The sequence below is a fragment of the Streptomyces sp. NPDC031426 genome (genome assembly GCF_055581585.1).
The window spans coordinates 458,551-512,869 of sequence record NZ_JBVIJE010000002.1; the positions used below are offsets into that span (position 1 = coordinate 458,551).

Consider the following 54,319-nt stretch of genomic DNA (forward strand, 5'->3'; position numbering starts at 1 on the left):
ATGTCACCCCCACTCTCGAAGAGGCCTTCCAGGCCGCGATCTCAGGAGCGCGCCCATGAGGACGTACCGCGCGGAGCTGCTGCGCACCTGCAACCGAGCCCACCTTCTGCTGATGCTCTTCGCCCTCTCGCTGTTGGGCTTCCTGATGTTCAACTACAAACCGCAGCACCAGACCCCGCTGGGCGGATTCCAGCAGGCGGGCATGGTCGTGGCCTCGATCTTCATGTGCCGCGCGGCCGTAGTCGCCGGCGGGGACTTCAGCAGCGGTACGATCCGGCCCTGGCTCATAGCGCGGCCGCGGCGCAGCGAGGTCTTCCTCGGGAAGCTCGCCGCCTCACTCACCCTCGGAGTGGTGTTCTGCATCGTCGCGGGGGTGATGGGATACCTGGCGAGCGCGGTGCAGAGCAAGACGCCGACGGTCTCGCACGACGCCGCCGTGGCGGGCCAGCTCCTGATTGGGATCGGAGCGCTCACCCTCTTCGGCCACGCGATCGGCGTGTTCACCCGCAGCATTCCGGTGGGGCTGACGCTGACGCTCGGCTGGGTCCTGCCGGTGGAGAAGTTCCTGTCCAACCCCAGCCGTGACCATTGGCTTCCCGGTATCACGGTTCAGAACATCACCATGGGGAAGTTCACGGGCGGCGCCTGGAGCGGGGCGATCAGCCACGCGTACATCCCCTTCCTGATCCTGGAAGTCGCCGCACTGGTCTTCTTCCTGCGCCAGGACGTCAACAGTTAGCGCGTACGGGGAGCCCGCGTGGCTCCGGTTCCGCACATGGAGTGATCCACATGACGATTGCCGATAGTGAGAGCCTGCCGGTCGGGCACCGAGCGCGGCCGGCGGTACGGACAGCGCTCGTGGGGGCTGTGTTGAACGCGATCCTCTTCGTCGTGTTCGGCTACGTGACCACCCAGGCTAAGTCCGTTCGTGACGGGAGCCCCTGGCAGGACGACCCTTACGACGCGGTCGTGACGTTCACGTTCTTCTGCGTGCCGATCCTCGTCCTCCTCGTCGTGCTGCGCTTGCCCCTGTGCCGGCGCGCCGAGCCGCTGCCGCTGTACCGGGTCACCCAGCTGCTGCGCGCCAGCGGCATCGCCACGGCGCTCGTCTCGCTGACCTACGCCGCCGACTGGGTCGCGACAGCCACCGGCGCGCAGCGCAGTCTGTGGGACTCGGGCACGCCCTGGCTCATCGGCGCCCTTGGCGTGGTCACCGTGCCGACCGCTCTCACCTGGCTGGTCCACGCACGGGCGCGGAGGCTGCTGCCCGTACGGATCGGCCGGCAGGAGGGCGGCGACTGGCTGCAGGACACGCAGCTACTCGCCGATCTGCTGGGGCGTAGGTTCCCGCGGGCGTTCGGGTGGCTTTCCGGCTGGTTGGTGCGTACCGACGCCGCCGCCTGGATCCGCCGGCGCTTCACCCTCCTCGTCGTGGTGGCCAGCCTGCTCGGTGGCGTCGGGCTGGCCGGCTCGCAGATGCAGGAGGACGGCTTCAGCTCGCTGTTCTTCATCGAGGGCGCATGGTTCGCAGGCGGCATGTTCGCCTTCGCGGTCATTTGCGACGCATTGCTGCGACTCACCGTCCGGCCCGCACCGACGGGTCCGCTGAGGCACGCGGCTTACGTCGCGGTGACCGCGGGCGCGCTGGCCCTGCCAGTCTCGATGGGCCTGCGGCGCAGCATCTGGAGTGCCATCGGTTTCACCGGGACGATCGACACCCCCGCGCAGTACGCGGGACTCACCTTCAGCTGCGCGCTGGTGATGTTCGCCCTGGTGTTCGCCGTGGTCTTCCTCCGGTCCGCCCGGAGGCGATAGCCGGCCGGCGGTCCGAATCCCCCGTCGGGCCGCCGGCCCCTCTGCCTAGTGCGAGGGCGTCAGCCGCACCGGGAGGCGGCAGATGCCACTCAGCAGATTGGAATGTGTGCGCTGCACGGGACCGGTCGGCTCGATCCGCCCGACCCGGTCGCGCAGCACCTCCAGCAGCGAGCGGATCTCGCTCCTGCCCAGGTAGGCGCCGAGACAGAAGTGCGGGCCGTATCCGAAGGCGAGGTGCTTGTTCGGTGTCCGGGTGAGGTCGTAGGTCTCCGGTTCGTCGAACACCTCCTCGTCCCGGTTCGCCGAGCTGTTCCAGAGCGTCACCACGTCGCCGGCCCGGATCAGTTCCTCGCGCACCTTGACGTCCTCTCGTGCCACCCGGCCGAAGTGCATGGCCGGGGTGGTCCAGCGCAGCACTTCCTCGACTGCTGTATCGAGGCCGGCCCGCCCGGACTTGACGGCTTGCCATTGGTCGGGGTGCTCGATGAAGGAGTGCACTGCGCCGAGCATCGACAGCCGGCTGGTCTCGTCTCCGCCGATGATCAGGCTGTAGCAGTTGAAGATGACCTCGTGAGGGGTGAGGCGCTCGCCGTTGATGGTGGCGGTGGCGAGGGTGCTGATCACGTCGTCCTGCGGCGCCTGCTGACGCTCGGTGGCCAGTTCCAGAAAGTACATCAGGATCTCATTGCGGGCCGCCCAGGCATCGCCGTCGACCGCGTCCTGCTCCTCCGAACTCAATGCGGACTTGTTCAGGCGGAGCAGGTACGGTCGGTCGCTCTCGGGTACGCCGAGCAGGTCGCAGATGGTGCCCATGGGTATGTGATCGGCGACCTCGGCGGCGAAGTCCACCTCGCCCCGGGTCAAGGCATCTTCGATCCTGCGGGTTGTATTCCTCTGGATCCGCTCGGCGACCCGGCTGAGTGCACGTGGTGAGAATGCCTTGAGGAGGGTGTTGCGAACGTCCCGATGCCGCCGGCCGTCCGTCACCGCCAGCATCTTCCCTGCGGCCGTGTCGTGGCCCTGGAGAAGAGTGGTGAGCACATTGCCCTTTTCGGCGGTGTAGTTGACCTCGTCCTTGTACACGGCCAGGACGTCGGCGTGCTTCGAGAGCACCCAGAACCCGGGTTTGCCATCCTTTGCGGGATGCCAATACACGGGCCTGTCCCGCCGCAGCACGCGCCAGAACCCGGCGAGGTCTAACTCCGAGTGTGTGGCGGGATCCGCGAGATTCACCGCGGCTATGTCGTCGAGCGTGTCGGGTTGGAACTGGCGCATGTCACTGATCCGTTTCGACGGCATCCGTCCGCCCGGGCGAGGGCGACGGCGCGGCGGATTCGAGAAGTGCGCGGCAATCGTAGCCGCGGGGCGCAGGCCGCGGCGAGCAGCGACAAGTCGCGCCCGGCGTCGCGTTGTTGGCGCCTTTACTTCGTGGCACGTGCCACGACTTGGCGTACAATGTCCCGGGAAAATCAGGGATGGAGGCCCATGCACAGCAACAATGCGCAGATGCTCGTACTCACCGTCCTCGCGGACGGCCCGCTGCACGGCTACGCGATCAACACCGCCATCGAGTCCCTGTCGGGCACCAAACTCGGCCCCGGGAGCCTGTACGGCGCCCTCTCCCGCCTTGAGACACATGGACTGATCCGGCCCGCAGACGAGGCGAACGATCCGGGGCAGCGTCACCGCACCATGCAGATCACCGACGCCGGACGTAACCTGCTGCGCACCGAACTTCAGCAGATGGCCCGGGTCTCCTCGGCAGGCCTGCACGCGCTCGGGGTGGACCCGGCATGAGGGCGGCTCGCCTCCTGGCTGGCCTCTACCCACCAGCCGTTCGGGAGCGCTGGGGTCAGGACCTGTGCCGGGAGGTACAGGCCACCGGCCTTCGCTCGTGGCCGGACACGCTGGCCGGGGCCGCGCGGCTCTGGTTTCACCCGGCTGACTGGCCGGAAACCTCCACCGGCCAGACCCGTCGCGTCCTGACCGTCACCCTTTTCGTCATCGCCTCGGCCACCGTGCTCCTGCTGCGTACCGGTTCACCCGCGGTCACCGTGACCACCGACATCGGCCATCCGCTCACCAGCCTGTGGCTGGCGCCGCTTCTGGTCGGCACCGTCCTGGCCACCCCTCTGCCGCCGCTCCGCATTGCCGCTCTGTGCCGCCTACTCGTCGTGATGGTGCGCCTTTTGGCCGTCCCGGTCGCCCAGGTGGGGATCCTGTTCATGCTGGCCCGCAACGGCATTCTCGCCCGGGCCACGGGGTGGGTGGATGCCGCCTTGACGCTCTACTACTGGCTCACCCTGGCCTCGGTCGCGCTGTGCCTGTGCATGCTGGTCGCCCGCGTGGTAAGGGCTGCCGCCGCGCCGGCCGCGCGCCGGTTGTCCGCAGCGCTGCTGTATCTCGGTGGGGGACTAGCACTCGCGGCGGGTCAGAGACTCCTCGCGGTGATCTGCGGCGCGGCCGGATTCGGTGTGATTGTTCAGACCGTGATGCTGGGCCTGCTGGCCGCCATGGCCCTGAGCACCGGCCAGGACCTCCGCAAGAAGGCGGCACCGGCAGGCTGATCCTGCCGGTGCCCTGAGTTGTCGCTATCGGGCGCTTGCTCCGGAGAAGTCCGGCACGGTGAAAACGCCCTCGCTGCCCAGCGCGCGCTGCAGGACGAGAGCGGCAACCGCGATGTCCAGGGAACCGAGCCCGAACGGTGCGTACACGGCGGTCTTGCTCGGGTTCCGGCGGATTCGGCCGTCCAGGTGGTCGCCGATGTTGGTGATGTTGGCGCGCTGGACGATGCCCTCATCGAGCGCGAGGGCGAGCGAGGTCTTCTCCCGCAGCGCGTGCGAGACCTCGTCGACGATGTGCTCGGCACCCGCCATGGCTGCGGGCTTGAGATCGCGCAGAGACATGTGCAGTACGACGGCCCCAGGGTAAAACCAGTCGGCTTCCCCGACGTATGGCTCCACAGCCGTGGTGGCGAAGAGCACCAGGTCCGCGTCGTCGAGCGTCGCGCGCAGCGTGCGCTGTACGGTCACTGTGTCGGTGATGCCGTGGGTGTGGGAGGCGGCGAATGAGCGCGCCCGCTCCTCGTCCAGGTCATGCACGGCGACGGAGCCGCAACGCCAGCCCTGTTCTGCCATGGCCCTGACGGTGGCGTCCGCGATATACCCAGTGCCGACGACGGCCATCCGGCGTATCGCCAGATCCCCGCCGCGTAGCGCGCGGGCGCCCACCGTCGCGGAGAGCGCAGTGCGGAAGGCACTGATCCGGGCGCCTTCGAGTACAGCCCTGGGAAATCCGGTCGCCACGTCATTGAGCGCGATCAACGCGGATGCCCGGGGAAGTCCGCGATCCAGATTTCCTGGGAAGCTGGATATCCATTTCAAGCCCATGGCGGGGGTTTCGCCCGCGACATACGCGGGCAGCGCGATCGCTCGCCGCCGGTCTGATGGGTCGGGCCGGAGGAACAAACTGTCGGGATTTACCAGTTCACCCCGGGCCGCCTGCCGGTAGACGGTTTCGACGATCCCGGCGCCTTCTTTTCCGAGTCCTTCCAGAATTCGACTGACGACAGCTGCGGGGACGACGGTGAGTTCTTGCGAATCATGCCTGACTGTGCTCATCGCATGTCTCCTGACGGTAATGGCGCGCGGATCAATTCATGGAGGGTCCATGTGAAGAAATCTCGGTTACCGTGCCATGGCCGAGCCGGCCGGGTGCGACTACCGCACGGTGGCGCGGCATATGAAGACGCGGGTCGCCGGCCGGCACCCCGGCCGACGCCGTCACCGGGCCCGGGCGATCGACGACTGTCTGCCGAAGATCGAGGACCAGTGGTCCGCTCGCAGCGCAAGATGCGCCCGCCCGTCCGGGCGTTTGACCGCGGAATCTCCGCACTCGAACCGTGGAACCGGCCCGACAGGCCCCGTGCCCAGTGCACACGGTGGGGGAAGGGCGCGTCAAATGCTGCTCACCGTCGCCTCGGATCGGCCCTTGGTCTCCGGGGCGGCGGGCAGGCACGTGCGTATGGTCGTGCCGTAGTGCCGGGAATGGTTCGGCCTGGGCTGACGGTCCTGGCACGTTCTCCGCGTCGGAGAGCTCCCGAAGCAGGTCCTTGCGGGAAGGACTCCTGTGATAGGCGATGCGGTAGTACAGTTCAGGTAATGCGAGGTGTGTTCGATCGAAGGCCGCGCAACGAGCGGCGCGGGTGCGGGCGTTGGCGGCAGGGCGCCGACGCCGTCGTGCTGCCGGACCGCACGTAGACGAAGTGTCTGGAAGGAAGGGGTCGCTGTGGAGCAGCCGGTGCGGGACCGCGCTGCTTCGAGGCCGCAAGGCGGTGGCCGGGGCCGTCGCTCGGGTGGGGGCGACGATCCTCGTTTCTCGCCGCCGGCTCGCCGAAGTCCACCTTACTGGGCAATTGCCACTGGGTGAGTTGGGAGTGCACGGAGTCCGTCTCGTGCGGGAATTGTCAGTGCCTTTTGAGTCCGGCTTCTACCGTATTTCCATTTGGAATTCGAAGCCGGGCGGAGTCGGCGGTACTCGGCACCACTCTTCATGTGTCACCGGAAGAATCTCAGCAGGCCGGGCCGTCCCGAGAGCAAGATCGGGGCGGCCCGGCCTACTGCTGCGCGCCGAAGACTTGGCGATTATCGTTTCGTCAAGAGATCTTAAAGGTGGCAAAAGATTCTGACGCACTGTTGACGTGCCGAAAGTTGTTGCTGAAGTCTGCGTTGAGCGTCATGTTCAAGTCATGTTGGTGGTAATGTCGGCCACGAGGTAAGGCGGGTGAGGCGATACGTAGGTTCCACGGCGATACGGCGCCGTAAGTCTTTCGAATTGCGCGGAAGAGCAACCGGTGGCAGGCGCGTCGACCCGGCAGGAGCGTGATCCCTTCTCGGGATTCCAGCACGCCGGCGCTCCGGCCTTAACGTGGGTACCGGTTGCGGAACGGGGGAGCATGTCGATTGAGGTGCGCGGGACCGTGCAGGGTCTCGGGGGTCAGGTTGCGCGGTTCCTGGCCGAATGGCAGGAGGGTGAGCGCCTGGCCGGCGGAGTGACCAGTGTTCCGGTTGCGGAACTCTCAGATGCGGATTCCCCGCGTACAGCGGGGGAGGATTCCAGCCATACGATGGCTCTGGCAGAGGTGGACGATCAACTTCCACCGATCATCGTCCATCGTGGTACGAACCGGGTAATCGATGGCATGCACAGGTTGCGTGCGGCCAAGTTGCGTAATGACGACTACATTGACGTCTGGTTCTTTGATGGCACCGAGGAGGATGCCTTCGTCCTGGCGGTGACGCTCAATACCCGCCATGGGCTTCCGCTGTCACGGGCAGATCGGACCGCCGCAGCGCTGCGCATCATCCGCTCGCACCCGGAGTGGTCGAATCGGGTGATCGCGTCCGTGAGCGGCCTCTCGGACAAGACAATCGCGGTCCTGAGGCGCAATCTGACTGCGGAGACTCCGCAGTCAAACGTGCGGATAGGTGCGGATGGCCGGTCGCGACCTGTGGATCTGGCCAGCGGACGTGAACGTGCCGGTGAACTGATCAAGAAGAGCCCCCACCTTCCGTTACGGAAGATCGCCCAGGAGGCGGGGATCGCCGTGTCCACGGCAAAAGATGTCCGGGACAGGATCCGCTCGGGCCAGGACCCGGTGCCTCCGCGGCAGCGGGCGGAAGTCAATGGCGGGAAGGCCAATGGCAAGGAAGCCTATGACGGGCTCTCCGCGGCACTCCAAAACCAGACGATGCCCCCGTCGCCGACGGAGGTCGGTCCGCTGCTCGATGCGCTGCGGCGGGACCCGTCGGTGCGCCACACGATAGCGGGGCGTACCGTCCTGCGGCTGTTTCAGCTGCACTTGATCAAAGCGGAGGAGTGGGCGCACCTGGCTCAGCGGCTTCCGCCGCACTGCAGCGCCGCGATGGCTCAGGTCGCCAGGGCCTGCGGTGAATCCTGGCTGTACTTCGCCCGGAAGCTCGAGTCCCGGCGTTCGCGGGGAAGCACTTACGGCGAAGCGCTTCGGAGCGAGTCATGGGTTGACTCCACGGACAGTCGCCCGCGGACGAGGAGGAGTGCTGAATGGATCCCACCTCACCCCACAACGGCCTGTCGCAGATCACGCTGGACCGGGTGACTGCGGTCGTCAGGGACGCCTTCCTCGACTCTTCAGCGGTCGTGAGTGCGTGATCGTGCCGCCGGCTCTCCCTTTGTTGGTCCGTACCAGGTCTTCTTCCACAAGGCAGTCGCACTCCAAGGAGGAGTCGTGACCAACCCGTTCGACAACCCGGACGGCGTGTTTCTCGTGCTGGTGAATCACGAAGGCCAGCATTCGCTGTGGCCCTCGTTCGCGACGGTTCCTGACGGCTGGGACGTAGTGCTGGGTGAGAGCAGCCGACAGGAATGCATCGATTACATCAACGATCACTGGACGGATCTGCGTCCTAAGAGCCTGGTCGAGAAGATGGGCGGGTAGGCGACTCGACGGATCCCGTCGTGATCGGGGCGCGTCCATCGTGGGGGACTTCGCCGCGGCTGCGGTGCTGACCGTGCCCGGCGCGCTCGGCGACCGCGTGTCCCCACGGTCGCTGCTGATCTCCTGCCTGTCAGTCCCCTCGCAGCGTGGAGACGATGGGTGCGGCCAGTCTCTCGGCGAGGACGCCCGGCACTCGAAGGCGTCGGCGATCCGCCGCAGGCGGTCCTCGCCGTGGGGGTGGACGGGGGCGTGATCGACGGTCAAGTCGGCTGGCTTCAGGCCCATATGGGCGATGTGGACCTGGGCGCCAGTCAGGACGGCTGGTGCTGCTGGACTGAGCGAGTTGGCGGAGTACCGGCTGGCCGACGAGGCAGGTTTCCTGGCCGAGCACATGGATCTGGCCACGATGGACCGCTATGTGGAGACGGCTCGTGCCCATACACGGGCCGCGCCTACCGGCCCGGCCGTTACGAGGGCTCCGTCCTGCTGCTGCGCTGCGCCGCCCCTTCGGAGCCGGCGGACGCAGACCCAGCCGGGGCCTCGCTGTCCAGGTCGAGTCCTCAGTGCTCCCGCAGGGACGCTGGATTGAGCCGGACGAGTCGCCGGATGGCGCTCATGTCGGGTTCACCCCCAGGCCCCGAAGCCCAGCGGCCGCCACCCGGGCCATCGAGCGCAGCTCCTGCTCGAGCACCTCGCGCCCCTTGGCGGTCAGCTGAACGGGCCGGGCGCGCGCCACCTCGTCCAGTGATTCGACCAGCCCCTTGGACTCCAGCCGGGTCAGTGCGCCGTACAGGCTGCCGGGGCCCAGCCGCTTGCCGGTCAGCTCCTCGATGGCCGTGTTGATGGCGTAGCCGTGCAGCGGCCCGTCCGAGAGCACGCACAGGACCAGAGTCTGAGCGTCGTTGGCCTGCATCTTGTTCCTCCTCGTCTCGCCAGCCAGATTATACGTGACGCGTGCTACGGGACGTGTAGTATCCGGGGGCGTGACGGAGGACCCGGCACCCGTCGTTCTGCCGGGTGCGACAAAGGCGTTCGGCGGACGACGGCCGTCAAAGCGTGTTCTTCGTCCTGCTCAGCGCTCCCCACGCACCTGCATGAAGGAGGCCAGGATCCTGTCCTGCGCCTGTGGTGGGACCACTGCCGAGTTGGCTATGAAATGACAGTCGAGGTGTTCCGGCGTGCTGAAGAACTTGGCATCGAGTCCGTGTGGAATGTACGACACCGTTCGCGACTTCGCAGAGCGATACCGGACGATCCGAAGGCCGCCGCACTCCGTCGGCGAGGCATTGTTCAGCCGACTGGTCCAGAAGATGGGGATCCATCCGGCGGTACGCCAGGAGGGACTTGAGGACCTCCTGGTGGACGTGCGAGAGCATGTCCGTGTGTGAGGGCCTTCTCTCTAGAAGCGCAGGAACGCGAAGCGCGAACATGCCTACGGCCTCCTCCTGCGCACGGTTTCTCATGTTCACCGTGACCGAGAATTTGAGCCTGTCCTGCGACGTCAGCCCGAACACGGAAGGCGCATAAGACGCCAGCACCCACTGAAACTCGGTGTGCATGGCCTCGCGTTCACGGATGGGGCGGAATCCGCTGTCACGGACCTGAAGAATCGGCGGGATGCTCGGGTAGCGACTCTGCCAGTACGTCTCTTCTTGCCGCACCGTGTCGCCGCCATGCGCATCCCGGACCGGCTCGAAGAACCTTACGGAAGAGCCCTGCCCTCGCGCATCTGTGTCCGGTGCCGCATATCCCTTCCACAACTCACGTTCACTGATTTCGGATGACTCTGCGTCGACGAAAAGGTGAGCGAAACCCAATATCAGTACATGGAGGGTGGGTGAATACCTGAGGAGGAAGAACCGGAAGGGGTATTCCTTCTCCAGATCCCATTGCCTGGTCACCTCGGCGGTGAAAAAACAGGTCGACGTATCGATGGAACTGGTCCACCGACTGTGCCTTGATGCTCTTCGCCGTGATGAGGCGGTCGAAGTTCCCGGACGCCACGGAGGATGCGGTCTTCGCGGCGGCGAGGGCGGCGCTCGTTCACGATGAGATCATGTCCATGCCCATGAAGTACGGGACACTCTTGCGCCTCGGAGGAGCCGGGATATCGGGCGGGCAGCGTCAGCGAATCGCCCTGGCGAGAGCGCTGATCACGGGTCCTCGATGCCTGATCATGGATGAAGCCACCAGTGCCCTGGACCAGAAGACGGAGAACGAGCTCTTCTCCTCTCTTCGCACCCTGGGCTGCACATTGATCGTCATTACGCATCGACTCTCGGCCGTTCGTGAAGCAGACGCGATCGCCGTCTTCGACAATGGCCGTGTCGAGGCGAGCGGAGTCATGAAGACCTCATCGGTAGTTGTGCCTTGTACAAGTCCCTGGCCGAGGTAGGCCTTTCCACCGCGTAGCGGCGGCCTCGATGCACGGGCCGACGGCCTGCCGGCCGTCAAGGTCGAGTGTCGATCAACTCTTCTTCAAGAGAAGGCCGGTGGCGGCGTTCGTCCACCGGGTCAACTAGAGTTTCCGTATGCCGTAACCAGGCAGCCTGTGCGGTGCCACGTGTGGGTGCCGTCCGTCTGCCGCCTCCCTTTGGACCCGAGGTATTGATCATGGTCGACTTAGTCCCCAAGATTGTTGTCGTCGTGCCCACGTACAACGAACGAGAGAACCTGCCCGTACTGGCCGGCCTGCTGACGGATCTGCAGCTGCCGAATCTCCATCTGCTGGTGGTGGACGACAATTCACCGGACGGCACTGGTGACGTGGCGGACAAACTGGCGGCGGAAGCCCCGGACCGCGTCGGTGTGCTGCACCGCGCCGAGAAGGACGGACTGGGACGTGCCTACGTCGCCGGGATGACCCGGGCGCTGGCAGAGGGCGCGGATGTGGTGATCCAGATGGACGCCGATCTCTCGCACCCCGCTTCGGCCATTCCCGCGATGGTGGACACGCTACTGAACACGGACGCCGCCGTGGTGCTCGGCTCCCGCTATGTCGCGGGCGGTGCGACCGCGGCGGACTGGCCGTGGCACCGCAAAGCGTTGTCCCTGTGGGCGAACTTCTACGTGAACACGCTGCTGCGGTTGGGCGTGAAGGACGCCACCGCCGGATTCAAGGCATGGCGGGCGGAAACGCTGCGTGTGATCGACCCGCAATCGGTCTACAGTAACGGATACTCGTTCCAAGTGGAGATGAACTTCCGCACCGTCAAACGCGGGATGAAGATCCTCGAGGTGCCCATCCGATTCGAAGAGCGAGTCAAGGGCACTTCCAAGATGAGCCTGGCTGTGCAGACCGAGTCGGCGCTTGCGCCTTGGAAGCTGCTCCTGGGCCGACGGGCGAAGTGAGCCCACGGCGGACGGGCCCTGGGCGTGGTGCACTCCTGCGGTGGCACACCCTGGGCCGTCCGCGGCCGGCGGTTCGTACGTCTAGCGTCCGAAGCGGCGCTCACGTCCGGCGTAGGAGCGCAGGGCCCGAAGAAAGTCGATCCGCCGGAACGCGGGCCAGTAGCAGTCGACGAAATGTATCTCGGCGTAGGCCGACTGCCAGAGCAGAAACCCGGAGAGGCGCTGCTCGCCGGACGTGCGAATGATGAAGTCCGTGGTGTCGGGCCCGGTTGCCGAGTACAGGTGCTGTGAGATGTGCTGCTCGTCGAAGTCGTCGATCAGGCGAAGGGGATCGCCGCCTTCGGACACGTAGGCGGCGAAGGCCGATTTGACCGCGTCGACGATCTCCCGGCGGCCGCCGTATCCGACCGCCACGTCGACGTTCATGCCACCGCGACCGTTGGTCTGCGCGGCGGCCTCCTTGAGGTCGATGGCCACATCGTTGGGCAGCAGATCGAGGGCGCCGATGATCCCGACCGTCCAGGGGAGACCCGGTCCTGAGATGTTCTGCACGGTCTCCCTGATGATCTCGATCAGCGGACCGACCTGTTCGGCGGGACGGTGCAGGTTGTCGTCGCTGAGCATGAAGATCGTGACGTGCTGGATCTGCGCCGCGGTGCACCACTCCAGGAATTCGACGACCCTGGCGCCGCCGACCTTGTACCCCTCGCGCGGGTCGTCGTGCCCGGCACTGCGGGCCCAGCGCCTGTTCCCGTCGATCATGATCCCGACGTGCCGGGGGCGAGGAAGCCCCTCCAGCTTGCCCGCAAGGCGGCGCTCGTAGATCGCCTCCAGTGTCGAGCGGACCGTCGACAGAACCATCATCACTCCAAGCCGGGGAGCAGGGGGAGAACCGACCTTCGGACGATATCAGTACGTCCTTCGGTGATGAGTAACCCTGCTGGTCAGGGGCACGGCTGCGGCGCCCGGGGGAAGGGGAGCCGGCCCGCGCACCGACGGGGGAAGCGCCCGGTCGCCGGTCGTCCCGGAACGCTTTGCGACGACCGGGCCGGGGGCACCCGGCTCCCGGCCCGGCACACTCGTCGGCGTGTTCCTCCTCGGTCAGCCGCGCGGTGCCCCAAGCTCCGCCACCAGCAGCATGTTGGTCGGCAGTTTCGCCTCGAACAGGTCGGTGAACACGGCCTTCCCGGCCGAGAGCACCGCCGGGTCCAGAGCCTGGCCCGCCTCGGCGCTCTGCCGCTCGATGGCCTCCAGCATGTGCAGTTGGTGCGCCGCCGTCTCCGGCGTGATGTCCCGGTACTCGATCGGAAGCAACCGGACGTCGATGAGGCAACGGAAGTACTCGTCCAGCTTCAGGAACGGCACGTTCATCGAGAGCCGCCGGTAGGCATCGAGGACCTGACGCTCCCGCTCGTTCGGCGTGGTGATCTCCACCCGGTCGGTCAGCACCAGCCGGCCGCCCGGCCGCAGCACCCGACCGATGTGCTGGAAGGCCCGAGGCCGGTCGTTCATGTGGACCAGGGACTCGATCGCCATCACCGCGTCGAAGGACTCGTCCGGATAGCTCAGTTCCTCGGCGTCGACGACCTCGAAGGTCACCTGCTCCGCAACACCCGCACGCCGCGCGGACTCGGTGGCCGCCTCTATGAGGTTCGGGCTGGTCGCGATGCCCACGACATGGACGTCGGCGGTCTTGGCCAGCCGGATGGCCGGCGCGCCCAGGCCGCAGCCGACGTCCAGCACGCGCGCCCCCGGCTTGACCGCGAGGCGCTCGATCACCATGTCGGTCATCCGGTCGGTGGCGTCCTGGAGCGAGCTCTCGTCTTCCGGGGAGGACCAGTACCCGACATGGACGTTGTCGCCGACCAGCTTGTTGATCAGCGGAATCGACGTGTCGTAGAAGGCCGCGACATCGTCCTTGGTCGGCACGAACGAGGAAGCCGGGCTGTCGGTCATCAGTGCTTGCCTTTCAGAACCGGGGCAGGTGTGGATTCGGGAGCGGGTCCTAGACGGTGATGGGCACGTCGGGGAAGTAGGTGTGATCGGGCGTGAGACGTACCTCGCCGCTGAGGACGCCGTTCCACACGAAGCCCTCCCCGTGGTAGCGGGGCGCCATGTAGGACCAGCGCTGGTTCGCCGCGCTGATGTGCTGGAACGTCTCCAGCACCGCCAGCAGGCCGGGGCTCTCGGCCAGCGGGGAGGCACGGATCTCCTCGTACTGCCGGACCGCCCGGTCCTGCCTCTCGTCGATCAGGAAGGCGACCTTGTCGATGGCCTGCTGCAGGGTCAGCCCCTCGACGCGGCGCAGGAGGCAGATCGCGTTGTTGTGGTCGCCCCGGGCGCACTCCGCCCGGAAGGACAGCAGGTCGTTCGGCAGGTACCAGTGGTCCATGATGCTCTGCCAGTACTGCTGCACCAGCGGGTGCTTGAGAACGTCGGTCTCCAGATCGATGCCCATCACGTACTCGGTGACCACGTGGAAGAACAAAGTGGCGGAGCTCCCGCCGCTCGCCCGCATCTCCATGTAGCTGTCGAGGTCGGTGATCTTGTGACTGAGCAGGTTGGATGCCTCGTCGCGGATCGTCTCAAGGCTGTAGTAGTTGAACGCATCAACCAGTTTGGCGAACATCGCGGGGGAGGACTTTGCGCTGAACCGGGCAATCAGGTCGTTGATGCTGTCCATGGCCCACGGCTCGTCCGGCGCCTCCCCGCCCTCCAGCATGTCGCGGAGCTTGCCCAGGTAACCGTCGACCTTGGCCTGGCGCTCCGAGTCCGTGCTGCCCGGGGTGGTGCGCAGTTCGGCCACGTCACTGTCGTGGATGAAGAGCCAGTCCGTCAGGTTGCAGATGTCCAGCACCCGCTCGGTGTCGAGCTTGTAGTAGGCCATGCTGACGAATATCGCGCTCAGGTTGTTGCGCAGGATGCGGTCGGCCACGTCCGGATGGCGGGGAAGGAGCTTGGTGCGCACCCAGTCCTCGTGGCGGCGGAGGATGTCGTAGTACTCGGGGTGCAGACCGCAGGTGAAGCGCTGGGCCAGAGCCGGAAGCCGGACACGCGTGTCCTGGCCGATTCCCGGGCAGGGGGGAATGTCGTCAGTCATGGGTGGTACTCCTACGTGCGGATGCGCAGACAGGGTTCGATGAGCAAGTGACGTGCGGCACTCAGGACGCGTGCGGTCAGGACGCGCCTGTGCTCCGGGCGTCGGCGCCCGCGTGCGGGCAACCGTCCTGACCGGTGGCCGGGGCCTGCGAAGAAGCGTGCCGCTGGACAGGGGCGGGACGGCGCCGGGCGATCAGGGTGAGCCCGACGGGCTCCAGCAGTGCGGCGCTGCGGGTGCCGACCTTGGCACGCGGCGGCCGGCACAGCCGCCAGCCGGCAGTGATGGTGGCGAGGGCGATGGTGGCCTCGGTGAGTGCGAAGTTGTTGCCGATGCACTGGTGGATTCCGGCCCCGAAGGGGAGGTAAACCTCACGGGGCCGGCCGGTCGAGGGCTCGGGCAGCCAGCGGTCCGGGTCGAACCGCTCGGGGTCCGGGTAGAACCGGGGGTCGTGGTGGATGGAGTAGGGGCTGAAGAACACGTGGGTGCCACGCGGGATGCGGTGACCGCCCAGTTCGGTGTCCTCAGGGGTGATACGCGGCAGCAGCCAGGCCGGCGGGTAGAGGCGCAGCACTTCGGTGATGACTCGGCCCAGGTACTCCAGCCGCGGCAGGTCGGCAGCGGTCACCGGCCGGCCGTCGAGGACCTCGACGACCTCGCCGTGCAGGCGTTCCTCGACGTCCGGGTGGGTGCTCAGCAGATGGAGCGCCCAGGCCAGCGTGGTGGCCACCGTCGCGCTGCCGGCCGAGAACAGAGTGACGACCTCGTCCCGCAGCTCTATGTCGCTCAGCGGTTCGCCCTGTTCGTCGCGCGCCGCAAGCAGCATGGACAGGAAGTGATCGGGGTCCGCGTCCTGCAGCTTGCGGTGCTCGGCGACAACCAGGTCACCCAGCCGGTGCAGAGCCTGCTGGGCGTCGCTGAATCGCCGGTACTCCGGGGTGGGCAGGGTGTGGGTCCAGGACAGCGGGATGACGCTGCGCCAGCCGATGCCCTTCGAGGCAGTGGAGACCGCCCAGACGATCCGATCGGTCATCTCGTCGGTGAACCGGTCCCCGTAGAGCATGGTGCCGATGACCTGGACGGCGAGCTGGAAGAGGTGCTTGTGGATGTCCTCCGGCTGCCCGCTGCGCCAGCGTCCGGTCATCGCCTCCGCGGCCTGCTGCATGCCCGAGTGGTAGGCCGGCATCCGTGAGCGCTGGAAGGCGGGCTGCATCAGGCGACGCTGCCGGCGATGGAACGTCCCTTCACTGATGGCAAGTCCGTTGCCCACGAAGGCGCTGCTGATGTCGTACAGCGGACCCGCCTTGATGAAGTCCTTGGTGCGGGAGACGAGCAGTTCACGGACCAGGGCCGGGTCATTGACGATACGAGCCTGGTTGGGGCCCAGACTGATGGCGGTGATGTCGCCGAGGGCACGCTGTTCCGACAGGAACTTCAGCGGCCAGGCGGCAAAGCCGACCGCGTGCCCGAGGTAGGGGATGTTCCCGGGGACGGTGCGGGTCTTGGTCTGCTGTGCTTGCGGCATATCAGAAATCCTCGGACTCAGCTGCTGTCTTTCGGACGACTCGGACGACTCGGACGACTCGGCCGGCTCAGGCGACTCGGGCGACGCTGGTGATGGCGAGCTCACGCAGGACATCCGTCGCGACCGGCCGCAGGGGGGCGGCATCCAGGCTCTCCAGCGCGCGTTTGTGCCGGACCGTGATCATTTCCTCGACGGCCTCCACCGCACCGGTCTCGACGAGAATGGCGCGGATTTCTTCCGCCTCGTCGGGGCCGAGTTGCGGACTGCCCAGATGTGCGCGCAGATAGGCCGCCTGGGCGGGGGTGGCTCGCTCGTAGGCCGTCGTGATCAGAACGGTCTGCTTGCCCTCGCGCAGGTCGTCGAGGGCCGGCTTGCCGGTCTCCCCGGGGTTGCCGAAGACACCGAGCAGGTCGTCCCGCAACTGGAAGGCCTCACCGAGCGGGAGCGCGTAAGCGGACAGGGCCTGCAGTTGGTGCTCGTCGGCGTTGGCGAGCGACGCACCCAGGTGGAGCGGACGCTCGAAGGTGTACTTGGCCGTCTTGTAACAGATGACCTTCCAGGCGAGCTCGGCCTCCGGGGACCGGGAACCGGTCGACGCCAGGTCGAGGTACTGGCCGACCAGGGTCTCGGTGCGCATCGCGTTGAGCGTCGTCCACGGTGTGGCCGCTTGTTCCTCGGCCGGACTGCCGAGGTAGAGCAGGTCGTAGGACCACCCGAGGGTCAGGTCCCCCAGCAGTATCGCGGCGTTGGTGCCGAGGGCCTCGGCCTGCGGATGGTGGCCGTTGCGGGCGGCGAGCATCCGGTGGGCGGTGGGCAGGCCGCGGCGAAGGGCGGAGTTGTCCATGATGTCGTCATGGATGAGGGCGAAGACGTGGAACAGCTCCAGTGAGGCCGCCATCCGGAACACCATCCGCGGCGGCAGCTCCCGGCTGATGGCCTGCCAACCGGTGACGCACAGTACGGGCCGGACCCGCTTGCCCCCGGCAGTCAGCAGATCACGTAACAGGCCGGTGAAGAGGGTGAGTTCAGGTACAGAGGAGATTCGTTCTTGCTCGTCGAGGAATTCGTGGAGCAGGTTGTCGACCGCTGCGCGGATTCCGGACGGATCGAGAGGTATGGGGACATCCAGAGTGGTCACGTCGTGCACGGTCCGTTTCACGATGGTCTGGAACTACTCGATGGAATCACTGGTCCGGGAGGGATCGCCGGCCGGCGAACGGAGGCTCGGCGGGCCACCGTCGTCCAGGGCAACCGCTAGCTCCAGGACGCTCCGAGAGCTTCTGCCGCCGCGACGCCTGACGCGCAGCCGGCCTCATGGAAGCCATTGCCGTGGTAGGCGCCGGCCCAGGCGATCACCTGGTCGGACAGCCCCGGAAGCCTGCGCTGAGCAGCCACGCTCTCCGGCGTGAAGACCGGGACCTCGTAGGTTTCGCGTACCACCAGCTTGTCCGGATCGATCGTGTCCGTGGGGTTGAAGCTCTTCAGGTACCGGACGTCGGTGTCCAGGTGCTGTGACATCGTCACATCCACATGGCAGTCGGTGAACAGCGGCCTCGGGGTGGCGCAGGAGACTTCCATCAGCAGGGCGCTGGACAGTTTGTCCGAGGACAGGATGCTGCTGTCGGTGTGCAGCGCCATCTCCACCTTGGCGTACTCGAACGCCCCGATCACGGCACGCTCGGCGGCGGTCGGATTGGTGAGCATGCGCAGCGCCTGGGGCGGGTGCACCGCGATGACGGCCTTGTCGAAGTGGTGCACCTCGGCAGATCCGTCCCGGACTTCGACACCGTCCCCGCTCCGGGTGACCGACCGTACCGGCGTCGAGGTCCGGACTGCCGAAAGGCCGGCGGCGACTCGTTCGACGTAGGTACGGCTGCCGCCATCGACCACACGCCAGGCCGCGCGGGCCTCCGGTCGGCCGAGCGGGCTCATCGTGGCGGCGAGGAAGCCGGCCGGAACACGGTTGAGGTCCGCTGCGTGGAGCAGGAACCACGGCCCGATCCGCGGATAGAGGTGGTGCCGGGTGAAGTACTCCGAGTAGCCCTGCTCGCTGAGCAGTTGACCGAGGGTCAGCCGATCGGGGCCCGAATCGGCCAGTTCGGCCATCTGGGTGCCGAAGCGCACGACATCGGCGACGAAGGTGTTCCAGGTTGCCTGGTCGGTGTTCTTCGGGCGGGCAGGCAGGCCCTCGGCGCCCAGCGTGTCACCGTCCAGGTGCGCGAAGTCGCAGTCGCGGCAGACGAGGTCCGCGCTCTGTACCGCCGGCTTGCTTGTGACGCCGAGTTCCGCGAAGAGCCGCATGAGGTTCGGATAGGCAAGCTCGTTGAAGCCGACAAAACCCAGATCGGCCGGAAAGGACCCGGCCATTCGGGTATCCGCGTTACCGCCGAGGCGTTCTTTGGCCTCGAATAACGTTACGTCGAACTGCTTCTGCAGAATATGGGCCGCGGTCAGTCCGGACACTCCCGCACCGATGATGGCCACAGTCCGTCTGGTCACAAGCGTTCCCCCGTTGCATTTCGTACGGTCGGGCGAGCCGACACTGCGTTCATGCCTCGCACATCAGTCTGACCCCTATGAGCCCCAGAGTAAACACGCCATGTAGTTTGGCCGAAAGCCGACAGTGCGCGCTCGTTCGTGATGCGGGCCCGGTCGACTTTCCATTCTCGGGAAATTTTTACTGAGGTCCGGAATATGGGCCCGTCCTTGGACATCGGGCGCCAGGTCCGCATACCGGTTGCTGAACACAAAGGTGGCGGCCCACCAGGGGTGGGCCGCCACGGCGACGTACTCGTACGGGCCAAGAACTGCTCAGGAGGAAATCTGCGCGACAGCGCCGCCCCGGCTCTCCAGGACGTGACCGAGGAGATGCTGCGCACGGTTGGCGGCGAGGCGGTATTCCTCGACGCTGAGCGAACGGCCGACCGCCGGCGTCGCGCCCCTGGAGATGACCAGTTGGACCGCGTCCTCGGACTGCTCCACGGAATGGAGCGTGCCGGGGTGGCAGGCGTAGATGTTCTCGGGAGCGAACTGCCTCACGTACCAGGGGGTGTCGGCGCCCACGTCCCCGCCGTGCCGGAACGCCTCCAGTTCCATCGTGCCGCCCAGGGTCAGCACAACGGACTTCTCCGCCGGATCGCGCGGTACCGCCTCGCCCTCGCCCGCGATGCGGAGGTGGACCGCATAGTCCTTCTCCACGTCGGAGGTGAGGGCGAGGTAGGTGAGTCCGCTGCCGGTGGCCGACGCCGGCGCATGCTCCTGCGGGTTCGCCTCGCGCAGCAGCGCCAGAGAACGGGTGAGGACGGGTTCCAGCCAGTTCTCGCTGAAGATCTCGGGATCCGCCGGCACGTCGTAGGGCGACGAGGTCTGAGCCAGCAACTGCACGACGGGGTTGATGAAAAAGTCAGGCAGCGACACCTGAGGGCCTCCTGTCGGTAATGATCCCGCGCCGTACCAGGTCGTCCCGGATGGCGAGGAACTCGTCGAGGGTGATCGGCTCTGCGCCCAGGTGGGGCTTCTTGTCCGTGGTGGGCGCCTCATAGCCGTTGAGAAGGTGGAGCATGTCGCCGGCCGCATGCCAGCGGTCCTGACGCTTGGGACCGCGGAGGAAGAGGGAGACCGTGCCCGGCAGCACGATGGTCTGGTGCACCAGTGAGTGCTGGAAGGTGTAGCCCGTTCCCGCCCGCTCCAGAGTGACGATGCCCGGAGTGACGTCCTCGGAGGTGAAGTCACCGGCCTGTGCCTCGTCGGTCCGCCGGTTCCAGACGTGCAGGTAGCCGCCGGACAGCACGTGCACGCTGAACGGGTACTTGTGGTCGTGCGGCACCAGGTCCCGGTCTCGGCCGGTGAAGAAGTGCAGGCGCAGCTGGCAGCGGCGCTCCGGGTCCTCGTACAGGGAAAGCCGGTGCATCAGTGGGTGGCGTTCCGAACGGCCGAGCCGCAGCGGATCGGACTCGATGCCCAGCACGATCTGCGACAGCAGGTCGCGATCGGATCCCAGCCGGCCCAGCAGCTTCCGGGCCTGCCTGCCCGATCGCCGCGGATCGTCCCAGTCGATCTCCGAGCACGCCGCAGCCAGGTCGAATTCCTCCGAGCCGTGCGTCTCCATGGTCACTCCCATCACTTGCCGAACCTGCGATTCCTGCGTGAGTAGTCGGCCAGCGCCGCCGTCAGATCACCCCAGGTGAACTCCGGCGCGCAGGCCGCGGTGAAGTGGTACTCCGCATAGGCGGCGTGCCACGGGAGGAACCCGGACAGGTGCCGATGCCCGGCGGTCCGGATCACCAGGTCGAGCGGCGGCAACGTGCCGGTGCTCAGGTTCGCGCCGAGCTGCTCGGTGTCCAGCCGTGAGATGGTCTCGGCCAGGCTCTTGCCCTCGTCGCGAGCCGCCAGCAGGATCGAGCGCAGCGCACCGAGGATCTCGCTGCGGCCCTCGTATCCGAGCACCAGATTGACGGTGAATCCGCTGTCGTCCGCGGTTGCCCGCTCGGCGCAGGACCGCAGCTTCGCCGCCAGGCCCGCGGGCAGCTGGGCCGGATCGCCAATGTGCTTCAGCGTCGCGGCCGGAGCGCCGGAACGGCTCTGCCGGAGTCCGTCGAGCACCTGGCTCCAAACCGCGTCCATCTGTTCGTCGGACAGCGAGGCCGATGGCGGCGGAACGAAGAGCGTGACCGCTGCCACTCCCTCCGTGCGGCACCACCCGACGACCTCCAGCTGCTTCACACAGCTGCGCCGGTACGCCTCGGCCGCGGATGTCCCGTTGGCGTCGGCCCAGCGGGTGCCGCCGTCCAGGATCACCCCCAGATGGTGCGGCGTCACCTCGCCCCCACCGGCCCGGGTATGGCGTCGATCAGCCTGCTCCCGATGAGCTGGGCGCGCATGGCCCGGTACTCCTCGATGGTGACAGGCCGCTGGCCGTTGGCGTGCTTGGGCTTGCCGAGCTCGGACGGCGGCGGCCAGTTGTCGGCCTGCGGCAGCATGTCCAGGGCCGCGTGCGACCGTTGTTTGACCCGCGGTCCACGCATGAACAGCGTGACGGTGCCCGGCACCATGATCGTCTGATGGATCAGCGGGTGACCGAAGGTGTAGCAGGTACCAGGACGTTCGATGGAGACGATTCCGGGACGGATGTCGTTCCCGGTGAACTCGCCTTCCCCACGGTCCGCGCGGCGCCGCCACACGTGGACATAGGCGCCCTGCAGTACATACGCGGTGAACGTGTACTTGTGGTCGTGCGGCACGAGCTCGCGCGAGCCGGGGGACATGTGCAGACGGATCTGGAAGCCGCGCGAGTCGTCCTGGTAGAGGATCAGCCGGTTGATCAGCGGATGGATCTCGCTGGCCGACAGTCGCTGGTCGTCGTGTTCGATCTCGTGGACCAGCCGGGTGAGCAGTTCCCGGTCCCTGGCCAGCCGGGTCAGCACGGAGCGGGCTTGGCGATGCCCGGTGCGCAGGTCCGTCCAGTCCAGGGCCGGCAGGTGGTCGATCCAATGCGGTCCGGGGTGGATGGCGAGCTGGTCTGTCACTGGTACTGCCCTTCCCCAAGTTCGTCCATGGCGGCGAGAATCCGGTCCACGGCCGTCCGCAGGCCGCCCTCGCGGTCGTGCGGCGGGAGGTCCACCCGCAGACAGCCCCATTGCGTGGCGATCTCGTCGAAGATCTTCTGGCTGCGGCTCTGCAGTTCCACGTACGAGTCGCGCCCGTTGGCCCGGCCGACCGGGCCGTAGTGCTCCATCCCGCCGACCCTGCCGTGCTGGGCGACCCGGCGCTGGTAGGCGATCTCGGGATCCACCTGCACCAGCACCGGCACGGCGGTAGCGGGATCGGGCCGCAACGCGGTGATCCCCGCCTTCAGCACCGCCTCCAGGCTGTCGTTCAGCTGCTCCCGCGAGCCTGCCAGGGAGGCGGCGAGCAAGTAGAGCTTCACCACCATCTTGATGCCGTGCGTGTCCTCGATGACGACGTTCCCCGCTCGCACGGCGGGGGCCACCACCGCCTCGCGGAACGCCAGGTGACCGGCGATCTCGCAGAGTATGGAGGCGATGAGCGCGTGCGGGTCGTTGCCGGTGATCGCGGCTGCGTCGAGGATCCGCTCGAACCCGGTGGACATCACCGGACCCGCCGGTGGCGGGAAGTGGTCACCGAGCGTGCCGCCCTCGGCGAGGTCTGCGAAGCCGTACAGGGTGCGCAGGGATCCCTCGTAGAGCGCGGCCATGGTGTCGCCCACGAAGTCCCGCGGACGCGTCTTGAGGTACTGACGCCGCGACAGCAGCAGGGCCTGCGCCCCGCGCTCGGTCAGTCGCCGCTCCAGTTCGCCGGCGAGCGTGGTCTTGCCGACGCCGTCGATGCCGATGAGCCCGATGGCACAGCCGGGGGAGAGGGAGGTCGAGGCCACCGTGGAACCGTTCCTGTCCATGCTTGTTCACCCCACCGACGCGGGCAGCCGTGGGGAGCGCGACCTCCGGAAGTGCGCGAGCGCCTCGCCGAGTGCCGCCTGGTCGAAATCCGGCCAGAAGACCGGGGTGAACCAGTAGTCGGTGTGCATTCCGGACCACAGCATGAAGCCGGAGCTCCGCTGTTCACCGGAGGTGCGGATGATCAGCTCCGGCTTTGGTGCGCCGGTGCCGATGGCGTCCGAGATCGCCTCGACGCTGAGCCGCTCGGCCGCTTCCGAGGCCGAGAGGCCCTCAGCCTCGTACTGCGCCAGCACGCTCCGGCAGGCGTCGACGACCTCCTCACGACCGCCGTAGCAGACGGCCAGGTTGACCTCGAGACCGGTGGCCGCCGCGGTGTCGGCCACCGCGCGGTCGAGGATGCCGAGCAGCGGTTGCCGGACGGCGTCGCGGACCCCGAGGTGCCGGATGCGCCAGCTGCCGTATGCGGTGAGTTCGGCCACCGTGTCGGCGATGATGCTGATCAGTGCGTCGACCTCGGCCGGATCCCGTTTCAGGTTGTCCGTGGAGAGCATCCAGAGCGTCACGGCCTCGATGCCGAGACTCTCGCACCACCGCAGCACCTCAGGGATCCGGGAGAACCCGGCCCGGTGGCCGTCGGAGGCCGACAGGCCACAGGCCCTGGCCCAGCGCCGGTTCCCGTCGAGGATCAGGCCCAGATGTCTGGGGACCGAGCCACCGTCGGCGGGGTGAGACACGGCAACGGCCCTGGAGCCGCCGATCAGCGATGCGGCGGCCGCGGAACGAGCGTCGGCGGAGTCGGTGTTGGTGTTCAAAGCGTCCGCTCCACACCCCAGACGGGTACGCGCTCGAAGAAGGCCACCGCGTCCTCGCGCCAACGAGGGCGCCAGCCGGCCGCCTCCTTGCAGGCCAGTTCCGCGTACCGGTGCATCTCCGAGCGGAGCCGGCGGTCCACACCGTGGCGTGCGGCGATCTCCCGGAGCCGGTCGATGTCCTGGTTCGTGCAGTCGGGGCTGCCGAGAACGGACTCGACCTCGGCCCGCTCCGGCTCGGAGGCCGCGGCCAGCAGGGCCCGGATGGCGTAGGTGCGCCGGCCGTCACGGACGTCCGCCGTGTTGGGCTTGCCGGTGACGGCCTCGTCGCCGAAGAGACTGAGGTAGTCGTCGCACATCTGGCCGGAGATGCCGAACATGAGCGCGTACCGGCTCAGGGTCTCCGCGTAGCGGGCCGGGTCCTCACCGGCAACCAGGAGGCCGAGCTGGACCGGAGCCAGCGCGGACGACCGCGAGGCCTTGTAGTCGGAGACGGAGTGAAGCAGCTCCTCGCTGGGAATCCCGGGGAAGTCCCGTTCGAGGTCGAAGATCTGGCCCACGAAGGTTGCGGCGGCGGCGCGCGTCTGGACGTCGACCAGGGCGTGCCGCAGTTGCACGGGCAGTTCCGCGTCGAGCAGGACCTGCAGTGAGAGGAAGGCCGCCAGGTCGCCGGCCAGCAGCGCCAGACCCAGCGCGGTCTGCGGCTGCTCGGGGAACTCCGTCCGGTAGGCGTAGTACGTGGAGGGACCACCACGACGGGTGGGGGCGTCGTCGATGATGTCGTCGTGCACCAGCAGATGGGTCTGCAGCAGCTCGATGCTCAGCGCCGCTTCGTCGAGACCGGGCACGCGCTCGTCGGTCACCAGGCGGGCAGCCTCGTACATGAACGCCACGCGCTGGCGCTTGCCGCCGCGCAACGAGAGGTCCTGCAGCAGGTCGAGGCAGCGGGGGGTGAACCGGCTGAGTTCAGGACCGTCGAAGTCACTGCGGAGCGTCTCGAAGTACCGTGTGAAAAGCCCGGTGAAGTGCCGCTGGTAGTCCGCGATCCGATCCTGCATCTCGCGGGTCACTGTGTCGATGTCGGTCAAGACGGGCGCCTCTCGTGAGGGATCGTGCTGGTGTCGAAGGGGTCGGGCGGATCCAGGACGCCGAGAGCCGACAGGCGGTCCCGCAGCCGGACGTACTCGTCGAACCCCAGGCCCCGCTCGCCGTCGGTGTGCCGCCGCTCCACCGGCGCCACCGGATCGGCCGCCGCGTCGACGACGAGCCGATCGAGCATGTCGAGGGCGGCGTAGGACCGTGTCTGTTGCTTCGGGCCGCGCATGAAGAGCGTCACCGTGTCGGCTTCCATCACCGTCTGGTGGATGAGCGAGTATCCGAGGGTGTAGCAGGATCCGACGCGCTCGTTGGTCACCAGCCCGAGCGGCGCCTCGTCGGAGGTGAAGTCACCCTGGTAGGTGCCCTCGCGTCGGCGCCAGACATGCGTGTAGGAGCCGCGCAGGATATAGGTGGTGAACGAGTACTTGTGATCGTGGGGGATCAGCTCGTTGGTGCCGGGCGACACATGGAGCCGCAGGTAGATGCCGCGCTCCGGATCGCGCCAGAGCGTCAGGCGGTCCATCACCGGATGGTGGTCCGCGTCCGCCAGCAGTTCGTTGTCCTCGGCGAGTCGATCGACCAGTGAGGTCAGCAGTGAGCGGTCGGCGGCCAGCCGGCGCAGTACCGACCGGCACTGCGAGTGGGCCGCCCGCAGATCGGTCCAGTCGATGGTCACCTCGGTGCTGAGCCAGTGCTGATCGGCCGCGTTTGTCGGCATTCCGGTTCCTCTCGGACGACAGCCGGTACGGTGGGATCTGATGGCCCGTCACCAGTCGGCGTCGGTGACGAGCTGCCGCACGGCCGGCAGGGCGCCGCTGAAGACGTCCTGGAACCAGCCGGAGAAGCTGTCGACCTCCCGACGTTTGCACAGCTCGTCGGGGGCCACCAGGGCGAACTCGGCGACCTCCGACGGATCGGGGCGCGGCTGGGCCCTGACCAGGCCGACGAAGAGGTGGTTGTACTCGTGCTCGACCAGCCCTGACTGAGGATCGAGATGCCGGTACGTCACGGTGCCGGCCTCCATCAGGAGCGCCGGGGCCACTCCCAGCTCCTCCCCGACGCGCCGGGTGGCCGCCTGGAACGGTGCCTCCCCTGGAAAGGGGTGCCCGCAGCAGGCGTTCGACCAGACACCGGGGAAGTGGTATTTCGACAGTGCTCGGCGCTGCAGCAACATGCGCCCTCTGCCGTCGAACAGGAAAACCGAGAACGCTCGGTGGAGCCGGCCCGGGGACTGATGTGCGGCCAGCTTCTCGGCGACCCCGGTGGTCACTCCCCGGGAATTCACCAACTCCAGCATGATCTGCTTCGGGGAAGCAGACTCTGTCGCTTCCGGGGTGTCTTCGGGCAGGTGTGACTGGCACTCCACGTGATTCCCCCATGAATAAAGACTCGTTCACGCAGCGAGTCAAGATGCCTTCAAGGCAGTCGCCGAGGCAGAAGTTGTGTTCCGGCTCATGAGCGCCTCACGGCGCTGCCGTTCGATCATTGCCCCGTACGCGCTTCACCGAATGTTTCACAGCAGGGTGCGCGTCTGTCAACCCAAAAGCAATCTCGCATTTGCCGAAAGCATCCTTAAAGGTCCGACTTGCGGCAAATGGTCATACTTGTCCGCTTCGCGGCATCCTGGAGAAGTGTGGCCCTCCGGCGCGCCTCGACGTCAACTCCTTTGTGTGGGGCGTACTCTGATTGACGGTCATGGGTTCGATGTGGAGACTGGGCGGCCACAGAACTCAGGTTGAGTAGTGGTACGGGGGAGCAAGAGTGCAGGCCTCGACGGCTGGGCAGCCGCCGGCGACCGTCACGACGGTCGAGCGGTTCGACGCCTTTCTTTCGACTAACGAACTGACCAAAAGTCAGGTTCTCGATCAAGTGGATGACTCGTTCGGTGATCCACTGCTGATTATCGCGGCCGGCTCGGTGATTGCCGGATTCGGTAACGCGAACAGCGATTTGGATCTATATGTAATCGTCCCCGATGAGGTGGCGAGCACGCTGCCCCTCATGGCATATCCAAAGGGTTCCCGGGTCGATGTGGTGCTGCACGGAGTCGATCAGGTTGCCCGTCGCCATGAGGAGTTGACCACCACTCATTGGCCACCCCCCGAGGTCGGTCCTGGTGACCTCGGGACCAGGCGCCAAGTGCTGGACAGTATGAGTCGGTTCGGGCTCGGGCTGCCGTTGACCGGCACGCCCGAGTGGTCCGCCTGGCAGCAGCGGCTCGCAGGCGAGCTGGCCGGATGGATCAGCTCCTGGTACGCGGCCGAGGCGGTCCGCAAACGGATCGCCGCCCGCGAGTTCGCCGGACGCAAGCCACTCGTGGCGGCACTGCGGATCGGGGAGGCGCTGGCCGCTGCCCTGGAGCGGCGGGCCGTCGAGCGCGGTGAGGCGTACTTCAAGCCCAAGTGGCTGGGGGAGAAACTGAGCAGGCTCAGCGACCGCGAGGGCCTCGCGGCGTTCGAGCTCGCGATGTGCCCACCTTGCTCCCCGGACGACGTGCCCGCCTATCTGGCGCGCGTCGGCGAACTGCTCGACCACTACCTGCTGGATGTGGACAGCTCCGCCTGGCGGGTGAAGCTCAGCTGTGCGCGGGGCACCGACCGGTACGCCTTCGGCGGGGACCAGTTGGTGTCACGCTGGGGCCTGCGCACGGTGTCGGTGCCCGCCGGCGGGCCGGTCGACACCGGCACCGCCTGGACCTACGCGGTGGACGAGGACTGGCATCCGGACGTGGCGGCGCTCTTCGCCGAGGACCTGCTGTGGCTGGGAGTGGAGTGCCCCTCATGACGGTACGAACCAGCCCCAGCCTGCACCAGCATGTGACCCACGTCAGTCACGGCGCGCTGCTGATGATGGTGGGTGCCCAGTCGGCACTGGAGGACATCGAGGGCGGAGTGCAGGCCGGTCAGTGGCACCTGGTGCTCGCCCAGACCCGCTATCTGGTGCTGATCTGCTGTCAGGTCCGCGGGCTCCCCTTCGGGGCCGAACCGTACGTCGCCGAGGACGGCGGGGCGATCGACCCGTGCACGCACGTGCCGAGAGCGGACTGGGAGTGCGCCCACCAACTCATCGCCGACGCACGCGAATTCGCTGGCCGCGCACCTGCCGGTGACCGTGCCCGCGACTGGCTGGAGCGGGTGCGCGCCTGGGTCGACGCCACTGAGGCCACCCTCGGTCTGACCGAGCCGCTTCCCCAACTCCGCTCGCCTGACGGCATGTTCGGTGCGCTGCGGCTCGTCCGCGGCTGGCATGGACTCGCCGACGAGCTCGGCCTTCCGCCGCTGCTCCCTACCGAATGGACCAAGCCACTGTGAACGGGCCAGGAACGATGCTGGTCACCGGGGCCACCGGCGTGGTGGGCGTGGAAATCGTGGAGCGCGCCCGGGCCGCCGGTTGGCTCGTCACCGGCTGCTCGGCCAGGGGCGGCGCCGACGCCGTCGCCTGGCGGATGTGCGAGACACCGGTCCCCGAGCGGCTTCTGGCCGAGTCCTGGGACGTGATCGTGCACGCGGCGGCCCGGCCGCGCTGGAACCTGCCGGCCCAGGAAGCGAAGGATTCCAATGTCGCTCCGGTGGCCGCGCTGCAGCCGCTGGTGGGGAGTTCGACCCATGTCATCCACATCTCAACGGCCTACGCGACCGGCCTGCGCGGCACCACGCAGTCGACGGATCTGACTGACTACCGCAACACCTATGAGTGGTCCAAGGCCGAGGCGGAGCGGGAGGCGGTTCGCCGGTACGGGGCGACCGTCGTTCGTCCGCCGCTCGTGGTCGGCCGGCGCTCGGACGGGATGGTGAGCCGGTACTCCGGCCTGTACACGGTGATGCAGTCCGGTGTGACAGGCCTTCTCCCGGTGTTCATCGGTGAGGTGGACGCCCCTGTGGAGGTCGTGTCGACCTGCGACATAGCCGACTGCGTGCTGCACATCGCAGCGACGGGTGGCAGGGACGAACCGGTGGTGCTGGGGGCGGGTGAGCGGGCGCTCGGGCTCAGGGGGGTCATCGACTCCATGTACCTGGCGCTGAACCGGTGGCGGGTGGCCGCCGGCCACGAGCCGCTGGAGACTCCCGGGTTCGTCACGCCGGAGCAGTGGTACCGCTTCTATTTGCCCTTCGCCAAGCCTCATCTGACGTCTCGTCAACTCCGTCAGATCGATCTGCTCAGCGAGTTCATACCCTACATGTCGGTGGCCGAGCCGATCGGGGTCAACTGGCAGGTCGACGATCCCGCAGGCGCCGTCCAGGCCGCGATCGCGGCCTGGGCCGAGCGGCGTCCACACCTGGCGAAGAGCTCGCCGCGGCCATGGATGGGGGAGGAGGCGGCGTGAACGACGCCTATGACTACCGGCGGGGCTTCGACGCCCCCTGGCCGGACACCGAGTACCTCCTGCCGGAGAGGGTCACCGCGCAACTGGCCGCACTCGCCGAGGAGAACGACGCGAGCGGGCGACTGGCCGACCGCAGCATCGAACTGCTCAGGGAGAACGGGTACTTCGGAGCGCCCGTGCCCAAGGACTTCGAAGGGGGCGGGGCGTCCGTCACCGAGTGCTGCGCGCTGCAGCGCCGGATCGGTGCCGCCGATCCCGCGCTGGCGATCGCGGTGAACATGCACCTGTTCTCGGTCGGAGTGGTCGTCGAGCACTGGCGGCGGGAACGCGACGAGTCGTGGCTGCTCCTGGAGGCCATTGCGAGCCAGAACCGCATCGTCGCGTCCGCGTTCGCCGAGCCTGGACTCAACGGCAGCCTGACCCGCTCCAACACCAGGGCCCGACGGGTCGGTGACAACTGGATCACCAACGGGGTCAAGGTGCCCTGCTCGCTCGCCGAGCGCAGCGACCTGCTGTGCCTGCAGATGGTCGACGAGGCCGGGGGCCCAGAGAGCCTGCTGGTGGCACTGGTGGTGAACGGAAGCCCCGGTGTGGACGTGGAGCGCACCTGGAACACCCTCGGCATGCGTGCATCCGAATCCGACACGGTGCGCTTCACCGACTGCGAGATCCCGGACGACATGGTCTTCCACCGCAGTGAGCCGGGTTCGCTCGGTGACGAGGTCTTCGCCGCCGGACTGGGCTGGTTCTGCGCCACCGCCACCGCCTGTTACCTCGGTGTGGTCGCGGGCGCGGTGGACCAGGCGCGTACCGCGCTGGCCCGGTCGCGGATCAGTCACCTGGACGCGGCACGCGCGGAGCTGCCCTCGTTCCAGTCCGCCCTCGGCGACATCGTCTCCTCGGTACTGCCATTGGAGGCCGCCACCGCCGGTCTGGCACGGCAGCTGGACGAGCACCGAACCGACCCACGCAGCCTGGTCCCGGCCATGCTCGCGCTCAAGGACCAGGCGGCGCAGACGGCCGTCCGCGCGGTGGAGCAGGCCGCGGAGCTGGTCGGTGTCGCGTCGTACTCCGCGACCGGCCCCGCCTCGCGGCTGGTCCGGGACGTGCAGGCGGCCCGCTTCCACCCGCCGACCCGGTTCGCCACCCGGCAGCTGCTCGGGCGCTGGGCACTCGGTCTGCCATGGAGTTTCGAACTCGCGGAGCGGCCGACGGAAGGAGCTTCCTGATGGACCTGCTCGACCTTGTGCGCGACCACCAGTCCTCGGGACGTGCCCTGCTGTTCCGGCTGATGGGGGCGACGGATCCCGAGGTGTCCGGTGACGGCTCCTGGGTGACCACGGGCTCGGGTGCGCGCTACCTCGATCTCGGCTCCTTCTCCGTCTTCCTGCTCGGCCACGGCCGTGCCGAGGTGGTCGAGGCCGTGACGCGGCAGTCGACCCGCCTGTCGGGCGCGACCCGAACGCTGCCCAACGCGGAGAACGCCCGAGCCGCGGCCGACCTGGCGACGTCCGCCCCGTCGGGGCTGGACAAGGTGATGCTGCTCAACTCGGGTGCCGAGGCGGTGGAGGCGGCCATCAAGCTGGCCAGGGCCCGCACGGGACGCGTCCCATTGGCGCATCTGGCGGGTTCGTTCCACGGCAAGACCGTCGGCGCGCTGAGCCTGACCGACGCCACGCTGTTCCGTGACGGCCTCGGCCCGCTGCTGCCCGAGGTGGTCCGGCTGCCCCGGGACGATGCCGACGGTGCCGCCGAGATGATCCGGCGGCACCGGCCGGCCGCGGTCTTCGCGGAGCCGGTGCAGGGTGAGGGCGGGGTCCATCCGCTGGCGCCCGAGTACGGGGCGGCCCTGCGTGAGGCCTGCTCCGAGGCCGGTTCGCTGCTGGTGTTCGACGAGATCCAGTGCGGCCTGGGCCGGTGCGGCTCGTTCTGGGCCCACGACGACCTGGGTGTCCGCCCGGACGTGCTGCTGTCCGGAAAGGCTCTCGGCGGCGGGGTGATCCCCGTATCGGCGCTGATCGCCACCGAGGACGCGTTCCAGCCCTACGATCGGGACCCGCTGCTGCACACCTCCACCTTCGGGGGCAACCCGCTGGCCGCTGCGGCGCTCACGGCGACCTTGAAGGTCCTGGCCGCCGAAGACGTTCCCGGTCTGGCCCGTACCGCGGGGGCGCGGCTGGCGGAGATCCTCGCGGACCTGGTCAGCACCTGGCCCCGACTGTTCGTGAAGGTCACCGGCCGGGGCGCACTGCTCGGGCTGCACGGCACGCAGCCGGACGTGGCCGGCGAGATGATGCGGGCCGCCCTGGCGGAGGGCCTGTTGCTCACACCGTGCCTGACGGCGCCCTCGATCCTGCGGTTCACGCCGTCGGCCTTCATCGGGGCTCAGGAACTGGCATTCGTGGCGGAGAAGCTGCACGCGGCCGCCCGGCGGACTCAGCGTGAACTGGACTGATACAGGGGGGAGACGGCAAAGTGCCGATCGTTACCGTATCCGAGCGACTGATCGCTTCGGCCGACGACGTGTGGAAGAGGATCTGCGACATCGAGTCCTATCCCGCGTTCATGGATTCGGTGATCAGGACCCGGGTGCTCTCCGAGAAGGTCCGGCCCGACGGAACCACTGAGGCGGTGACCGAGTGGGAGGTGCTCCTCAAGGGGTCCGTGCTCAAGTGGAGCGAGCGGGAGCACCGTGACCCGTCGAAGTGGCGTCTGACCTATGAGCAGGTGGCCGGAGACCTGGAGCGGTTCTCCGGCTTCTGGCAGGTGACGAGGGTTACGGAGCAGATCACCGAGGCCACGCTCGAGGTGGACTTCGAGATCGGTATCCCGATGCTCCGGCCGATGCTGGAGCCGGTCGCAGTGCGGGCCATCGAGCGCAACTCCTCGGACATGCTGGTGTCGCTCGGGCGGCGCGCCGACTAGTGGAACGAGGCCTGGAGATCGAGCGGCTACGGAAGTCGTTCGGTGAGCTGCATGCCCTGCGAGAGCTGACGCTCTCCGCGGACCGTGGCCGGATACTGGCCGTGCTCGGTCCGAACGGGGCGGGGAAGACCACGCTGATGTCCGTCATCGCCGGTCTGCTCCGCCCCGACGGGGGATCGGTACGGGTGCTCGGCACCGACGTGGTCAGTGGTCGGAACGCGCTGCGCGGTCGGCTGGGACTGGCCGGACAGGAGATCGCGGTCTACCCGGTGCACACGGTCGAGGAGAACCTTCGCTTCTTCGGCTCACTCGGCGGGTTGCGCGGCAGAGAGCTGAGCGAGTCCGTCGAGCAGTTGATCGACGCGCTCGATCTGACCGGACAGCGCAGTCGGCGCGCGGCGGAACTCTCCGGAGGGCAGCAGCGCCGGCTTCACGCGGGCTGTGCACTGGTGCACCGGCCCGACGTCGTCCTGCTGGACGAGCCAACCGCGGGCGCGGACCCGCAGACACGGCTGCGGCTACTGGCGGTCGTGCAACGGCTGGCGGCGCGTGGAGCGCTCGTCGTCTACACCACGCACTACCTTTCCGAGATCGAGGAGTTGGGGGCCCGGGTGGTGGTGCTCGCCGACGGGCGGATCGTCGCGGACGGCACGGTGGACGAGCTGATCGCCCGGCACACCCAAAGCGAACTGGTTCTCCGCTTCGCGGGCGGCGCACCGGAGATGCCCTGGCCGGGGGCGAGAACAGTGGCCGACACCGTCTATCTCCCGACTGCGCAGCCCGCTGTCGACATCGTCAAGGCGCTGGAGAGCCTGGCCGATCACCGTGAGAGGCTCCACGGCGTCGAAATCGCCCATGCGGATCTCGAACGGGCCTACTTCAACATCCTGGCGAGGGAGGCTCCTCATGGCACGCGTACTAGCTCTGCTGCGGCATGACGCGACCTGGCTCCGCCGGGAGCCAGCCCCGCTGGTGACGGTGCTGCTGACGCCGTGTCTGCTCATGCTCTTCATCAAGCCGCTGTACGCAGGCGCGCTCTCCCAGCTCGGTTACCGGCACGCCGACGGCGCCCAGTTGGCGGTGCCGGGTATGACCGGCATGTTCTCCTTCTTCATGACCGGTCTGGTCACCGAGTCCTATTTCCGCGAGCACGGCCTGCACACCTGGCAGCGCCTGCGGCTGTCCCCGCTCCGCACCTGGGAGCTCGTCGTGGGCAAGGCGGGGCTGTGCGGGGCCCTGGTGGTGGCCCAGTGTGCGTTCCTGTTCGTGCTGGGCTGGCTGACCATCGGCCTGCGGGTGCGCGGTTCCCTGCTCGCCCTGCTCGTGATCATGGTGGCGTTGGCCGCCTGTGTGGTCTCCTTCGCGTTGGCCCTGTGCGCGGTCTCCCCGAGCAGACGGCAGGCGTTCGCCGTGGAGCGGATGGTCACGCTCACCTGGACGGTCTTCGGCGGAGCTCTGGTGCCGACCGAACTGATGGCCGGCTGGATCGGCTGGGTGGCCAGGTTCACGCCTGTGTACTGGGCAGTCGGCGGCTTTCGGAAGGTAGTGCTGGACGGCGCCGGCGTTGCCGACGTGGTGTCGAACGCCGGCGCGCTGCTCGCCTTCGGGGCGGCATTCACCACACTGGCGCTCTGGCGGTTCACGATGGACACCGATCGAAGGCACTGGGTATGACATCCAGCACAGACCCAAACGTCACCGATGACGGAGGCCAGAGCGGAATGACGATCGCGTACGAGCCGTTGCAGCGTTTCGCTTCCTACGGGATCCTGCGGAGGCCGAACGCGGTGCTGATGGTGCGGATCGGGCCGTCCTCCAAGGACGACCACGGGCGGTGGATGCTGCCGGGTGGCAAGGTCGAACACGGCGAGCATCCCCGGGAGACGGTGGTGCGCGAGTTCAAGGAGGAGACCGGATACGACGTCGAAGCCGGTCATCTGCTGGATCTGGACGCCGAACACCGCCTGCTGAGCATGGGCATCGACTTCCATGCCATCTTCGCCCTCTACGAAGTCGAAATGAGAGGCGGTGAGCTGACGCACATCGGCCATGGCGGCGTCGACGCCTCCGCCTGGATCCCGTTCTCCGACCTGGCCGACTTGCCCATGCTGCCGCCGATCCGTAGCGCGCTCAGGCGCCATCTCGGCCCGTCGGCCGGGCTCGGCGAGGCGTAGGCCTCCACCGTGCTGATCCGGTGCTGACTCAAGGCCGCATGATCCGGTGTTTCTGCAGTCGGAGAGGCGGCTTCGCATATCAATAAGGCATGGCATCTTAAAAGTTGACTCTTGGACATGAGCGGTGCCCGGCTGTTTCGCTGTGCCCGTCGAAGATCGCAGGAAGGCGATCAGGCACGGACGACCAGGAGGACTGTGCTCATGACCAGCCCCGACCACTCCAACTTCCTTGCCCGGCGAGGCCTGTTCAAGGCGGGCCTCGCCCTCACCACCGCGGCCGTGGCCGCCACCGCGGTCTCCGCACCCGCCGCGTCTGCGGCTCCCCGGACCGAAGTCCCCGGAGCCGACGCCGAGTTGGCCGAACTCGAGCGGCGGCACGGCGCTCGGCTCGGCGTGTACGCGCGCAATGTCCGCACCGGGCGGACCGTGTCCCACCGGGCCGGGGAGCGGTTCGCGATGTGTTCGACGTTCAAGGCGTTCGCCGCGGCGGCGGTCCTGCGTGACCAGGGCGGCTGCGCACCGCTGGACAAGGTGATCCACTATCCGCCGCACGACATCCTGCCGAACTCGCCGCGCACCGCCGAGCATGTGGACACCGGCATGACGGTGGCGGACCTGTGCGCGGCGGCGATCCAGTACAGCGACAACGCGGCGGGCAATCTGCTGCTGCGCCAGATCGGCGGCCCCGCCGGGCTCACCCGCTTCTTCCGGTCGCTGGACGACGGGGTGAGCCGGCTCGACCGGTGGGAGACGGACCTGAACACCGCGATCCCCGGCGACCCGCGCGACACCACGACCCCGCAGGCACTCGGCCGCAGCTTCGAGCGGCTGACCCTGGGCCGGGCCCTGGCCGGCGCCGACCGCGAGCGGCTCGTCACCTGGCTCAAGGGCAACACCACCAGTGCCGCGCGGTTCCGCGCCGGACTTCCGCGCGACTGGGTCCTGGCGGACAAGACCGGCACCGGCGACTACGGGACCGCCAACGACATCGGCGTGGCCTGGACGACCCGGAAGACACCGGTCCTGCTGACCGTGCTGTCGACCAAGAGCGCCCAGAACGCGCCGGCGGACGACGCGCTGATCGCGGAGGCGGCACGGATCGTGGCCCCGGTCCTGGCGCCTGGCGAGTGATCCCTCGAAATTCACTCCAGCCATCGCGCGCGCCGGTCTGTTCGCCGGCACGCTCGTCGCGCTGTCCGGAACCACTGCACAGGCCGCGACGGCCACCGTGCAGTACGTGTCGCCGAGCGGCACCGACAGCGCGGCCGGCACACAGTCGGCGCCGACCACACTCACCTCGGCCATCAGCCGTATCGCCCCGGGCGGGACGATCTACCTGCGCGGCGGGACGTACGGCTACTCCTCGACGGTCACCATCCCGGCCGGCAGCAACGGCACATCCAGCGCCCGCACCACCCTCACCGCCTATCCGGGCGAGAAACCCGTCCTGAACTTCTCGGGCCAGAGCGCGAGTTCGTCCAACCGAGGAATCCAGCTCAACGCCAACTACTGGCAGGGCGAGAACGCCGACGGCTTCGCCGCCAAGCTCACCACCGGCACCGGGAACGTGTTCCGCTACGACGTCTCCCACAACGACATCGACGACGGCTGGGACCTCTACACCAAGACCGACACGGGCGCCATCGGCCCGGTGACCATCGAGTACTCCCTGTCGCACGGCAACGGCACGCTCACCGACGGCACCCAGAACCCCAACGGCGGCCGCAACGGCTACAAGCTCGGCGGCGACGGCATCGCGGTCAATCACATCGTGCGGCATGACATCGCCTACAAGAACGGCCACCACGGGTTCACCTACAACAGCAACCCCGGCACGATGACCATCTCCAGCAACGCGAGCATCGACAACACCGAGCGCAACTTCGCCTTCGACGCGGGCACTTCGGTGTTCCGCAGCAACACCTCGTGCCGCTTCGCCGTCAGCGGCCCGAACGACAAGACGGTCGGCAACTCCGACAGCTCCAACCAGTTCTGGACCGGTAGGAACGGCTCCCGCTGCGCCTCCTACTCCGGGGCCCTCGGCTGGTCCTTCGCCTCGGACGGGCACCTCGTGGTGACCTTCGGCGGCTCGGTCGTGACGCCATAGCCGGCCCGGCGTACGACGGTCTCCCGGCGGGACGCCGCTTCCGGCGGCGTCCCGTTCGCGCGCGGTGCTAGACCTTCGGACGCGGGTCACCCGGCTCCAGTGCCGAAAGCTTGTCCGGGTTCGTGACCAAGTACACCTCGCGGACCTGTGCGCCGTCCGGGTCGAGGTCCATGACCATCACCGCGTGCGGGGCGCCGTCCTCGAACACCACCACGGCCGCGTCGCCGTTGACGTCCCGGTGCTGGAACTCCAGCCCCGCCGCCGCACGCGTGGCGTAGCCGGTCAGCGCCCGTGCCACCTTGTCCCGGCCGCGGATCGGCCGTGGTGCCGCCTGCGCCTTGCCGCCGCCGTCCGTCCACAGCGTGGCCTCCGGCGCCAGGATCTCCAGCAGCGCCCCGAGATCCCCGCCGAGCGCGGCGGCCACGAACCGTTCCGTCGCCTGCCGCCGGACCCGGGGATGGGCCTGATAGCGGGGGCGCCGGGCGCGCACATGGGACCGGGCGCGGTGCGCGAGCTGCCGTACGGCCGCGGGGCTGCGGCCGAGGATGTCCGCGATCTCGGTGTGCGCGTAGCCGAACACCTCGTGCAGGACGAACACCGCCCGCTCCAGCGGCGTCAGGGTCTCCAGCACGACCAGCATCGCCAGGGACACCGATTCGGCGCGCACCGCGCCCTCGGCCGCGTCCTCGCCGGCCGCCGGACCGGCAGGGCCGTCCGTGAGGAGGGGTTCCGGCAACCATGGCCCGACGTAGGTCTCGCGCCGCCGGGCGATGCGCGCCCGCCGCGCGAGCGCGTGCCGCACGGCGATCCGCACCAGATAGGCCCGCGGATGCTCGATCTCCGCAGCCTGCCCCGCCTCCCCGGCACCCGACCGCCCCGCCCAGGACAGCCAGGTCTCCTGCAGCACGTCCTCGGCGTCGGTGACGGAGCCAAGCATGTTGTACGCCACCGCGAACAGCAGCTCGCGGTGGTCGAGGAACGCCTGGGTGGCGGCGTCCGTCCCCGCGGGCGTCCGGTTGTCGGCCATGGCATCTCCTCACGACGTCTGCCTACCCAGAGGGGCCGGGGCTCCGGAGTGTGACATCGGGGGCGGATCTGTGCCGTACGTCTCATCCTGCGCCCACGCTGTCACACTCGCCGCCCTCCCGGCCCTCTCGGTCCACGGCAGCAGCACCACGCAGCGAAGGAGCAGCCCATGCGACTCGTCGTCTTCGGCGCGAACGGGCCGACCGGACGGCAGGTCACCGAGCAGGCGACCGCCGCCGGACACACCGTCACCGCCGTGACCCGCCACCCCGACGCCTTCCCGCTCGACCACCCCCGCCTCACGGTCGCGGAGGCCGACGTCCTGGACGGGGCGGCGGTCGACCGTGTCGTCCCCGGCCACGACGCGGTGATCTCCACGCTCGGCGTCCCGTACGGCCGCGCCCCGGTCACCGTCTACTCGACGGGCCTCGCCCACATCAGCCGGGCCATGACCCGGCACGGCGTCCGGCGCCTGGTGTGCGTCAGCTCCACCGTCCTGTTCGACGTGCCGGCACCCGGCGAGGGCGTCTTCTTCCGGAAGGTGCTCGAACCCTTCTTCGTGCGGGTCGTCGGGCGCACGGTCTACGACGACATGCGCCGCATGGAGGAGATCGTGCGCGCGAGCGGTCACGACTGGACGGTGCTCCGGCCGGCCTCTTCGACACGAGCGAGGTCAGCGACTACCGGGTGGCCCCCGGCCGGCTGCCCGGGCGATTCACCTCCCGGGCCGACCTCGCGCACGCGCTCGTGCGCGAGGCCGTCGCCGAGGGGCATGCGCGCGCCTTTCTCGACGTGCGTACCACCGAGGGCACGCCGCGCTTCCTCGACCTCGTCAAGAAGGAGGGATTCGGCAGGTGAAGCGCGCCGGTCAGGCAGGCCGGCCGCCGTAGGGGACGGTGATCAGCTCCATGGCGTGGCCGACCGGATCCATGAAGTACACGCCGCGGCCGCCGTCGTTGTGGTTGATCGTGCCGGGCTGCTTCTGATGCGGGTCGGCGTAGTGCTCGATGCCGCGGTCGACGATCCGCGCGTACGCGGCGTCGAACTCCTCCTCGGACACCAGGAAGGCGTAGTGCTGGGGCGTGATGTGCTGCTCGGGGATGGTGGCGAAGTCCAGAGTGACTCCGTTCGCCAGGGCGACCCCGATGAACGGGCCCCATTCCGCGGTGATCTCCAGACCGAGCAGACCGGTGAAGAACTCGGCGGACTCCCGGTTGTCCCGGGCATGAACGATGGTGTGGTTGAACTCGACCGACAAGGAATGCCTCCAGGGCATGTCCTGGCACCTCCATGCCTCACCCAGCCGGTGACCGGCACGCGATGCTGTGATGATCATAGCCCCCGGGTCCGCGGCGTCGAGCAGCCGAGCGGAGAGGGCAGGATTCGAACCTGCGTGGGCCCCTGAGGGGCCCGACCGTGAGCCGAGCTCGCTGGTCCCCGATCAACCACTCCGGGCACCTCTCCCTGTGACCGGATCCGGTGTCCCGTGCCGGTCACAGGAAGAACAGTGGCAGGAGCCGCTGACCGCGCGCTGACCCGCCGCTGACGGGCGCCGTCAGACGCCCCGGTGTCAGGAGCCCCGGTGCACCACGTGCCCGCCGGTGACAGTCAACGCCACCGGGGACTCGGCGAGTTCGTCGCCGGGCGCGTGCACGGGGTCGACGGCCGGCGCGGTGAGGTCGGCCCGGCAGCCGGGCGCGACCCGGCCTGCCACCTCGGCCTCGCCGGCGGCGGCCGCCGCGTGGCTGGTGCAGCCCTCCAGCGCCTGCAACGGCGTCAGGCCCGGCCGGCGAGCCGCGGCGCCCTTGGGCCGGCGGGCCGTCGCCAGCACGGCCCGGACGTCGTAGTGCGCGATGGGCCAGTCCGAGCCGAGGGCGAGCGTGGCGCCCGCCTCCCGCAGATCGCTCAGCCGCCAGGCACGGGCGGCCCGCTCGTCGCCCAGCCGGCGGGACCACTCGTCGCCGCCGCCGTCGCGCGTGTACCCGGTGTGCGGCGGCTGCAGGGAGGCCGCGACCCCCAACTCGGCGCAGCGCGGCAGGAGTTCATCGAGAGCGGTCTCGATGTGCTCGATCCGGTGGGCGCCACGCCCGCCCGGCCCGAGGGGCGATCGACCCGGGCACCCTCGAACTGACGCCCTGGGACACGGCCGTCCAGGCCTGGGCCCGCTCCTACCGCGCCGCGTTCGCCGCGCACCCCCGGACGATCCCCCTGCCTATGACCTCGCCGGTGCGCGCACCGCGGGTGCTGGAGCAGTACGAGCGTGCGGTGAGCCTTCTTCTCGACGCCGGCTTCGACCGGGCCGAGATCATGCCGCTGATCATCGCCCTGGAGAACCTGGTGCTCGGCTCCGCCCTCGATCTCGCCGCACCGGAGACGATGTGGGAGCTGACGGACCGCATACCCACCCCGCATCTCGCGGAGGCGCTCGCCGCCGTGGGCGAGGGCCGGGCCGACCGCGCCTTCGAGGTGGGGCTGGCCGCCTTCATGAACCATGCGCGCGCACTCCTGAAGGACGCAGGCCGCTGACCGGCGAGCCGGGGGCCGCTCGGACCGGGCTCAGCGGTGACCGTCTGTACGGGTTTCCCAGTACCGCCAGTAACATGATCAGCTTTGTTCCGGGTTACCAGTCAGTCAACTTGGCGCGGTCCCTGGACGCGCCCTGCCCGGAGATGTCCATGTCTTCTCTCAACGACGCGTTGGAAAACGCGCGCCTCACCTATGAGCAGCACGTGCGGACCTGTCGTCAGTGCCATGCCGACGGCGCGGCCTGTGCCGTCGCCAAGCATCTCCTGCGGATCTACAACAACGCACGCAGGGACCATCTGCGGTCGGGCGGACGGCACAACGCGACGGACTGACCGACGTCAGGCCCCGTACACCGAGCGGACGTTGGCGCGCGGCGGCGGGGCGTGCCGGGCCGCGGGGCCCTTCGCGAAGGTGCGCAGGAGGTTCTCCGTGGTGCGGGTCACGAAGGCGCGGGTACGGGCGTCCATGCCGTGGTCACGCCCCAGCATGCCGGTCCCGGCCACCAAGCCCTCCACCCAGCGCATGGTGCCGCTCGCGAACACACCGGCGCCACTGGAGGCCGTGTAGTACGCCGTGTCGCTGTGGCTGGCCCGCCCGCCGCAGACCAGCGGGGAGTGCGCGATGATCTCCAGCGGCTCCGGGGTGGGAGCGCCGGGGGTGATCCGGTCGTACTCCACACCGACGAGATGGGCGAAGGCGTCGCCGGAGCGTGCGCCGGTGCCCTCGTACAGCCAGTGGTCGGCGGCCCCGACGACATAGGGGGCGTCGACCGGATAGCCCTCGTAGAGCACGCCGGTCAGGGAGGACTCCGGATCCGCGGCGGGCGGGAGACGGTAGTCGGTGGTCACCAGGGCCGGCTGCGAGCCGAAGCAGGGGTCGGCGCGGTAGGCCGTCTTGTAGCAGACCACCGTACGGTTGTCCGCACCCTCCCCGGCCTCCAGCCGGACCCGGCGGAAGCAGGTGTTCGCGCCGAGGAAAGCGAGGTTCGTACCGGCGTCCCGGGCGGCGGTCACATGGGCCCGCTGCTCCGGCGTCCAGTACTCGTCGTGGCCCAGGCAGACGACGGCGTGCGCGCCACGCAGCACCGCGGGATCCCGGTGCACGTCCATGCCCGTGGTGTAGGCGAGCGGGATGCCGAGCCGCTCGGCCAGCACCACCAGCGCCCACTCGTACACCTGGAACTTCTCGGCGCCCTCACCGTCGTAGGGGCGGTCGAAGCTCACCGCGAGCGAGCGGGTGGCATAGGCTCCGGACGCGCCGTTGTAGAGGCTGCTGCCGCCCCAGCGGTTGTACGCCTGCCAGGTGGCCGGGGCGTGCAGCAGGACCGTACGGCCCGTGCCGTCGGTGGAGCGGACGATCAGCGGAACGTACCGCTGGTGGCCGGTGTCCGCCTCCAGCCGCAGCAGATAGGCGCCCTCCGGCCAGCCCGAGGTGTCCACCGGCAGCGTCACCGGCCAGTCGGCGAGCACCGTGCGGGTGGCGGACAGCACGCGCGGCGCCGGCTGGGCGCGGCCGGGTATGCGCCCGGACGCCCAAATCCTGCGGGCCTGCTTGCCGCCGTACCAGCCGACCCGGAACGCCGAGACCCGGAACGCGGCGGCGGTGGTGGACACATGCAGTCCGAACTGCTCGCCCGGGATCACACTCACCCGGTCCGTGTAGCCGGCCACCGCGTCCGGCGGGCCGGTGGAGGCCAGACGCCAGTCGGCGGTGCCCGGGGCGTCCCGCTCCGCCTCGGGCCGCAGCCGCCCGGCCGGAGCCCTGGTGGAGTGCGGATGCGGCGGGGCCGCCGTGCACGCGGCGGCCATGCCCAGGCCCAGCCCCGCGGACAGGACGAGGAAACGCCGGCGGCCGAGGCCGTCCGACGGCGTGGTGTCGTGCGCCGGAGCCACTGCACCTCCCGGATGTGTGTCGGCTCCAGCGTTCCGGCGCCCGCGCGACCTGCGCAACCCGCGAGAGTCGCGGGAACACCGGTCGGCAGGCCACGCGAGCGCGTCCGGCCGGGCCGGCGGATATACGGCCGAACGGGTGATGCCGTGGGTGCGGTCAGGTGCGGAAGCCGATGTGCACGTGGTCGTGATGGGTGGCGTCGCTGAAGAACTGACCGGCACTGCCGCCCGACAGCAGCACCGGACCGCCCACGTTGTACGACCCGGCGGCCGCCGCGTCCCGCATGAACCGCTCGACCAGGCTCCGGGGGGTCGCCGGATCGACGACCGCGTGGCCGTCGATCCGCCACACGTCGAAGGCCCGGCCCCGCGGATGGTCACTGGGCCGGCCGGTGCCGAACACGTTCAGCGGATGCCCGGACCGGACGACGCTCACCTCCAGCCGGTACGTCCGCGCCAGCGCGAGCATCGCCTTCGCCACACTGGTGTGCACCTGACCACTGCGCAGGTCGGCCACGGCGGCGGGCGGCAGCACGATCCGGTCGTCGGACAGCACGCTCCGGATGTCCGGCGCAGGCGACCGGGCGGCCGGCCCCGGGTGCGCCGGATGCAGGGCGTCGACCGTCCAGCCGGATCCCGACCGGGAGAGGCGCACGTCGACCGTCGTCCCGCCGGCGCTCACCGTGCCGGCGCGCCGGGTCCACTGCCGGCACACCACCAGCACGCTGGCCGACCGGGACAGGATCCCGCCGTACTGGGCGTCCACTACCTGCAGCGCCGCCTGGTCGGCCGTCGGCAGCAGCGGCCCGGCCTGGCCGGCCAGTGCCGTCGGCAGGCCGAGCGCCGCGACCCTGGCCCGTGCCGCCGCCGCGCCGCCGTGCCCGCCGGCCCAGGCGCCGATCGCCTCCACCAGCTGCACGGCGCGCAGTTTCGCGGCGGGTTGGACCTCGGCGGACGTGGGCCGCCAAGGGGTGGTGCGCGGCAGGGCGGGGGAGGGTGACGGCGATCCGGTGCCGGTCGAGGACCGCTGGGACGGGTGTGCGGCAGTGGGCGTATGGGACGGGTGTGCGGCCGGCGCCCTACGGCCGGAACAGCCCGCAGCGCCGAGCGCGGCACCGGCGAGGGCCGCCAGCACGGTACGGCGGCCGGGCGGGGGAGCGGCGGGCACACGAGTCCGGGTCATACGGCCCAGTGTCGCGCGGCACGGGGGCGGCGAGTGTGAACGGGCACGGGCGTCGACTCGCGCTGTCGGCCCGCCGAGGGAGGCGATAGCGTCCTGGGCATGCCTGACGGTCCTGACGTGTCGGTGATGCTGCGACACGGGCTGCGAACCCGCTCCCGGGCCTGGGACTTCGTGCGCTGGTTCGCCGACGCATGGATGGGGTGCCGGCTGCGAGGGGAAGACGGTTGTGCCGAGGACGAGTTGGCGGCTGCGGAGGCTGATCTGGGCTTCGAGCTCCCGGCTGCCTTGCGTGAGGGTTTCGCGCTCTTCGGCCGGCGGGACGACCTGACCCGGCGGCAGGATCCCCTGGTGCCGCCGTCGGGGCTCTACGTCGATGATGCCCTGAACCGTGTCCTGGTCTTCCGGCGGGAGAACCAGGACTGCGCGTACTGGGGGATTCCCCTGGACCAGATCGAGCAGCCGGATCCGCCGGTGGTGGTGGAATCGCGGGAGGGATGGATGCCGTTCCTCGATCGGATGTCCCTGGCCTGGGTGGAACTCGTGCTGAGCGAGTCGCTCTTCGGGGCGGAGGCGGACAGCCTGTACGACGCCTGCGAGCTCCCGGACGCGCTGCTGCCGAACCTCCGCGCCCGCTATGCGCGGGTGGACCTGCCCGACCATCCCATGTGGGCGAGCGCGGACGACTCGCCGGTGCGCTGGTACGCGGCGCCCGGGCGGCTGGTGCGCCGGGACGGCATCGGGGACCGGTCCTGGATCCACGCGCGTGGGCGTACGGCTGCCGATCTCGAAACGATTCGCGCAGAGCTGCCCGGTCCGTGGGTCCGCTGACCGCGCGCTCGTCGACGATGCGAACCGGTTCGGTACGCAGGTCCCGGAACGGGAGCTCTCGCGCTCTCACGCCCGGGCCCACCGACGCGCTATGAGAACGGTGGGTCGTCGAAGATCCCCAGCAGCGACTTGGAGCTCTGCTCGGCGCCGGGGTTGGTGCCCGACGGGTCGGGGAACGTGCGGCCCCAGGACGCGGCGCGGCCCAGGATGCTCAGGCGCCAGGCGAGACGGGCGGCACGGCGCAGGTCCGCGGACGTGCGGCCGGCGCCCGTCCAGGGCTCCAGGTAGGCGTCGAGGAGCCGCGCCAGGACCTGCGGCCCGTACCGTGCGCAAGCCTTCTCGGCGGGGACCCGCAGGCTGCAGAACGGATGCGAGACGACCGCGTCGCCCCAGTCGAAGAAGGTGAACCGGCCCGGCGCCGGACGGAACAGCTGGCCGTCGTGCAGGTCCGCGTGGTCGAGGGTGTCCTCGACGCCGAGGGAGGCGAGTTCGGCGCACCAGTCGGTGAGCCGGGGTCGCAGCCGCTCCAGCCGCTCGCGTGCCTCCCGGGGCAACGCGGTGCTCCGCGTGAGCAGTTCGTCGAAGGTCTCGGGCAGGTCGGGGGTCCGTGTGGCGGGCACCCCGAGCTGTTCGATCTCCCGCGCGTGCGGAGTGAGGGTCCGCTGCAGGCACGCGTACTGGCGCAGCAGTTCCTCCCAGGTCCGCGGCTCGACCGGCTCCCGGGCGAGCACATCGCGGAACAGCTCTCCTCCGTCGGGCAGCAGGACCCAGGCACGCTCGGCGTCGACGGCCAGCGGCCGGAGCACATGCTCCGGCACCCAGCGGGCCAGTGCGGCGGTCAACGGCCCCTCGAAGGCGCTGGCCGGTGGATTCGCCTTGAACCAGACGGCCTCCCGCTCCTGGACGGGCACCCTCACCAGCACGGACCACGGCCGCAGCCGCACCCGCAACTCACCGCTTGCCCGCAGGCCGTGCGCGGCGAGCTGCTCCGCCACCCAGTCGAGGGCCGAGGCCCGCCACGGTTCCTGCTCCCAGGGAGTCGGCGCGTACTGGTGGTTGCTCCGGTCCACGACGATCGAAAACTCTCGTAGCACCGTGCCATCTCAACATCACGGCCGCCGAGCCCGCCACCCATTTCGGCAGGTGACGCGCCGCACGGCGCCATCGGACGCGAACGCGTCCCCGGTCACCGACCGGGGGCGCGTCGCTGTGAGCGGGACCGCGGGATCAGGCCTGCTGCTTGCGGCGCAGCGTCAGGTACGTGCCGGTCGCACCCGCGGCCAGCAGGGCGCCCACGCCGAGACCGACCGGGAGGGTCGGGAAGCCGGAGGCGTCCGTCGTCGCGGCCGTGTTCTGCATCGCCGGGCCCGGGGTGATGCTGGTGGACACCGGAGCGACGTGCTCGATCGGGCCGACGTGCTGGACCGAGCCGTCGGAGTTCAGCAGCACCTGCTTGTTGTTCGGGTGCCGGAAGTCGAACATGCCCGCGAGGGAGCCGGCCGTGGCGTCGAAGGAGTGGTCGCCGACGCGGCCGGTGCGCCAGTTGTCCTCGATGAACCGGGTGATGGACGCCTGGTTCGTCAGGCTGTGGTCGACCTTGTTGACCTTGCTGTACGGGGAGATGACGAGCAGCGGCTGGCGGGTGCCGGGGCCGCAGCGGTCGGCGTAACCGCCGGACGCCTTCGGGCCCTCCTGGCAGGCCGGGCTGTCCGTGGCCTTGCCGTTGGAGCCGAGCGAGGTGTCCGTGGAGCCGTTGCGCGGGGCGACGTAGGCGTGGTCGTACCAGCCGTCGGAGTCGTCGTAGGCGACCACGATCGCGGTGGACTTCCACTGCGGCGAGCTCTGGATCGCGTTGATCTGGTTCACCAGGAAGTGCTGCTCGTCGGTCGGGTCGGAGTAGCCGGCGTGGCCGTCCTGGTACTCACCGGCCTTGACGAAGCTGACGGCCGGCAGCTTGCCCGCCTTCAGCGCGGCGGAGAAGTCGGTCAGGTCGTAGTTGTGGTTGGCCTGACCGTTGTGGCCGATCTCGGAGACGCTCTTCGGCGCGAGGTGGTGCGGGTTCGCCGTCGACTTGTAGTACGAGAACGGGTTGTGGTGCGGGCTGTAGTCCGTCACGGCGGCGCCGCCCAGGTTGGTGTGGGTGGTGTCGCACTTGGCGTAGGAGCCGGACGTGCCGTTCCACGCGGTCGACGGGCGGAAGCCGCCCTGGAACCAGCCCCAGCTGACCTTCTTGGCGTTGAGCAGGTCACCGACGTTCTTGCCCTGCAGCGAGGCCAGCGCGTTGGTGCTGGTGTGGTCCTTGTCGGAGCAGTCGTCGTAGGCCGGGTCGGGGTCGTTGATGACCGTGCCCACGCCCTTGGCGTCGGGGGACTTCACCGTGTAGGCGTCGGGCGTCGACGTCTGCTTCGGGTTCTCCGTACCGCTGGACGGGTCCATGGAGATCACGCCGTGCGTCTGACCGGAGATCAGGTTCAGCGCGCCCGGCGTGGAGGGGCCGTAGACGGAGCTGAAGTTGCGGTCGGACAGGGAGTAGTGCTGGGCGTAGTTCCACAGCGCGGTGACGGTGTTGCCGTCGTAGTAGTCCATGACCAGGCCGGGCTCGCCGAACAGGCCGCCGCTGCACTTGTCGACCTCGGTGTTCTGCACGTACTGGTCGGCCTTGCCGCCGTTCGCGGCGTACTGCTCGGCGCCGTAGTTGTGGTTCTGGTCGCAGGTCATCGCCTGGGACGGGGACAGTCGCTTCGGCGCGTACTGGTTCGGGTTCTTCGTCAGCAGCCCGGCGTGCGCGAGGGTGTCGATGTCCTTCGGGGTGTTCTTCGACGCGGTGAACTTCGTGCCGTCGGTGTTGGCGGCCTTCGGGTACGTGGCGAAGTAGTGGTCGAAGGAGATGTTCTCGTCGAAGAGCACGACGACGTGCTTGATCGGCGTCGCGGTCGAGGAGTGCCCGCCCGGCGCCGCGGCGGGCGCCGCCGCCCAGCCGGGCGCGTTGCTGCCGAGCACGGTGAGCGCCGCGGCTCCCGCGAGTGCGCCCAGGCTCCGCATCGCGGCTCGTCTTCCTCTGCTGGCCATGGTGGTTAACCCCTCCGGACAGAACGTCTGTGCGTCGTACGAGCAGGGATGCTGCGCCCGTTGCGGGGCGCGTCGGCGGAGCCATGATGGCGCGCGGGTGAACACCGAGTCAGGGATGCTAGGGCAAAACTTGACTGTGTATTGACCCATCCGGCAGGCCGAGTTGTCCGGACAGGTTCAGCCGAACAGGGCGCGTCCGTACCAGTCCTGGGCGTCCCGTACGCCGGGCAGCGCGAAGAAGTAGCCGCCGCCGAACGGGCTGATGTAGTCGGTGAGCGGTTCGCCCGCCAGCCGGTGCTGCACCGTCTCGAACTGCCGCTTCAGGTCCTGCTGGTAGCAGGAGAACAGCAGGCCCATGTCGAGGTTGCCGTTGGCGTCCATGCCCCGGTCGTAGTTGTACGCGCGGCGCAGCAGGCGCTGGTCGGCGGTGGCCGGGGTGCGCGGGTTGGCGAGCCGTATGTGCGCGTCCAGCGGGATGACGTCACCCTTGGGGTCGTCGGCGTACTTCGGCGTGTCGTGCTCGTGGTCGCCGTCCAGGGGCGCGCCGGAGGAGCGTGCGCGGCCGAACATCCGCTCCTGCTCGCTGAGCGAGACCCGGTCCCAGAACTCCACCAGCATCCGGATCAGCCGTACGACCTGGTAGCTGCCGCCGACCGCCCAGTCCGGCTCGCCCATGCCCTTGCCCACCCACACCAGGCGGTCCATCTCGCGGGTACTGGTGGCGTCCGGGTTCGCGGTGCCGTCCTTGAACCCCATCAGGTTGCGCGGGGTGCCGGAGGGCCGGGGCGGGCTGGAGAAGCCGTCCAGGCGCCAGCGGACCTGCGCGGCGCCCCGGGTGTGCCGGGCGATGTCGCGCAGGGCGTGCAGGGCGGTGTCCGGTTCGTCGGCGTGCAGTTGGAGGCTGAGGTCGCCGTGGCACCAGTCGGGCTGGAGGTCGTCGTCGGGGAAGGCGGGCATGGCGGTCAGCCGCCGGGGCCGGAGGGCGGCCAGCCCGAACCGGTCGTCGAAGAGCGAGGCGCCGACGCCGACGGTGACGGCCAGTCGACCGGCAGGCAGCCGGTCGCCGAGGACGCCCGAGTCGGCGGGCGGGGCGGTGATGCCCACCGGGGACGGCGTACCGCCCGAGGTGAGGAAGCGGGCCCGGTCGGTGAGCGTGCGCAGCAGGTCGGTGAGTTCGGCCCGGTTCTCGGCGGTCACGTCGAGGGAGGCGAACACGCAACAGCGGCGCGGCGTCGCGATGGCCGAGGCCTGGTGGACACCGTGGAAGGGGGCGACGGACGCCGTCGCGGCTGCCGGTGCCGCCGCCGGGGCGGCGGCACCGGTGGCGAGCCCGGCACCGGCCAGCGCGGCACCGCGCAGGAAGCCGCGCCGGCCCAGGCCGTCGGGTCGTTCGGCGGTGACTGGAGGGTCGCTCACACGGTCCTCCGCGGGTCGCACAGGGTGGCCACCGACGCCAGGCGCTCGACCAGGTCGCCGAGCACCGCGTTCACATCCTCGCGCTGGGTGCGGGTGAGACGGTCCAGCGGGGTCCAGGATCCGCCGTGACGGAACCCGTCGAGGGTGTGCTGGGCGCGGTCCAACTCCTTCTGGAGTTCCGGAAGTGCGGCGTACCGGGTGGCCAGCAGGGGCCTCAGCCGGGACAGCACCTCGCGGGTGCCGTCGAGGTTGGCGCGGGCCGTGGCGAGGTTGCTGCCGCTGCCGTAGTCGGTGCGGCCGGTCAGCTCGAACTGCACGGTGTTCTCCAGGATCTCGTGCGCGCGCAGCCCCAGCTGGGCGGGGTCCATACGGGTCTGCGACCAGTTGTCCCGCAGTCCGGTCACCGCCTTCACCAGCGCCGTCGCCGGGGCGCGCAGCCCGTCGGCCGGCTCACCGTGCCACAGCCCGTACTCGACACGGTGGAACCCGGCGAAGCCCTTGTCGTGCACCCCGCCCGGCAGGCCGGCGTCGGTGCCGTTGACCGCCGCGTCGGCGCCCCCGAAGGCGTCGTACGCCGCGCCCAGCCGCTCGTACTTCAGATGCGCCGGCAGCCAGGCCGATCGGGCGGCGGCGAGGTCGCCCCGGTCGATCGCGTCCTTGAGCTTCGTCGTCAGCCGGACGACCTCCCCCAGCCCGGTGCCGATCCACTTCTGGTAGGAGAGGGTGGGCGGGATCAGGTCGTGCTCCGAGACCGGCGCGGCGCCCGGGCCGCGCTGTCCGCCGGTGATGTGCACGGTGGGGCCGGTGACGGCGTCGGCGTCGTCGGGCACGCACTTGAAGGCGTACGTCCCCTGGCCGAGCCGGACCGTCAACTGTCGTGTCGTACCGGGCCCGATGCCCTCCACCTCGCCGTACACCAGCCGGCTGGCCGGGTCCTCCAGGTAGACCTCGGCGGCGCCGTCGGAGGAGTTGTACAGGTCGAAGGTGCGCACCCCGGGCTCGGGCCGGGTCCAGCCGCGGCCGCAGTGGCTCTCCGACACGTCGATGACGACGTGCCCCGACGGGGCGCCGGCGGTCCCGCCGTGGGGCCGGCCGCCGAGCGAGTGCGCCACCAGCGTGCCCGCGAGGGCCGCGGCGAGGGCGACGAACACGGCGGGCGCCGTCCGGAGACGAGCGGACCGCGTGCCGAGGCGAGGCAACGGCATGGCGAGCCTTTCCGGGACGACGTAGTACGCAGCGGCCTCATGGTAGGCACCCCTCCGGATCCGAACAGTCGTCCCAGTACTTCGATGACCAAGATTTCCCCCGGGGTTCACCGGCGGTTGGCCGGACACGGCCGTACCGCCACGACATCGGGCGGCCGGCCGGTCACCTTCACCGACCCCGGTGTCGCTCGCGGCCTGATCGCCTTCCCGGAGAGCCCGTTCAGCGCACCGGGAAACCGAAGGAGTAGCCCTGCTGCTTGAGCCACGGCAGCAGGGTGCGCAGCGCGGCCACCGTCTGCGAGCGGTCGCCGCCCGCGTCGTGGAAGAGGATCGTCGGCCCGTTCGTCAGCTCCCGCTGGACGGTGGCGACGATGGCGCCCGTGCCCGGCCGCTCGAAGTCCTTGGAGTCCACGTTCCAGCCGAGCGGACGCATGCCGTGCGCGGCCGCCAGATGCCGGCTGTACGGGGTGAAGGCGCCGCCCGGAGCCCGGTAGTACACCGGCCGTACCCCGCCGGACGCCTGGGTGATCTGCTGCTGGGCCTCCAGGATCTGCTGCGACTGGTAGGCCTCGGACTTCTTGTCCATCGTCGTGTCGTGCGACACCGTGTGGTCGCACAGCCGGTGCCCGGCCGCCACCACCTGCCGGACCAGCTCCGGGTGTGCCTGGGCCTGCGGGCCGATCATGCAGAACGTCGCCTTCACGCCGTTCTCGCGCAGCACTTGGAGCACCTGCGGGGTCCAGACCGGGTCCGGGCCGTCGTCGATGGTGATGTTGACCGCGTGCTCGCCCGCCTCCGAGGCATGGGCGATCTCGGCGGACACGGTCACCGTCCGTGGCGCGGCGTGCCGGGCCGGGGCAGCCGCACCGGCCGAACCGCCGTCCGGCTGGCCCGCCTGCGCGCTCCACACCGACGTGGCGGCCGCCACCGCGGTGACCCCGACCGCCGCCGCAAGCATCCGGCCGTACCAACCCCGCCCATTGTGCCGCGACATGCCCCGCCCCGTTCCGTGCCGTGTCCCTGTGCTCTTGTGCACCCGTGTTCCGTGCATCTGTCAGGACGGCCGGGGTTGATCGCGGGATCCGGCTGTTACCGATCACGGACAATTCCGGGGCGCTTCCGCGACAGATGCCACCCATGACCAACGGCGGCGGAGCGGTGAAGGACACCGCGGAGAGCGCAGTACCGCGTCCTACGACAGACGCAGTACGACGGCTCGGGCCCGAAGGGCGGGGTGATCCGGACGCCACGCATGTCGTGGATCAGCCGTTACGGGCGCCCGGGAGGGCGCTGGGGTGCCCGGATGGCCCTCTATCCGGAGACCGAACCGTACGCGCACGGCATGCTCGACGTGGGCGACGGCAACCACGTCTACTGGGAGACCTGCGGCAACCCCTACGGCAAGCCCGCCGCGTTCCGGTCCCAGGTGGCCGGCGGTGAGCGCGACGGCAACCTCGCCGCCGCCTGCAGCCGGCTGCTCGAATCACCCGACCCCGAGGTGCGGGAACGGGCCGCGCGGGCCTGGACCGACTGGGAGACCGCCACGATCCCGGCGCCACCGCGTTCCGTCGCCCGTTACGAGGACCCGGTCTTCCGCATGGACTTCGCCCGCACCGTCACGCACTACTGGGGCAACGACCACTTCCTCGGCGAGGGCGACGACGAAGGAGTGGTGCTGCGCGACGCCCACCTGCTCAAGGGCGTCCCCGGGACCCTCGTCCAGGAAAGCCTCGACTTCGGCAATCTCCTCGGCATCGTGTGGCGCCCCCAACATGCCCGGCCCGACAGCAAGTTGGTGATCGTGGACGACACCGGCCACAATGCCGGTGCGCCCGGCGTGGCGGAGGCGCTGGTAGCGGCAACCGACCGGTACGCGGCCCGCGGCCAGCCGCCGAAGGGGCGCGGCCGCGGGGCGGCTGCGTCAGGCCGGCCGGTCGGCGGAAGCCCGCCCCGCACGGGGCGCCGTACCGGCCCGAACAGGAGTCGGCCCCTGCGGAGAGGAGTGTCCGATGACGACCACACCACCCCGACTGGTTCCGCTGCTGGACCAGTTCGACTTCGCGGGGGAGCGGCTGCTGCGCCGGCTGGCCGGGCCGCTCATGGACAGCGGCGACGGCGGGCAGACCAGGGTCGAGCCCATGACCGACGACGAGTACTTCTGGGAACCGGTGCCGGGCTGCTGGTCGGTCAGACGACGCGCCGACGGGCCGGGACCACGGGCGGCCTTCCTGGCCGGCGGCGGCCCGTGGGGGCGGGACGCCGCGCCGTACCCGCACCCCTGGCCACCGCCCGTCACGACCCTGGCCTGGCGGCTGAGCCACCTCACCGAGACGCTGTCCCTGCGCGCCGACCACACCGTCGGCAGCCGCTCGGCGACCCGGGAGAACCACCCGGTCAGCGGGGACGCCGCCGGCGCGGTCGCGGCCTTCGAGACCGGCGCCGCCGCCTGGCGCCAGGCACTGCTGAGCGTCGACGACGCGGCGCTGGACACGGTCGGGTACTGCACCTATCCGTACGGCAGCGACGCGGAGGAGCCCTTCCTCGACATCGTGTGGTGGGTCAACCAGGAAGTGCTGCACCACGGAGCCGAGATCGCCCTGCTCCGCGACCTCTACCGGGCGCACCGGCGCACCTGACGGCCGCGTCGGCTCACTCCGCGGCCAGGGCCATTCGTACGATCGCCGCGGCCGCCGTGCCCGCGGTCCGCACCGGTTCGGTGCTGCGCGCGGCCCGCCCCAGCATGAAGGCGCCCTCCAGCAGGGCGATGACCGAGCTCGCCGTCTCCCGGGCGGCGGGCTCGCGCATGCCGCCTTGGGCGTAGTAGGCGGCGAGGTGGTCGATCCAGCTGTCGAAGACCTCCGAAGTGGCCCGCCGCAGCGTGTCGTTGGTGCCGGCGACCTCCATGGCGACCGTCGCGATGGGACAGGGGTCGGCGAAGTCCAGCTCGGCGAGGGTGTCGGCCGCGGCGGCGAAGGCGTCGGCGGTGGCTGCCACCCGGTCCTCGTACGGCTCCATGAGCGTGGTGATCAGGTCCAGATACGCGGCCCCCGAGGTGCGGATCACCTCCTCGCCCAACTGGGCCTTCCCGCCGGGGAAGAAGTGGTAGATCGAGCCGAAGGGCGCCTCGGCGGCCTCGGCGATCTGCTTCATCCCGGTGCCGGTGTAGCCCGAACGCCGGAACAGCTCGGTGCCCGCGTGCACGATGCGCTGGCGGGTCTCATGCGTGCTGATGGCCTTGCCGTCGCTCACGGTGGCACCTCCGGGAAGCCGCTGTTGCCAAAGGGCGGTCGGCGCCTATTCTGTCACTAGAACGATCTATCTAGAGCCACTGTCGGGGCGGCCGACCGAAAGCGGAGGCACGGGCATGCCGGAGATCGAGCTGAGCGCGGGAACCATCGACTACCAGGACACCGGAGGTGACGGGCCCGTCGTGGTCCTCGCCCACGGCCTCGGCTTCGACGACTCGGTCTGGGCCGACGTCGTCTCCGCCCTGCGCCCCGACTTCCGTGTCGTGGTCCCCGTGCTGCCCCTGGGCAGCCACCGGCGCCCCATGCGGCCGGACGCGGATCTCTCCGCGCACGGCATCGCCCGGCTGCTGGCGGAGTTCATGGACCGCCTGGACCTGCCGGACGTCACCCTCGTCCAGAACGACACCGGCACGGCCCAACTCCTCGTCGGCGTACGGGACGAACGGCTCGCCCGGCTCGTCCTGACCTCCTGCGAGGCGCTGGACAACTACCCGCCCGGCATCCAGGGCCGCATCCTGAACGCGGCCTGCCGGATCCCCGGTGGAATCTTCCTCCTCCTGCAGTCCTTCCGCTTCCCCTTCCTTGCCCGCATGCAGACCTCGCTCGGCGGCATGGCCAGGAAGCGGCTCCCGAAGGAACTCATCGCCCGCTGGTACGGCCCTTTGCTGACGAACCGTCACATCCGCCGTGACTTCGCCAAGTTCCTGCGTACGACACGGAAGGACTGCTACCTGGAAGCGGCCCGCAACCTCCCGAAGTTCACCCGTCCGGCACTGGTCGCCTGGGGCGCCGAGGACCGCATGATGCCGCCCGCGACGGGCCGCCGCCTGGCCGAACTGCTGCCGGACGCCCGCTATGTGGAGATCCCCGACGCACGCACCCTGGTCCAGCTGGACAATCCGGTGGCGCTCACGGAGGAGATCCGCCGTTTCGTCAAGGACAACCCCCTGCCCAATGAAGGCTGACTCCGCGGGCCGGCGAGGACACGGGGTCGCCGGCCCAGGAGGTCACGCGTCCAGTGAGACGTACAGGCGTGTGCCGCCGGGCCGGAAGCCGACCCTCTCGTACACACGGCGGGAGCCCTCGCCCGAGTACTCCAGCCACACGGATCGCGCTCCCCGCCCGAACATGGTCCCGGCCAGGGTCGCGGTGACCGCGGCGGCGATGCCCCGCCCCCGGTACGCGGGAAGCGTGCCCACACCCGCCAGCTCCGCCGTGCCCTCGGCGGGCGCCGAGCAGAGCGCGCCCCCGGCGCAGCCTCCGCCGGGAGCGCGGACGAACCGGACGGCTCCGCCGCCCTCCGCGGTGCGCCGCAACCGTGCCGCGCCCTCCGGGGACGGGGCCCACTCGCCGCCGAAGGCTTCGGACAGTGCGACATCGATCGCGGTGTAGTCCGCGTCCGTGACCGGTGCCGCCACCTCGACCGGGCCCGCCGAGCCAGGGCCGGAGCGGGGCATGGTCAGCATGGCGGGGGTGCAGACCAGGTATTCGTGGACCGCCTCCGTGCCGAAACCGGCCCGGAGCAGCGCGGGTTCCACGGCGGGGGCGGAGTCCGGGGCGAACTCCAGCCGGGGCTTGAGCCCGCGCTCACGGAACGCGGCGATCAGGTCGGCGACGTCCCGGTCGGTGGGCTCGGCGCCGGGGAAGGGAGCGGCGTAGTTGACGTACGGGCTGGTCGTCGAGGGATCGAACCCCACGACGAAACCGCCGACTTCACGCGCCGCCGGGCGGCGCAGGAGATGGGCGACGGTAAAACTCTGGACATCGGTGCGCACGATGAAGACCTCATGGTGTGGGCCGGCACAAGGACATG

General features: G+C 69.3%; 54 protein-coding genes and 6 pseudogenes (1 of these 60 cut by a window edge). 29 read left to right on the forward strand and 31 right to left on the reverse strand.

All coding sequences use genetic code 11. From position 1 onward, the window contains the following. The 3 genes in view from ACZ5NH_RS04880 to ACZ5NH_RS04890 are tightly spaced (at most 41 nt apart) and all read left to right on the forward strand, a layout consistent with a single transcriptional unit that may run on beyond the window. Positions 1 to 59 carry the 3' portion of an ABC transporter ATP-binding protein gene (locus ACZ5NH_RS04880; RefSeq protein WP_468772984.1) on the forward strand. Its footprint begins 808 nt before the window's first position, so the window shows 59 of its 867 coding nt (coding positions 809-867); its start codon lies beyond the left edge, outside the window; the stop codon is at positions 57 to 59. After that, on the forward strand, positions 56 to 739 hold the full coding sequence (locus ACZ5NH_RS04885) for a hypothetical protein (protein WP_388625859.1): 684 nt from the start codon (positions 56 to 58) through the stop codon (positions 737 to 739). Before ACZ5NH_RS04880 ends, ACZ5NH_RS04885 begins: the two co-directional genes overlap by 4 nt. Positions 740 to 780: 41 nt before the next feature. Then, the gene (locus tag ACZ5NH_RS04890) at positions 781 to 1,815 is read left to right on the forward strand and encodes a hypothetical protein (RefSeq protein ID WP_388625861.1); all 1,035 of its coding nucleotides are present in this window, start codon (positions 781 to 783) and stop codon (positions 1,813 to 1,815) included. Between the two features lie 45 nt (positions 1,816 to 1,860). Here ACZ5NH_RS04890 and ACZ5NH_RS04895 read toward each other — a convergent pair whose 3' ends face one another. Further along, positions 1,861 to 3,090: a cytochrome P450 gene (locus ACZ5NH_RS04895; RefSeq protein ID WP_468772985.1), complete on the reverse strand. Its 1,230-nt coding sequence runs from the start codon at positions 3,088 to 3,090 to the stop codon at positions 1,861 to 1,863. Between the two features lie 210 nt (positions 3,091 to 3,300). Here ACZ5NH_RS04895 and ACZ5NH_RS04900 point away from each other — a divergent pair, with 210 nt between their 5' ends. Together ACZ5NH_RS04900 and ACZ5NH_RS04905 are read left to right on the forward strand one after the other, a co-directional pair. After that, positions 3,301 to 3,612, forward strand: coding sequence for a PadR family transcriptional regulator (locus ACZ5NH_RS04900; RefSeq protein WP_388625872.1), 312 nt, complete (start codon positions 3,301 to 3,303; stop codon positions 3,610 to 3,612). Next, complete coding sequence (locus ACZ5NH_RS04905) at positions 3,609 to 4,382, forward strand: hypothetical protein (RefSeq protein ID WP_468772986.1); 774 nt, start codon at positions 3,609 to 3,611, stop codon at positions 4,380 to 4,382. The genes ACZ5NH_RS04900 and ACZ5NH_RS04905 overlap by 4 nt, the downstream gene beginning before the upstream one ends. A gap of 24 nt (positions 4,383 to 4,406) precedes the next feature. Here ACZ5NH_RS04905 and ACZ5NH_RS04910 read toward each other — a convergent pair whose 3' ends face one another. Then, positions 4,407 to 5,435 (reverse strand): 2,3-diaminopropionate biosynthesis protein SbnB, encoded by a 1,029-nt coding sequence (locus ACZ5NH_RS04910; protein WP_468772987.1) that lies wholly within the window; start codon positions 5,433 to 5,435, stop codon positions 4,407 to 4,409. A gap of 67 nt (positions 5,436 to 5,502) precedes the next feature. On the opposite strand from ACZ5NH_RS04910, the pseudogene ACZ5NH_RS04915 reads away from it, so the two are divergent. The 3 genes and pseudogenes from ACZ5NH_RS04915 to ACZ5NH_RS04925 form a co-directional block, all read left to right on the forward strand. Continuing rightward, positions 5,503 to 5,681 (forward strand): annotated as a pseudogene (locus tag ACZ5NH_RS04915) (IS21 family transposase); the annotation flags it as partial. A gap of 1,088 nt (positions 5,682 to 6,769) precedes the next feature. Further along, the gene (locus ACZ5NH_RS04920; RefSeq protein WP_468772988.1) at positions 6,770 to 7,951 is read left to right on the forward strand and encodes a ParB/RepB/Spo0J family partition protein; all 1,182 of its coding nucleotides are present in this window, start codon (positions 6,770 to 6,772) and stop codon (positions 7,949 to 7,951) included. Positions 7,952 to 8,080: 129 nt separating this feature from the next. After that, positions 8,081 to 8,290: an MbtH family protein gene (locus ACZ5NH_RS04925; protein ID WP_450982035.1), complete on the forward strand. Its 210-nt coding sequence runs from the start codon at positions 8,081 to 8,083 to the stop codon at positions 8,288 to 8,290. 613 nt (positions 8,291 to 8,903) lie between these two features. Here the strand turns inward: ACZ5NH_RS04925 and ACZ5NH_RS04930 are convergent. After that, on the reverse strand, positions 8,904 to 9,203 hold the full coding sequence (locus ACZ5NH_RS04930; RefSeq protein WP_468772989.1) for a PadR family transcriptional regulator: 300 nt from the start codon (positions 9,201 to 9,203) through the stop codon (positions 8,904 to 8,906). 1,047 nt (positions 9,204 to 10,250) lie between these two features. Here ACZ5NH_RS04930 and ACZ5NH_RS04935 point away from each other — a divergent pair. Continuing rightward, positions 10,251 to 10,685, forward strand: coding sequence for an ATP-binding cassette domain-containing protein (locus tag ACZ5NH_RS04935; protein ID WP_468772990.1), 435 nt, complete (start codon positions 10,251 to 10,253; stop codon positions 10,683 to 10,685). A gap of 218 nt (positions 10,686 to 10,903) precedes the next feature. Then, positions 10,904 to 11,641, forward strand: a complete 738-nt coding sequence (locus tag ACZ5NH_RS04940; RefSeq protein WP_468772991.1) for a polyprenol monophosphomannose synthase — start codon at positions 10,904 to 10,906, stop codon at positions 11,639 to 11,641. Positions 11,642 to 11,722: 81 nt separating this feature from the next. Here ACZ5NH_RS04940 and ACZ5NH_RS04945 read toward each other — a convergent pair whose 3' ends face one another. The 15 genes from ACZ5NH_RS04945 to idi all read right to left on the reverse strand — a co-directional run bounded on the left by ACZ5NH_RS04945 (position 11,723) and on the right by idi (position 25,883). After that, positions 11,723 to 12,505 carry an isoprenyl transferase gene (locus tag ACZ5NH_RS04945; protein ID WP_450982038.1) on the reverse strand — a complete coding sequence of 261 codons (783 nt, stop codon included), beginning with the start codon at positions 12,503 to 12,505 and terminating at the stop codon, positions 11,723 to 11,725. 237 nt (positions 12,506 to 12,742) lie between these two features. Next, positions 12,743 to 13,597: a methyltransferase domain-containing protein gene (locus tag ACZ5NH_RS04950; RefSeq protein WP_468772992.1), complete on the reverse strand. Its 855-nt coding sequence runs from the start codon at positions 13,595 to 13,597 to the stop codon at positions 12,743 to 12,745. Between the two features lie 49 nt (positions 13,598 to 13,646). Next, positions 13,647 to 14,741 carry a terpene synthase family protein gene (locus ACZ5NH_RS04955; protein ID WP_468772993.1) on the reverse strand — a complete coding sequence of 365 codons (1,095 nt, stop codon included), beginning with the start codon at positions 14,739 to 14,741 and terminating at the stop codon, positions 13,647 to 13,649. Positions 14,742 to 14,817: 76 nt separating this feature from the next. Then, complete coding sequence (locus ACZ5NH_RS04960; RefSeq protein ID WP_468772994.1) at positions 14,818 to 16,263, reverse strand: cytochrome P450; 1,446 nt, start codon at positions 16,261 to 16,263, stop codon at positions 14,818 to 14,820. 67 nt (positions 16,264 to 16,330) lie between these two features. After that, the gene (locus tag ACZ5NH_RS04965; protein WP_468772995.1) at positions 16,331 to 17,401 is read right to left on the reverse strand and encodes a polyprenyl synthetase family protein; all 1,071 of its coding nucleotides are present in this window, start codon (positions 17,399 to 17,401) and stop codon (positions 16,331 to 16,333) included. 116 nt (positions 17,402 to 17,517) lie between these two features. Then, positions 17,518 to 18,762: an NAD(P)/FAD-dependent oxidoreductase gene (locus ACZ5NH_RS04970; RefSeq protein WP_468772996.1), complete on the reverse strand. Its 1,245-nt coding sequence runs from the start codon at positions 18,760 to 18,762 to the stop codon at positions 17,518 to 17,520. 312 nt (positions 18,763 to 19,074) lie between these two features. Next, positions 19,075 to 19,680, reverse strand: a complete 606-nt coding sequence (locus ACZ5NH_RS04975) for a hypothetical protein (RefSeq protein ID WP_468772997.1) — start codon at positions 19,678 to 19,680, stop codon at positions 19,075 to 19,077. After that, positions 19,667 to 20,371, reverse strand: a complete 705-nt coding sequence (locus ACZ5NH_RS04980) for a hypothetical protein (protein ID WP_468772998.1) — start codon at positions 20,369 to 20,371, stop codon at positions 19,667 to 19,669. Before ACZ5NH_RS04980 ends, ACZ5NH_RS04975 begins: the two co-directional genes overlap by 14 nt. Positions 20,372 to 20,382: 11 nt before the next feature. After that, complete coding sequence (gene uppS, locus ACZ5NH_RS04985) at positions 20,383 to 21,081, reverse strand: polyprenyl diphosphate synthase (protein WP_468772999.1); 699 nt, start codon at positions 21,079 to 21,081, stop codon at positions 20,383 to 20,385. Continuing rightward, positions 21,078 to 21,788, reverse strand: coding sequence for a hypothetical protein (locus ACZ5NH_RS04990; RefSeq protein ID WP_468773000.1), 711 nt, complete (start codon positions 21,786 to 21,788; stop codon positions 21,078 to 21,080). Before ACZ5NH_RS04990 ends, uppS (ACZ5NH_RS04985) begins: the two co-directional genes overlap by 4 nt. Next, complete coding sequence (locus ACZ5NH_RS04995; protein WP_468773001.1) at positions 21,785 to 22,678, reverse strand: nucleoside/nucleotide kinase family protein; 894 nt, start codon at positions 22,676 to 22,678, stop codon at positions 21,785 to 21,787. The genes ACZ5NH_RS04990 and ACZ5NH_RS04995 overlap by 4 nt, the downstream gene beginning before the upstream one ends. Positions 22,679 to 22,684: 6 nt before the next feature. Continuing rightward, positions 22,685 to 23,491, reverse strand: a complete 807-nt coding sequence (gene uppS / locus ACZ5NH_RS05000) for a polyprenyl diphosphate synthase (protein WP_468773002.1) — start codon at positions 23,489 to 23,491, stop codon at positions 22,685 to 22,687. Continuing rightward, positions 23,488 to 24,546, reverse strand: coding sequence for a polyprenyl synthetase family protein (locus ACZ5NH_RS05005; protein WP_388625985.1), 1,059 nt, complete (start codon positions 24,544 to 24,546; stop codon positions 23,488 to 23,490). The genes uppS (ACZ5NH_RS05000) and ACZ5NH_RS05005 overlap by 4 nt, the downstream gene beginning before the upstream one ends. A 26-nt stretch (positions 24,547 to 24,572) precedes the next feature. Continuing rightward, the gene (locus tag ACZ5NH_RS05010) at positions 24,573 to 25,304 is read right to left on the reverse strand and encodes a hypothetical protein (protein WP_468773003.1); all 732 of its coding nucleotides are present in this window, start codon (positions 25,302 to 25,304) and stop codon (positions 24,573 to 24,575) included. A gap of 48 nt (positions 25,305 to 25,352) precedes the next feature. Next, on the reverse strand, positions 25,353 to 25,883 hold the full coding sequence (idi, locus tag ACZ5NH_RS05015) for an isopentenyl-diphosphate Delta-isomerase (RefSeq protein ID WP_468773004.1): 531 nt from the start codon (positions 25,881 to 25,883) through the stop codon (positions 25,353 to 25,355). An 854-nt stretch (positions 25,884 to 26,737) separates the two neighbouring features. Here idi and ACZ5NH_RS05020 point away from each other — a divergent pair. From ACZ5NH_RS05020 to ACZ5NH_RS05070, 11 genes are all read left to right on the forward strand, one after another. After that, positions 26,738 to 27,370 (forward strand): hypothetical protein, encoded by a 633-nt coding sequence (locus ACZ5NH_RS05020; protein WP_468773005.1) that lies wholly within the window; start codon positions 26,738 to 26,740, stop codon positions 27,368 to 27,370. After that, positions 27,367 to 27,897: a hypothetical protein gene (locus ACZ5NH_RS05025; RefSeq protein WP_468773006.1), complete on the forward strand. Its 531-nt coding sequence runs from the start codon at positions 27,367 to 27,369 to the stop codon at positions 27,895 to 27,897. Before ACZ5NH_RS05020 ends, ACZ5NH_RS05025 begins: the two co-directional genes overlap by 4 nt. Before the next feature lie 14 nt (positions 27,898 to 27,911). Next, entirely contained in the window at positions 27,912 to 28,910 is a 999-nt protein-coding gene (locus ACZ5NH_RS05030) for an SDR family oxidoreductase (protein ID WP_468773007.1), read from the forward strand. Further along, on the forward strand, positions 28,907 to 30,139 hold the full coding sequence (locus ACZ5NH_RS05035; RefSeq protein WP_468773008.1) for an acyl-CoA dehydrogenase family protein: 1,233 nt from the start codon (positions 28,907 to 28,909) through the stop codon (positions 30,137 to 30,139). Before ACZ5NH_RS05030 ends, ACZ5NH_RS05035 begins: the two co-directional genes overlap by 4 nt. Then, positions 30,139 to 31,365, forward strand: a complete 1,227-nt coding sequence (locus ACZ5NH_RS05040) for an aspartate aminotransferase family protein (RefSeq protein WP_468773009.1) — start codon at positions 30,139 to 30,141, stop codon at positions 31,363 to 31,365. The genes ACZ5NH_RS05035 and ACZ5NH_RS05040 overlap by 1 nt, the downstream gene beginning before the upstream one ends. A 20-nt stretch (positions 31,366 to 31,385) precedes the next feature. Next, entirely contained in the window at positions 31,386 to 31,835 is a 450-nt protein-coding gene (locus ACZ5NH_RS05045; protein WP_468773010.1) for a type II toxin-antitoxin system RatA family toxin, read from the forward strand. Beyond that, positions 31,835 to 32,773 carry an ABC transporter ATP-binding protein gene (locus tag ACZ5NH_RS05050; RefSeq protein ID WP_468773011.1) on the forward strand — a complete coding sequence of 313 codons (939 nt, stop codon included), beginning with the start codon at positions 31,835 to 31,837 and terminating at the stop codon, positions 32,771 to 32,773. Before ACZ5NH_RS05045 ends, ACZ5NH_RS05050 begins: the two co-directional genes overlap by 1 nt. Then, positions 32,742 to 33,509 carry an ABC transporter permease gene (locus ACZ5NH_RS05055; RefSeq protein ID WP_468773012.1) on the forward strand — a complete coding sequence of 256 codons (768 nt, stop codon included), beginning with the start codon at positions 32,742 to 32,744 and terminating at the stop codon, positions 33,507 to 33,509. Before ACZ5NH_RS05050 ends, ACZ5NH_RS05055 begins: the two co-directional genes overlap by 32 nt. Before the next feature lie 47 nt (positions 33,510 to 33,556). Beyond that, on the forward strand, positions 33,557 to 34,009 hold the full coding sequence (locus ACZ5NH_RS05060) for an NUDIX hydrolase (RefSeq protein ID WP_468773013.1): 453 nt from the start codon (positions 33,557 to 33,559) through the stop codon (positions 34,007 to 34,009). A gap of 201 nt (positions 34,010 to 34,210) precedes the next feature. Beyond that, positions 34,211 to 35,140 (forward strand): class A beta-lactamase, encoded by a 930-nt coding sequence (gene bla, locus ACZ5NH_RS05065; RefSeq protein ID WP_468773014.1) that lies wholly within the window; start codon positions 34,211 to 34,213, stop codon positions 35,138 to 35,140. A 106-nt stretch (positions 35,141 to 35,246) separates the two neighbouring features. Beyond that, positions 35,247 to 36,116 carry a right-handed parallel beta-helix repeat-containing protein gene (locus ACZ5NH_RS05070; protein ID WP_468773015.1) on the forward strand — a complete coding sequence of 290 codons (870 nt, stop codon included), beginning with the start codon at positions 35,247 to 35,249 and terminating at the stop codon, positions 36,114 to 36,116. Between the two features lie 67 nt (positions 36,117 to 36,183). Here the strand turns inward: ACZ5NH_RS05070 and sigJ are convergent, their stop codons facing one another. Next, complete coding sequence (gene sigJ / locus ACZ5NH_RS05075; protein WP_468773016.1) at positions 36,184 to 37,143, reverse strand: RNA polymerase sigma factor SigJ; 960 nt, start codon at positions 37,141 to 37,143, stop codon at positions 36,184 to 36,186. Between the two features lie 168 nt (positions 37,144 to 37,311). Between sigJ and ACZ5NH_RS05080 the strand changes: the two are divergent. Both ACZ5NH_RS05080 and ACZ5NH_RS05085 read left to right on the forward strand, forming a co-directional pair. Then, positions 37,312 to 37,752, forward strand: a pseudogene (locus tag ACZ5NH_RS05080) (NAD(P)-dependent oxidoreductase); the annotation flags it as partial. Between the two features lie 77 nt (positions 37,753 to 37,829). Beyond that, complete coding sequence (locus tag ACZ5NH_RS05085; protein ID WP_468773017.1) at positions 37,830 to 38,000, forward strand: hypothetical protein; 171 nt, start codon at positions 37,830 to 37,832, stop codon at positions 37,998 to 38,000. 10 nt (positions 38,001 to 38,010) lie between these two features. Here the strand turns inward: ACZ5NH_RS05085 and ACZ5NH_RS05090 are convergent, their stop codons facing one another. From ACZ5NH_RS05090 to ACZ5NH_RS05100, 3 genes and pseudogenes are all read right to left on the reverse strand, one after another. Beyond that, entirely contained in the window at positions 38,011 to 38,400 is a 390-nt protein-coding gene (locus ACZ5NH_RS05090; protein WP_468773092.1) for a VOC family protein, read from the reverse strand. Positions 38,401 to 38,510: 110 nt separating this feature from the next. Continuing rightward, positions 38,511 to 38,606, reverse strand: a pseudogene (locus ACZ5NH_RS05095). A 106-nt stretch (positions 38,607 to 38,712) separates the two neighbouring features. After that, positions 38,713 to 39,243, reverse strand: a pseudogene (locus ACZ5NH_RS05100) (amidohydrolase family protein); the annotation flags it as partial. 2 nt (positions 39,244 to 39,245) lie between these two features. On the opposite strand from ACZ5NH_RS05100, the pseudogene ACZ5NH_RS05105 reads away from it, so the two are divergent. Continuing rightward, positions 39,246 to 39,668: pseudogene (locus tag ACZ5NH_RS05105) on the forward strand (TetR/AcrR family transcriptional regulator C-terminal domain-containing protein); the annotation flags it as partial. A 149-nt stretch (positions 39,669 to 39,817) separates the two neighbouring features. After that, complete coding sequence (locus ACZ5NH_RS05110) at positions 39,818 to 40,000, forward strand: hypothetical protein (RefSeq protein ID WP_450982066.1); 183 nt, start codon at positions 39,818 to 39,820, stop codon at positions 39,998 to 40,000. Between the two features lie 6 nt (positions 40,001 to 40,006). Here the strand turns inward: ACZ5NH_RS05110 and ACZ5NH_RS05115 are convergent, their stop codons facing one another. Together ACZ5NH_RS05115 and ACZ5NH_RS05120 are read right to left on the reverse strand one after the other, a co-directional pair. Further along, a complete protein-coding gene (locus ACZ5NH_RS05115; protein ID WP_468773093.1) occupies positions 40,007 to 41,476 on the reverse strand; it encodes a N,N-dimethylformamidase beta subunit family domain-containing protein in 1,470 nt (489 codons plus the stop codon). Positions 41,477 to 41,714: 238 nt separating this feature from the next. Then, the gene (locus ACZ5NH_RS05120) at positions 41,715 to 42,740 is read right to left on the reverse strand and encodes a hypothetical protein (RefSeq protein ID WP_468773018.1); all 1,026 of its coding nucleotides are present in this window, start codon (positions 42,738 to 42,740) and stop codon (positions 41,715 to 41,717) included. 99 nt (positions 42,741 to 42,839) lie between these two features. Here ACZ5NH_RS05120 and ACZ5NH_RS05125 point away from each other — a divergent pair, with 99 nt between their 5' ends. Then, complete coding sequence (locus ACZ5NH_RS05125; protein ID WP_468773019.1) at positions 42,840 to 43,568, forward strand: SMI1/KNR4 family protein; 729 nt, start codon at positions 42,840 to 42,842, stop codon at positions 43,566 to 43,568. Positions 43,569 to 43,657: 89 nt separating this feature from the next. Here the strand turns inward: ACZ5NH_RS05125 and ACZ5NH_RS05130 are convergent, their stop codons facing one another. The 5 genes from ACZ5NH_RS05130 to ACZ5NH_RS05150 all read right to left on the reverse strand — a co-directional run bounded on the left by ACZ5NH_RS05130 (position 43,658) and on the right by ACZ5NH_RS05150 (position 50,252). Next, positions 43,658 to 44,662: a phosphotransferase gene (locus ACZ5NH_RS05130; RefSeq protein ID WP_468773020.1), complete on the reverse strand. Its 1,005-nt coding sequence runs from the start codon at positions 44,660 to 44,662 to the stop codon at positions 43,658 to 43,660. A gap of 133 nt (positions 44,663 to 44,795) precedes the next feature. Continuing rightward, entirely contained in the window at positions 44,796 to 46,637 is a 1,842-nt protein-coding gene (locus tag ACZ5NH_RS05135) for a phospholipase C (RefSeq protein WP_468773021.1), read from the reverse strand. A 177-nt stretch (positions 46,638 to 46,814) separates the two neighbouring features. Next, positions 46,815 to 48,053 carry an iron uptake transporter deferrochelatase/peroxidase subunit gene (efeB, locus tag ACZ5NH_RS05140; protein ID WP_468773022.1) on the reverse strand — a complete coding sequence of 413 codons (1,239 nt, stop codon included), beginning with the start codon at positions 48,051 to 48,053 and terminating at the stop codon, positions 46,815 to 46,817. Beyond that, positions 48,050 to 49,258 (reverse strand): EfeM/EfeO family lipoprotein, encoded by a 1,209-nt coding sequence (locus tag ACZ5NH_RS05145; RefSeq protein ID WP_468773023.1) that lies wholly within the window; start codon positions 49,256 to 49,258, stop codon positions 48,050 to 48,052. Before ACZ5NH_RS05145 ends, efeB begins: the two co-directional genes overlap by 4 nt. A gap of 220 nt (positions 49,259 to 49,478) precedes the next feature. Further along, positions 49,479 to 50,252, reverse strand: a complete 774-nt coding sequence (locus tag ACZ5NH_RS05150) for a polysaccharide deacetylase family protein (RefSeq protein ID WP_468773024.1) — start codon at positions 50,250 to 50,252, stop codon at positions 49,479 to 49,481. A 309-nt stretch (positions 50,253 to 50,561) separates the two neighbouring features. On the opposite strand from ACZ5NH_RS05150, the pseudogene ACZ5NH_RS05155 reads away from it, so the two are divergent. Next, a pseudogene (locus tag ACZ5NH_RS05155) lies at positions 50,562 to 51,143 on the forward strand (alpha/beta hydrolase family protein); the annotation flags it as partial. Between the two features lie 124 nt (positions 51,144 to 51,267). Beyond that, the gene (locus ACZ5NH_RS05160; RefSeq protein ID WP_468773025.1) at positions 51,268 to 51,894 is read left to right on the forward strand and encodes a DinB family protein; all 627 of its coding nucleotides are present in this window, start codon (positions 51,268 to 51,270) and stop codon (positions 51,892 to 51,894) included. Positions 51,895 to 51,907: 13 nt separating this feature from the next. On the opposite strand, the gene ACZ5NH_RS05165 is transcribed toward ACZ5NH_RS05160, so the two are convergent. Next, entirely contained in the window at positions 51,908 to 52,507 is a 600-nt protein-coding gene (locus tag ACZ5NH_RS05165; protein ID WP_468773026.1) for a TetR/AcrR family transcriptional regulator, read from the reverse strand. Between the two features lie 115 nt (positions 52,508 to 52,622). On the opposite strand from ACZ5NH_RS05165, the gene ACZ5NH_RS05170 reads away from it, so the two are divergent. Beyond that, positions 52,623 to 53,471, forward strand: a complete 849-nt coding sequence (locus tag ACZ5NH_RS05170) for an alpha/beta fold hydrolase (RefSeq protein WP_468773027.1) — start codon at positions 52,623 to 52,625, stop codon at positions 53,469 to 53,471. Between the two features lie 42 nt (positions 53,472 to 53,513). On the opposite strand, the gene ACZ5NH_RS05175 is transcribed toward ACZ5NH_RS05170, so the two are convergent. After that, a complete protein-coding gene (locus ACZ5NH_RS05175; RefSeq protein ID WP_468773028.1) occupies positions 53,514 to 54,281 on the reverse strand; it encodes a GNAT family N-acetyltransferase in 768 nt (255 codons plus the stop codon). Positions 54,282 to 54,319: the final 38 nt, after the last annotated feature.

What these genes read in the sequence shown, in the direction of transcription:
- ACZ5NH_RS04885 (WP_388625859.1), top strand. Translation starts at nt 56, where the DNA reads ATGAGGACGTACCGCGCGGAGCTGCTGCGCACCTGCAACCGAGCCCAC.
- ACZ5NH_RS04895 (WP_468772985.1), bottom strand. Translation starts at nt 3,090, where the DNA reads ATGCGCCAGTTCCAACCCGACACGCTCGACGACATAGCCGCGGTGAAT.
- ACZ5NH_RS04900 (WP_388625872.1), top strand. Translation starts at nt 3,301, where the DNA reads ATGCACAGCAACAATGCGCAGATGCTCGTACTCACCGTCCTCGCGGAC.
- ACZ5NH_RS04905 (WP_468772986.1), top strand. Translation starts at nt 3,609, where the DNA reads ATGAGGGCGGCTCGCCTCCTGGCTGGCCTCTACCCACCAGCCGTTCGG.
- ACZ5NH_RS04910 (WP_468772987.1), bottom strand. Translation starts at nt 5,435, where the DNA reads ATGAGCACAGTCAGGCATGATTCGCAAGAACTCACCGTCGTCCCCGCA.
- ACZ5NH_RS04920 (WP_468772988.1), top strand. Translation starts at nt 6,770, where the DNA reads ATGTCGATTGAGGTGCGCGGGACCGTGCAGGGTCTCGGGGGTCAGGTT.
- ACZ5NH_RS04930 (WP_468772989.1), bottom strand. Translation starts at nt 9,203, where the DNA reads ATGCAGGCCAACGACGCTCAGACTCTGGTCCTGTGCGTGCTCTCGGAC.
- ACZ5NH_RS04935 (WP_468772990.1), top strand. Translation starts at nt 10,251, where the DNA reads ATGCTCTTCGCCGTGATGAGGCGGTCGAAGTTCCCGGACGCCACGGAG.
- ACZ5NH_RS04940 (WP_468772991.1), top strand. Translation starts at nt 10,904, where the DNA reads ATGGTCGACTTAGTCCCCAAGATTGTTGTCGTCGTGCCCACGTACAAC.
- ACZ5NH_RS04945 (WP_450982038.1), bottom strand. Translation starts at nt 12,505, where the DNA reads ATGATGGTTCTGTCGACGGTCCGCTCGACACTGGAGGCGATCTACGAG.
- ACZ5NH_RS04950 (WP_468772992.1), bottom strand. Translation starts at nt 13,597, where the DNA reads ATGACCGACAGCCCGGCTTCCTCGTTCGTGCCGACCAAGGACGATGTC.
- ACZ5NH_RS04955 (WP_468772993.1), bottom strand. Translation starts at nt 14,741, where the DNA reads ATGACTGACGACATTCCCCCCTGCCCGGGAATCGGCCAGGACACGCGT.
- ACZ5NH_RS04960 (WP_468772994.1), bottom strand. Translation starts at nt 16,263, where the DNA reads ATGCCGCAAGCACAGCAGACCAAGACCCGCACCGTCCCCGGGAACATC.
- ACZ5NH_RS04980 (WP_468772998.1), bottom strand. Translation starts at nt 20,371, where the DNA reads ATGGAGACGCACGGCTCGGAGGAATTCGACCTGGCTGCGGCGTGCTCG.
- ACZ5NH_RS04995 (WP_468773001.1), bottom strand. Translation starts at nt 22,678, where the DNA reads ATGGACAGGAACGGTTCCACGGTGGCCTCGACCTCCCTCTCCCCCGGC.
- ACZ5NH_RS05005 (WP_388625985.1), bottom strand. Translation starts at nt 24,546, where the DNA reads ATGCAGGATCGGATCGCGGACTACCAGCGGCACTTCACCGGGCTTTTC.
- ACZ5NH_RS05010 (WP_468773003.1), bottom strand. Translation starts at nt 25,304, where the DNA reads ATGCCGACAAACGCGGCCGATCAGCACTGGCTCAGCACCGAGGTGACC.
- idi (WP_468773004.1), bottom strand. Translation starts at nt 25,883, where the DNA reads ATGCTGGAGTTGGTGAATTCCCGGGGAGTGACCACCGGGGTCGCCGAG.
- ACZ5NH_RS05020 (WP_468773005.1), top strand. Translation starts at nt 26,738, where the DNA reads ATGAGTCGGTTCGGGCTCGGGCTGCCGTTGACCGGCACGCCCGAGTGG.
- ACZ5NH_RS05025 (WP_468773006.1), top strand. Translation starts at nt 27,367, where the DNA reads ATGACGGTACGAACCAGCCCCAGCCTGCACCAGCATGTGACCCACGTC.
- ACZ5NH_RS05030 (WP_468773007.1), top strand. Translation starts at nt 27,912, where the DNA reads ATGCTGGTCACCGGGGCCACCGGCGTGGTGGGCGTGGAAATCGTGGAG.
- ACZ5NH_RS05040 (WP_468773009.1), top strand. Translation starts at nt 30,139, where the DNA reads ATGGACCTGCTCGACCTTGTGCGCGACCACCAGTCCTCGGGACGTGCC.
- ACZ5NH_RS05055 (WP_468773012.1), top strand. Translation starts at nt 32,742, where the DNA reads ATGGCACGCGTACTAGCTCTGCTGCGGCATGACGCGACCTGGCTCCGC.
- ACZ5NH_RS05060 (WP_468773013.1), top strand. Translation starts at nt 33,557, where the DNA reads ATGACGATCGCGTACGAGCCGTTGCAGCGTTTCGCTTCCTACGGGATC.
- bla (WP_468773014.1), top strand. Translation starts at nt 34,211, where the DNA reads ATGACCAGCCCCGACCACTCCAACTTCCTTGCCCGGCGAGGCCTGTTC.
- sigJ (WP_468773016.1), bottom strand. Translation starts at nt 37,143, where the DNA reads ATGGCCGACAACCGGACGCCCGCGGGGACGGACGCCGCCACCCAGGCG.
- ACZ5NH_RS05110 (WP_450982066.1), top strand. Translation starts at nt 39,818, where the DNA reads ATGTCTTCTCTCAACGACGCGTTGGAAAACGCGCGCCTCACCTATGAG.
- ACZ5NH_RS05115 (WP_468773093.1), bottom strand. Translation starts at nt 41,476, where the DNA reads ATGGCCGCCGCGTGCACGGCGGCCCCGCCGCATCCGCACTCCACCAGG.
- ACZ5NH_RS05120 (WP_468773018.1), bottom strand. Translation starts at nt 42,740, where the DNA reads ATGACCCGGACTCGTGTGCCCGCCGCTCCCCCGCCCGGCCGCCGTACC.
- ACZ5NH_RS05125 (WP_468773019.1), top strand. Translation starts at nt 42,840, where the DNA reads ATGCCTGACGGTCCTGACGTGTCGGTGATGCTGCGACACGGGCTGCGA.
- ACZ5NH_RS05135 (WP_468773021.1), bottom strand. Translation starts at nt 46,637, where the DNA reads ATGGCCAGCAGAGGAAGACGAGCCGCGATGCGGAGCCTGGGCGCACTC.
- ACZ5NH_RS05145 (WP_468773023.1), bottom strand. Translation starts at nt 49,258, where the DNA reads ATGCCGTTGCCTCGCCTCGGCACGCGGTCCGCTCGTCTCCGGACGGCG.
- ACZ5NH_RS05150 (WP_468773024.1), bottom strand. Translation starts at nt 50,252, where the DNA reads ATGTCGCGGCACAATGGGCGGGGTTGGTACGGCCGGATGCTTGCGGCG.
- ACZ5NH_RS05160 (WP_468773025.1), top strand. Translation starts at nt 51,268, where the DNA reads ATGACGACCACACCACCCCGACTGGTTCCGCTGCTGGACCAGTTCGAC.
- ACZ5NH_RS05170 (WP_468773027.1), top strand. Translation starts at nt 52,623, where the DNA reads ATGCCGGAGATCGAGCTGAGCGCGGGAACCATCGACTACCAGGACACC.